The 56,559-nt window shown below is 71.7% G+C and carries 53 protein-coding genes (2 of these 53 only partly in view); 31 read left to right on the top strand and 22 right to left on the bottom strand.

Annotated features, from left to right (window positions below; genetic code table 11):
- Both ACF08B_RS09315 and ACF08B_RS09320 read right to left on the bottom strand, forming a co-directional pair.
- Window positions 1–109, bottom strand: partial view of a phosphoribosyltransferase gene (locus ACF08B_RS09315; protein WP_392316801.1) — the 5' portion only. It extends 2,375 nt beyond the left edge of the window; 109 of the gene's 2,484 nt are visible here — the first part of the coding sequence; it begins with the start codon at window positions 107–109; its stop codon lies beyond the left edge, outside the window.
- 43 nt (window positions 110–152) lie between these two features.
- The gene (locus ACF08B_RS09320; protein WP_392316802.1) at window positions 153–1,319 is read right to left on the bottom strand and encodes an HpcH/HpaI aldolase/citrate lyase family protein; all 1,167 of its coding nucleotides are present in this window, start codon (window positions 1,317–1,319) and stop codon (window positions 153–155) included.
- Between the two features lie 176 nt (window positions 1,320–1,495).
- On the opposite strand from ACF08B_RS09320, the gene ACF08B_RS09325 reads away from it, so the two are divergent.
- Complete coding sequence (locus ACF08B_RS09325) at window positions 1,496–2,296, top strand: TerD family protein (RefSeq protein ID WP_392316803.1); 801 nt, start codon at window positions 1,496–1,498, stop codon at window positions 2,294–2,296.
- A 22-nt stretch (window positions 2,297–2,318) separates the two neighbouring features.
- Here ACF08B_RS09325 and ACF08B_RS09330 read toward each other — a convergent pair whose 3' ends face one another.
- The 6 genes from ACF08B_RS09330 to ACF08B_RS09355 form a co-directional block, all read right to left on the bottom strand.
- Entirely contained in the window at window positions 2,319–3,056 is a 738-nt protein-coding gene (locus ACF08B_RS09330; protein ID WP_093480899.1) for a Tellurium resistance, read from the bottom strand.
- A 147-nt stretch (window positions 3,057–3,203) separates the two neighbouring features.
- Entirely contained in the window at window positions 3,204–4,349 is a 1,146-nt protein-coding gene (locus ACF08B_RS09335; protein ID WP_093477969.1) for a DUF475 domain-containing protein, read from the bottom strand.
- 179 nt (window positions 4,350–4,528) lie between these two features.
- Window positions 4,529–5,107, bottom strand: coding sequence for a TerD family protein (locus tag ACF08B_RS09340; RefSeq protein ID WP_093477967.1), 579 nt, complete (start codon window positions 5,105–5,107; stop codon window positions 4,529–4,531).
- 97 nt (window positions 5,108–5,204) lie between these two features.
- Window positions 5,205–5,780, bottom strand: a complete 576-nt coding sequence (locus tag ACF08B_RS09345; RefSeq protein ID WP_073893583.1) for a calcium homeostasis/redox stress adaptation protein — start codon at window positions 5,778–5,780, stop codon at window positions 5,205–5,207.
- A gap of 139 nt (window positions 5,781–5,919) precedes the next feature.
- A complete protein-coding gene (locus ACF08B_RS09350; RefSeq protein WP_392316804.1) occupies window positions 5,920–6,378 on the bottom strand; it encodes a peroxiredoxin in 459 nt (152 codons plus the stop codon).
- Window positions 6,379–6,509: 131 nt separating this feature from the next.
- Window positions 6,510–6,947 (bottom strand): DUF3052 domain-containing protein, encoded by a 438-nt coding sequence (locus ACF08B_RS09355; protein ID WP_176985729.1) that lies wholly within the window; start codon window positions 6,945–6,947, stop codon window positions 6,510–6,512.
- A gap of 414 nt (window positions 6,948–7,361) precedes the next feature.
- Between ACF08B_RS09355 and aceE the strand changes: the two genes are divergently transcribed.
- Together aceE and ACF08B_RS09365 are read left to right on the top strand one after the other, a co-directional pair.
- On the top strand, window positions 7,362–10,109 hold the full coding sequence (gene aceE, locus ACF08B_RS09360; RefSeq protein WP_392316805.1) for a pyruvate dehydrogenase (acetyl-transferring), homodimeric type: 2,748 nt from the start codon (window positions 7,362–7,364) through the stop codon (window positions 10,107–10,109).
- An 83-nt stretch (window positions 10,110–10,192) separates the two neighbouring features.
- Window positions 10,193–10,933, top strand: a complete 741-nt coding sequence (locus ACF08B_RS09365) for a potassium channel family protein (protein ID WP_392162049.1) — start codon at window positions 10,193–10,195, stop codon at window positions 10,931–10,933.
- Window positions 10,934–10,994: 61 nt separating this feature from the next.
- Here ACF08B_RS09365 and ACF08B_RS09370 read toward each other — a convergent pair whose 3' ends face one another.
- Window positions 10,995–11,303, bottom strand: coding sequence for a small hydrophobic protein (locus tag ACF08B_RS09370; protein ID WP_073893593.1), 309 nt, complete (start codon window positions 11,301–11,303; stop codon window positions 10,995–10,997).
- Between the two features lie 236 nt (window positions 11,304–11,539).
- Window positions 11,540–13,159: an MFS transporter gene (locus ACF08B_RS09375; RefSeq protein ID WP_392316806.1), complete on the bottom strand. Its 1,620-nt coding sequence runs from the start codon at window positions 13,157–13,159 to the stop codon at window positions 11,540–11,542.
- A 113-nt stretch (window positions 13,160–13,272) separates the two neighbouring features.
- Between ACF08B_RS09375 and ACF08B_RS09380 the strand changes: the two genes are divergently transcribed.
- The 3 genes from ACF08B_RS09380 (at window position 13,273) to ACF08B_RS09390 (ending at window position 16,169) form a co-directional block, all read left to right on the top strand.
- Complete coding sequence (locus tag ACF08B_RS09380; RefSeq protein WP_392316807.1) at window positions 13,273–13,899, top strand: TetR family transcriptional regulator; 627 nt, start codon at window positions 13,273–13,275, stop codon at window positions 13,897–13,899.
- Between the two features lie 140 nt (window positions 13,900–14,039).
- The gene (locus ACF08B_RS09385) at window positions 14,040–15,257 is read left to right on the top strand and encodes an alpha/beta hydrolase (protein WP_392316808.1); all 1,218 of its coding nucleotides are present in this window, start codon (window positions 14,040–14,042) and stop codon (window positions 15,255–15,257) included.
- 66 nt (window positions 15,258–15,323) lie between these two features.
- The gene (locus ACF08B_RS09390) at window positions 15,324–16,169 is read left to right on the top strand and encodes a DUF4429 domain-containing protein (protein WP_392316809.1); all 846 of its coding nucleotides are present in this window, start codon (window positions 15,324–15,326) and stop codon (window positions 16,167–16,169) included.
- On the opposite strand, the gene ACF08B_RS09395 is transcribed toward ACF08B_RS09390, so the two are convergent.
- The gene (locus ACF08B_RS09395) at window positions 16,166–16,681 is read right to left on the bottom strand and encodes a MerR family transcriptional regulator (protein WP_392316810.1); all 516 of its coding nucleotides are present in this window, start codon (window positions 16,679–16,681) and stop codon (window positions 16,166–16,168) included. The genes ACF08B_RS09390 and ACF08B_RS09395 overlap by 4 nt on opposite strands.
- A 97-nt stretch (window positions 16,682–16,778) precedes the next feature.
- Here ACF08B_RS09395 and ACF08B_RS09400 point away from each other — a divergent pair, with 97 nt between their 5' ends.
- From ACF08B_RS09400 to ACF08B_RS09410, 3 genes are all read left to right on the top strand, one after another.
- Window positions 16,779–17,252 (top strand): GNAT family N-acetyltransferase, encoded by a 474-nt coding sequence (locus ACF08B_RS09400; protein ID WP_392316811.1) that lies wholly within the window; start codon window positions 16,779–16,781, stop codon window positions 17,250–17,252.
- A gap of 19 nt (window positions 17,253–17,271) precedes the next feature.
- Window positions 17,272–18,099, top strand: a complete 828-nt coding sequence (locus ACF08B_RS09405; protein ID WP_392316812.1) for a serine hydrolase domain-containing protein — start codon at window positions 17,272–17,274, stop codon at window positions 18,097–18,099.
- 64 nt (window positions 18,100–18,163) lie between these two features.
- Window positions 18,164–20,215, top strand: coding sequence for a serine/threonine-protein kinase (locus ACF08B_RS09410; RefSeq protein WP_392316813.1), 2,052 nt, complete (start codon window positions 18,164–18,166; stop codon window positions 20,213–20,215).
- A gap of 16 nt (window positions 20,216–20,231) precedes the next feature.
- Here ACF08B_RS09410 and ACF08B_RS09415 read toward each other — a convergent pair whose 3' ends face one another.
- A complete protein-coding gene (locus ACF08B_RS09415) occupies window positions 20,232–20,885 on the bottom strand; it encodes a pirin family protein (protein WP_392317276.1) in 654 nt (217 codons plus the stop codon).
- A gap of 97 nt (window positions 20,886–20,982) precedes the next feature.
- Between ACF08B_RS09415 and ACF08B_RS09420 the strand changes: the two genes are divergently transcribed.
- From ACF08B_RS09420 to fabF, 5 genes are all read left to right on the top strand, one after another.
- The gene (locus ACF08B_RS09420; RefSeq protein WP_392316814.1) at window positions 20,983–22,188 is read left to right on the top strand and encodes a PucR family transcriptional regulator; all 1,206 of its coding nucleotides are present in this window, start codon (window positions 20,983–20,985) and stop codon (window positions 22,186–22,188) included.
- 89 nt (window positions 22,189–22,277) lie between these two features.
- A complete protein-coding gene (locus ACF08B_RS09425; protein WP_392316815.1) occupies window positions 22,278–23,204 on the top strand; it encodes an ACP S-malonyltransferase in 927 nt (308 codons plus the stop codon).
- Between the two features lie 10 nt (window positions 23,205–23,214).
- Window positions 23,215–24,246 (top strand): ketoacyl-ACP synthase III, encoded by a 1,032-nt coding sequence (locus ACF08B_RS09430; protein WP_392316816.1) that lies wholly within the window; start codon window positions 23,215–23,217, stop codon window positions 24,244–24,246.
- A gap of 105 nt (window positions 24,247–24,351) precedes the next feature.
- Window positions 24,352–24,600 (top strand): acyl carrier protein, encoded by a 249-nt coding sequence (locus ACF08B_RS09435; RefSeq protein WP_018545314.1) that lies wholly within the window; start codon window positions 24,352–24,354, stop codon window positions 24,598–24,600.
- Between the two features lie 85 nt (window positions 24,601–24,685).
- Window positions 24,686–25,948, top strand: a complete 1,263-nt coding sequence (gene fabF / locus ACF08B_RS09440) for a beta-ketoacyl-ACP synthase II (protein WP_392316817.1) — start codon at window positions 24,686–24,688, stop codon at window positions 25,946–25,948.
- A gap of 67 nt (window positions 25,949–26,015) precedes the next feature.
- Here the strand turns inward: fabF and ACF08B_RS09445 are convergent, their stop codons facing one another.
- Complete coding sequence (locus tag ACF08B_RS09445) at window positions 26,016–26,510, bottom strand: DUF3145 domain-containing protein (RefSeq protein WP_073893621.1); 495 nt, start codon at window positions 26,508–26,510, stop codon at window positions 26,016–26,018.
- Between the two features lie 285 nt (window positions 26,511–26,795).
- Here ACF08B_RS09445 and ACF08B_RS09450 point away from each other — a divergent pair, with 285 nt between their 5' ends.
- Together ACF08B_RS09450 and ACF08B_RS09455 are read left to right on the top strand one after the other, a co-directional pair.
- Window positions 26,796–27,689 carry an SGNH/GDSL hydrolase family protein gene (locus ACF08B_RS09450; protein ID WP_392316818.1) on the top strand — a complete coding sequence of 298 codons (894 nt, stop codon included), beginning with the start codon at window positions 26,796–26,798 and terminating at the stop codon, window positions 27,687–27,689.
- Window positions 27,690–27,714: 25 nt separating this feature from the next.
- Window positions 27,715–28,692 carry an aldose epimerase family protein gene (locus ACF08B_RS09455; RefSeq protein ID WP_392316819.1) on the top strand — a complete coding sequence of 326 codons (978 nt, stop codon included), beginning with the start codon at window positions 27,715–27,717 and terminating at the stop codon, window positions 28,690–28,692.
- An 81-nt stretch (window positions 28,693–28,773) separates the two neighbouring features.
- On the opposite strand, the gene ACF08B_RS09460 is transcribed toward ACF08B_RS09455, so the two are convergent.
- Entirely contained in the window at window positions 28,774–31,212 is a 2,439-nt protein-coding gene (locus ACF08B_RS09460) for a glycoside hydrolase family 3 protein (RefSeq protein WP_392316820.1), read from the bottom strand.
- A 104-nt stretch (window positions 31,213–31,316) separates the two neighbouring features.
- On the opposite strand from ACF08B_RS09460, the gene ACF08B_RS09465 reads away from it, so the two are divergent.
- Window positions 31,317–31,898 (top strand): TetR/AcrR family transcriptional regulator, encoded by a 582-nt coding sequence (locus ACF08B_RS09465; RefSeq protein ID WP_392316821.1) that lies wholly within the window; start codon window positions 31,317–31,319, stop codon window positions 31,896–31,898.
- A gap of 147 nt (window positions 31,899–32,045) precedes the next feature.
- Entirely contained in the window at window positions 32,046–33,323 is a 1,278-nt protein-coding gene (locus ACF08B_RS09470; protein WP_392316822.1) for a pyroglutamyl peptidase, read from the top strand.
- A gap of 9 nt (window positions 33,324–33,332) precedes the next feature.
- On the opposite strand, the gene ACF08B_RS09475 is transcribed toward ACF08B_RS09470, so the two are convergent.
- Window positions 33,333–34,139, bottom strand: coding sequence for an EI24 domain-containing protein (locus ACF08B_RS09475; RefSeq protein ID WP_093480896.1), 807 nt, complete (start codon window positions 34,137–34,139; stop codon window positions 33,333–33,335).
- Window positions 34,140–34,182: 43 nt separating this feature from the next.
- A complete protein-coding gene (locus tag ACF08B_RS09480; protein WP_093477938.1) occupies window positions 34,183–34,620 on the bottom strand; it encodes a MarR family winged helix-turn-helix transcriptional regulator in 438 nt (145 codons plus the stop codon).
- A gap of 100 nt (window positions 34,621–34,720) precedes the next feature.
- Between ACF08B_RS09480 and ACF08B_RS09485 the strand changes: the two genes are divergently transcribed.
- On the top strand, window positions 34,721–35,743 hold the full coding sequence (locus ACF08B_RS09485) for an NADP-dependent oxidoreductase (RefSeq protein ID WP_392316823.1): 1,023 nt from the start codon (window positions 34,721–34,723) through the stop codon (window positions 35,741–35,743).
- 99 nt (window positions 35,744–35,842) lie between these two features.
- Entirely contained in the window at window positions 35,843–36,262 is a 420-nt protein-coding gene (locus ACF08B_RS09490; protein WP_392316824.1) for an organic hydroperoxide resistance protein, read from the top strand.
- Window positions 36,263–36,354: 92 nt separating this feature from the next.
- Here ACF08B_RS09490 and ACF08B_RS09495 read toward each other — a convergent pair whose 3' ends face one another.
- Together ACF08B_RS09495 and ACF08B_RS09500 are read right to left on the bottom strand one after the other, a co-directional pair.
- Window positions 36,355–37,515, bottom strand: coding sequence for a serine hydrolase domain-containing protein (locus tag ACF08B_RS09495; RefSeq protein ID WP_392316825.1), 1,161 nt, complete (start codon window positions 37,513–37,515; stop codon window positions 36,355–36,357).
- 173 nt (window positions 37,516–37,688) lie between these two features.
- Complete coding sequence (locus tag ACF08B_RS09500) at window positions 37,689–38,612, bottom strand: hypothetical protein (protein WP_392316826.1); 924 nt, start codon at window positions 38,610–38,612, stop codon at window positions 37,689–37,691.
- A 201-nt stretch (window positions 38,613–38,813) separates the two neighbouring features.
- Here ACF08B_RS09500 and ACF08B_RS09505 point away from each other — a divergent pair, with 201 nt between their 5' ends.
- From ACF08B_RS09505 to ACF08B_RS09540, 8 genes are all read left to right on the top strand, one after another.
- A complete protein-coding gene (locus ACF08B_RS09505; protein ID WP_392316827.1) occupies window positions 38,814–39,971 on the top strand; it encodes a mandelate racemase/muconate lactonizing enzyme family protein in 1,158 nt (385 codons plus the stop codon).
- Window positions 39,968–40,981 (top strand): zinc-binding dehydrogenase, encoded by a 1,014-nt coding sequence (locus ACF08B_RS09510; protein ID WP_392316828.1) that lies wholly within the window; start codon window positions 39,968–39,970, stop codon window positions 40,979–40,981. The genes ACF08B_RS09505 and ACF08B_RS09510 overlap by 4 nt, the downstream gene beginning before the upstream one ends.
- 139 nt (window positions 40,982–41,120) lie before the next feature.
- Window positions 41,121–42,086 carry a hypothetical protein gene (locus ACF08B_RS09515; RefSeq protein WP_392316829.1) on the top strand — a complete coding sequence of 322 codons (966 nt, stop codon included), beginning with the start codon at window positions 41,121–41,123 and terminating at the stop codon, window positions 42,084–42,086.
- A gap of 38 nt (window positions 42,087–42,124) precedes the next feature.
- Window positions 42,125–43,234, top strand: coding sequence for a multiple monosaccharide ABC transporter substrate-binding protein (gene chvE, locus ACF08B_RS09520; protein ID WP_392316830.1), 1,110 nt, complete (start codon window positions 42,125–42,127; stop codon window positions 43,232–43,234).
- A gap of 43 nt (window positions 43,235–43,277) precedes the next feature.
- Entirely contained in the window at window positions 43,278–44,828 is a 1,551-nt protein-coding gene (mmsA, locus tag ACF08B_RS09525; RefSeq protein WP_392316831.1) for a multiple monosaccharide ABC transporter ATP-binding protein, read from the top strand.
- Entirely contained in the window at window positions 44,825–46,066 is a 1,242-nt protein-coding gene (mmsB, locus tag ACF08B_RS09530) for a multiple monosaccharide ABC transporter permease (RefSeq protein ID WP_392316832.1), read from the top strand. Before mmsA ends, mmsB begins: the two co-directional genes overlap by 4 nt.
- A gap of 23 nt (window positions 46,067–46,089) precedes the next feature.
- Window positions 46,090–47,238, top strand: coding sequence for an aldose epimerase family protein (locus ACF08B_RS09535; protein ID WP_392316833.1), 1,149 nt, complete (start codon window positions 46,090–46,092; stop codon window positions 47,236–47,238).
- A gap of 115 nt (window positions 47,239–47,353) precedes the next feature.
- Entirely contained in the window at window positions 47,354–49,054 is a 1,701-nt protein-coding gene (locus tag ACF08B_RS09540; RefSeq protein WP_392316834.1) for a pyridoxal phosphate-dependent aminotransferase, read from the top strand.
- A 12-nt stretch (window positions 49,055–49,066) separates the two neighbouring features.
- On the opposite strand, the gene ACF08B_RS09545 is transcribed toward ACF08B_RS09540, so the two are convergent.
- Window positions 49,067–49,714: a DUF4360 domain-containing protein gene (locus ACF08B_RS09545; RefSeq protein ID WP_392162098.1), complete on the bottom strand. Its 648-nt coding sequence runs from the start codon at window positions 49,712–49,714 to the stop codon at window positions 49,067–49,069.
- A gap of 168 nt (window positions 49,715–49,882) precedes the next feature.
- Complete coding sequence (locus ACF08B_RS09550) at window positions 49,883–50,341, bottom strand: Rrf2 family transcriptional regulator (RefSeq protein WP_073893654.1); 459 nt, start codon at window positions 50,339–50,341, stop codon at window positions 49,883–49,885.
- 75 nt (window positions 50,342–50,416) lie between these two features.
- Between ACF08B_RS09550 and ACF08B_RS09555 the strand changes: the two genes are divergently transcribed.
- The 3 genes from ACF08B_RS09555 (at window position 50,417) to ACF08B_RS09565 (ending at window position 55,347) form a co-directional block, all read left to right on the top strand.
- Window positions 50,417–53,386: a beta-galactosidase gene (locus tag ACF08B_RS09555; RefSeq protein ID WP_392316835.1), complete on the top strand. Its 2,970-nt coding sequence runs from the start codon at window positions 50,417–50,419 to the stop codon at window positions 53,384–53,386.
- Window positions 53,387–53,524: 138 nt separating this feature from the next.
- Window positions 53,525–54,127, top strand: coding sequence for a toxin-antitoxin system, toxin component family protein (locus tag ACF08B_RS09560; protein WP_392316836.1), 603 nt, complete (start codon window positions 53,525–53,527; stop codon window positions 54,125–54,127).
- Window positions 54,124–55,347, top strand: coding sequence for an MAB_1171c family putative transporter (locus ACF08B_RS09565; RefSeq protein WP_392316837.1), 1,224 nt, complete (start codon window positions 54,124–54,126; stop codon window positions 55,345–55,347). Before ACF08B_RS09560 ends, ACF08B_RS09565 begins: the two co-directional genes overlap by 4 nt.
- Before the next feature lie 14 nt (window positions 55,348–55,361).
- On the opposite strand, the gene ACF08B_RS09570 is transcribed toward ACF08B_RS09565, so the two are convergent.
- Both ACF08B_RS09570 and ACF08B_RS09575 read right to left on the bottom strand, forming a co-directional pair.
- Window positions 55,362–56,207, bottom strand: a complete 846-nt coding sequence (locus ACF08B_RS09570) for an SMP-30/gluconolactonase/LRE family protein (RefSeq protein ID WP_392316838.1) — start codon at window positions 56,205–56,207, stop codon at window positions 55,362–55,364.
- Window positions 56,204–56,559 carry the 3' end of an IclR family transcriptional regulator gene (locus ACF08B_RS09575; RefSeq protein WP_392316839.1) on the bottom strand. 418 nt of this gene lie beyond the right edge of the window, so 356 of the gene's 774 nt are visible here — the last part of the coding sequence; its start codon lies off the right edge, out of view — the gene reads right to left on this strand; it ends in the stop codon at window positions 56,204–56,206. The genes ACF08B_RS09570 and ACF08B_RS09575 overlap by 4 nt, the downstream gene beginning before the upstream one ends.

The raw sequence follows: 56,559 nt of genomic DNA on the forward strand, positions 1-56,559 counted from the left end.
GCGCCAGCCCGAGCAGGTCGGTCAGGCCGTCGTCGCCCACGAGTTCGACCCCGAGCCGCTCGGCGACCCAGGTGCCGGACCAGACCGCGTCGTTCACTGCGTTGTTCATGCGTTCCTTGGTTGTCGGGTGTCCGGCCGGGTGTCCGGCCGGGTCAGCCGGGTATTCCGGCGGCGAGCAGCTCCACGAAGCCGACGTCCTCGTGGGCGACGCCGAAGACCTCGGCGCGCAGGAGGGTCCGCTCGGCCCAGGCGCGGTGCGGTTTCACCTCGTTCATCTTGTTCGTGTAGGCCGAACGGAGTACACCCCCGCCGCCGCGTTCCGGCCGCAGGATGTCCTGGGCGTCGCTGTACTCCTCGTGGCTGACGACGGACAGCGCGTGCACGGGCAGGACGTGGGACGGGTGGATGCAGGTCTTGCCGAGCAGGCCGTTGGCCTGGTCGAGGGAGATCTCCCTGAGCAGTCCGTCCATGGCGTGCTCGATGAGCTTCTCGCGCAGTTCGACGGCCTGCACCTCCAGGAAGGGGCTCTGCCGGAGCTGGGGCTTGAACATGCGTTCGGAGACGCGGAAGTACTCCCAGACGGGGCCGGTGACGGTGAATCCGGTGCCGTCGGCCCGGCCGAGCATGTTGACGACGTCGGCGATCACCGAGGCGACGATCTGGACGTCGTAGGCGGTCATGTCGGGGGCGCGGCGCAGGCCGTAGGAGGAGCAGAAGTCGGTGACGCCGAGGCGGAGCGCGAGGACCCGGTCGCGGTACTTGTCGACCGCGCGGGAGATGCCCTCCAGGGTGTCGACGCGGGACTCGCGGTAGAGCAGCTCCGGGGATTCGAGCACGGGCATGGCGAAGAGCCGGTGGCCGCCGGCGCTCTCGGCGTAGGTGAGGGCCTCCAGGAAGGGGATGCCGCGTTCCTCGGTGAACTTGGGCAGCACGAAGCCGGAGAGCAGCCGTACGGTGGCGCCGAGGCGCCGGACGAGGTCGGGGATCTGCTCGGGGGTGCGCACCCGGATGAAGAGCAGGGGTGGTTCCACGCCGGGGCGGGAGGCGAGGTCGGCGAACTGGCGGACGAGGTTCTCCTCGCCGGCGACGACGTCCGCGTCGTCGATCGAGTCCTCCAGGCACAGCACCATGGAGACCACGCCGTTCGCGGCCTGCTTGACGATGTCGTCGGCGAGCCGTGGACGGGTGGCCGGGCTGTACAGCGTGGCGCCCAGGGCCGCGGAGAGCAGCTTGGCCGGGGAGTCGGCGGAGAACGCCGACGGCTCCTGGTGGAACAGGCGCTGCCGCACCGCTGGGGCGATGTGCCCGAAATGACGCATAGGACTCCCTCAGGGCGCGAGCCGAGCCTGTGGATTCGGTAAAGGGTGGCCGGTAATAGTACGTAGGGATCCATGTCGGAGGTTCCCCGCGGGCATGAATTTCCGGTAACTCACCCATGTCGGCGCCGACACCCCCCGCATTGTCGTGGCCAGGACCGAGAGGGCAGGATGACGGCATGACGCACGCGATGCTGAAGGGGTCGAACGTCCCGCTGGATGCCACCACGGTACGTGCAGTACTGCGCTGGACGCCCGGGCAGGGGGTTCCGGACGTGGACGTCTCGGCGCTGCTGCTGGGCTCCGACGGCCGTGTGCGCTCCGACGAGGACTTCGTCTTCTACAACCAGCCCCGGCATCCCTCCGGAAAGGTGTGGCGGCTCGGCAAGAAGCGCGTCGCCGACGGGCTGAGCGACACGATCCAGACAGACCTCTCGGGGGTCGAGCCGGGCGTGGGCCGCATCCTGCTGGTCGCGTCCGCGGACGGTGTCCCCTTCGACCGGGTGCCGGCGCTGGGCATCCTGCTGTACGACGCGGCCGTGGCCGACGGGGAGCCGCTGGCCACGTTCGACATCAAGCCGGAGACGGGCGCGGAGACGGCGCTGATCTGCGGTGAGCTGTACCGGCGCGGGGAGGGCTGGAAGTTCCGTGCGCTGGGCGAGGGCTACTCGAACGGTCTGAAGGGCCTCGCCACGGACTTCGGCATCTCGGTGGACGAGTCGGAGGTGGACGAGGAGCGGCGGCTGCCGGAGACGGCGTCGCAGCCGCTGCCCCCGGAAGCGCCGACGTCGGCGGTGCCGCAGCAGCCGCCCGCCTACGGCTATCCCCAGCCGGCCTCGCCGCAGGCGGGGTACGGGTACCCCCAGCCGGCCGGGCAGCCGTCGTACGGCTATCCGCAGTCCCAGCCGGCCCCGGTACCGGTGGCCCTGGACCCGGACTTCCGGCTGCCCCCGCAGGGCCCGCAGTTCGTCGGCCGGTAGGCGGTCCGGGCGGCGCACGGGGCTACCGGTCGACCTTGGTCTTGTAGCCCCGTCCCCACTGCAGTCCCCAGCCGTACAGGCGGTCCAGCTCGCCCTGGAAGCCGTAGACGAACTTGACCTCGCGGCGGACGATCAGTTCGCCCTTGACGTTCTCGATCATCACGACGGCGCAGGAGCGGGCCTGGGGGTGGCGTTCGTCGAGGCCTATCTCGATGCGGGGGCCGTTGCTCGGGTACAGCGTGACGATGGCGTGGGTACGGTCGAAGGCCGGTGTGCGGTCGTAGATGTAGACGAAGACCAGCAGGCGCTTGATGGCGTCGCGGTGGTCGAGGTTGACGTACATCGTCTCGCCGGACGCCGAGCCGAACCGGTCGTCTCCGCTGAGCTTGATGTACGGCGGGGCGTTGACGTCGCCCAGGTAGCCGCCGAGCGGCTGGACGACCCCCTTCGTGCCGTCGGTCAGCTCGAACAGGCAGCCGAGGTCGAGGTCGACGTTGACCATGCTCTGGCCGTGCCCGAGCACCTCCGGCGGTTTCAGGGCCTTGAAGGGGTGCCGGAACAGGCTGGTGCGCTGGGCGCCGTCGAAGTCGGAGGTCCGCATCCGCCAGGTGAGGTTGACGCGCAGATGGCCGGTGGCCGCGTCCTGTTTGGTGAGGGACACCGTCTGGTGCCGTCTGGTGAGCTCGATCGCGTTGCTGGAGGCGCTGCCCGAGTCGAAGTCGGCGGCGCGCCCGCCCAGCAGTCCGTCGAAGAATCCCATTCCCGCCCCCAGGTGTTCGTCCGCAACGCCTTCGGGGCGGCCGACCACGTCGGCCGCCCCGAACAGAGCGTTCCTCACCGGGCGGGGCGTCACACCCCGTCCCGTCCCTGATCATGCCCCTAGGGGGCGCGCAGGGGTCGCCGGTCGTCAGACTCCGGAGGAGATCTCAGCCTTGTCGTCCGAGCCCGCGTTTCCCTCGGCGTCCGCCAGCGCGCGGTTGCGGCGGACGGAGGACCAGAAGGACCAGGCGATCAGGACGACACCGACGAGACCGGTGATGACCTCGTTGATCTCGTACTGGATGGTGACCATGAGGATCACGGCCAGGGCGCCGATGGCGTAGTGGGCGCCGTGCTCCAGGTAGACGTAGTCGTCGAGGGTGCCCTGGCGGACCAGGTACACGGTCAGCGACCGGACGTACATGGCGCCGATGCCGAGGCCGAGGGCCATCAGGACGATGTCGTTGGTGATGGCGAAGGCGCCGATGACCCCGTCGAAGGAGAAGGACGCGTCCAGGACCTCCAGGTAGAGGAACATGAAGAACGCGGCCTGGCCGGCCAGCACGACGGCGGGCTTCTTCTTGCCGGTGCGGGCGGCCTCTTCCTCCGCCTCGTGCTCGCGCTCCTCCTCTTCCTCCAGCTTGTCCTCGAAGTAGCCGGACAGGCCGCCGACGATCATGTAGGTGATCAGGCCGGCGATGCCGGCGATCAGCACCGTCTGCGCCTTGTCGACGTGGGCGCCGCCGTGCTGGTGGGCGTGCGTGGCGAAGGTGAAGGAGGTGATGAGCAGGACGATCAGGGCGATGCAGACCGACAGCATGTCGACCTTGCCGAGCTTGGCCAGGGGCCGCTCGATCCAGCGCAGCCACTGGATGTCCCGGTCCTCGAAGATGAAGTCGAGGAAGATCATCAGCAGGAACATGCCACCGAAGGCCGCGATCGCCGGGTGGGCGTCGGTGACCAGTTCCTGGTAGTGGTCCTTGTTGTTCAGGGCGAGGTCGACGGCCTCGATCGGGCCCATCTTGGCGCTGATGGCGACGATGACGACGGGGAAGACCAGCCGCATGCCGAAGACGGCGATCAGCACGCCGACCGTGAGGAAGATCTTCTGCCAGAAGGCATTCATCTTCTTCAGGATTCCGGCGTTGACGACCGCGTTGTCGAAGGACAGCGAGATCTCGAGGATGGCGAGGATCGCCACGATGCCGAAGGCGGTCCACCCCCCGTAGAACGCCGCCGCGACCAGGCCGAGCGCGGTGACCGCGAACGACCAGCCGAAGGTTTTCAGAAGCACTGGCTACCCAATCGTGTGTTGGGGGTACCCCCAGACGGAGTCTGAGGACGGGTCTCCCCCGCGCCGTACTCGGCTTTGCTAAACGTTGACCACGAGTCTAGAGGGGCACCCTACCGGCGGTACCGGTCAGGGCAACCCTCGTGGGAAAAGCCTCAGCACGGGCCAGGGGGAGGCACCGCCTAGGAGACGTTCACCCCGAAGTCCAGGGCGATGCCGCGCAGACCCGACGCGTACCCCTGCCCGACGGCCCGGAACTTCCACTCGCCCTGGTAGCGGTACAGCTCGCCGAAGATCATCGCGGTCTCGGTGGAGGCGTCCTCGCTGAGGTCGTAACGGGCCAGTTCCTGGCCGTCGGCCTGGTTGGCCACCCGGATGAAGGCGTTGGAGACCTGGCCGAAGGTCTGACCGCGCTCGTCCGCCATGTGGATCGAGACCGGGAAGATGATCTTCTCGCAGTGCGCCGGCACCTTGGCGAGGTCGACCAGGATCGACTCGTCGTCGCCCTCGCCCTCACCGGTGAGGTTGTCACCGGTGTGCTCCACGGAGCCCTCGGGGCTCGTGAGCTGGTTGTAGAACACGAAGTACTCGTCGCCCAGAACCCGGTTCCCGGCGCCGCACAGCAGGGCGCTGGCGTCGAGGTCGAAGGGCGCGCCGGTGGTGGAGCGCGCGTCCCAGCCGAGTCCGATCAGGACGTTGGTGAGGTTCGGTGCGGCCTTGGAGAGGGAGACATTGCCCCCCTTGGCGAGCGTGACGCCCATGTTGCTGGTCCTCCCCTAGTGGTGCTTCTTCGGTTGTCCTGCGCGTCCGGCGCCGACCGTAAACGGTCGGCGCCGGAATGGTGCGGGGCTGTCGGTGTCAGACGTTGACGCCGAAGTCCTGGGCGATGCCTCGCAGGCCGGAGGCGTAGCCCTGGCCGATGGCCCGGAACTTCCACTCCGCCCCGTGCCGGTAGAGCTCCCCGAAGACCATGGCGGTCTCGGTGGAGGCGTCCTCGCTCAGGTCGTAGCGCGCGATCTCCTGCTCGCCCGCCTGGTTCACCACGCGGATGAACGCGTTGCGGACCTGGCCGAAGGACTGCTGGCGGTTCTCGGCGTCGTAGATCGACACCGGGAAGACGATCTTCTCGATGTCAGCCGGGACGCCGACCAGGTTGATCTTGATCTGCTCGTCGTCGCCCTCGCCCTCACCGGTGATGTTGTCACCGGTGTGCTCGACGGAGCCGTCGGGGCTCTTGAGGTTGTTGAAGAAGACGAAGTGCTGGTCGCTCGCGACCTTGCCGGAGTTGTTGAGCAGCAGCGCGCTGGCGTCGAGGTCGAAGTCGGTGCCGGTCGTGGTGCGCACGTCCCAGCCCAGACCGACGATGACGGCGGTCAGGCCCGGGGCCTCCTTCGTCAGCGATACGTTGCCGCCCTTGCTGAGGCTGACTCCCACGGGTCCTCCATGTGGTGTCCAGGGGCGGGGAGCCCCGGTCTGCTTCGGTTATGGGATCAACGTGCCGATCCTAGTGACGGGTTCCCGTGCCTCGCAGACGTTGGAGCCGACGAATCACAGGTGTCGACCCGCGGTCGGCCTACAGGGTGTCCAGAGCCCTCACGTACGCGTCCAGGTCACGGGCGTCCGGCAGGCCGTTCACCACGGTCCACCGCACGACGCCCTCCTTGTCGACGATGAAGGTGCCCCGCACGGCGCAGCCCTTGTCCTCGTCGAAGACGCCGTACGCGCGCGAGACGTTGCCGTGCGGCCAGAAGTCGCTGAGCAGGGGGTACTCCAGCTCCTCCTGCTCGGCGAAGACGCGCAGGGTGTGGATGGAGTCGTTGGAGACGGCGAGCAGCTGGGTGTCGCGGTCGGCGAACCTCGGGAGGTTGTCGCGCAGCTCGCACAGCTCACCGGTGCAGACACCGGTGAAGGCGAAGGGGTAGAAGAGCACGACCACGTTCTTCTCGCCGCGGAAGTCGGAGAGCCTCACGGTGCGGCCGTGGTTGTCCTTGAGCTCGAAGTCGGGCGCCTTGTCGCCGACCTGGATCGCCATCGTCGTGCATCCCTTCGGTGGGCCGTTCGGATGAGGGCACAGCAAACGCTGGGCCCCACCCTACGCAGCGGGCACCGAGGTGTTCCGGACGGGCCGGGGCGAAGCCGGCCCGTCCGGGAGTGACGTGTCGGTCACCGCTTCGACTTGGCCGCCTTCGGCGTCGCCAGACGGGAGCCGCTCCAGTCCTTGCCCACACTGACGCTCTTCGACGCCGTGAGGCCGGCCGTGGTGGCGGCGTCCTGGATGTCGCTCGGCTCCACGTACCCCGAACGGCCGGTCTTCGGCGTCAGGAGCAGGATCGCGCCGCCCTCTTCGATGTACGTGGTGGCGTCCACCAGCGCATCCGTCAGGTCGCCGTCGTCGTCACGGAACCACAGCACAACGGCGTCGGCCACGTCGTCGAATTCCTCGTCCATCAGGTCGCCCTCGACGGCTTCCTCAATGGCCTTGCGGAGCTCCTGATCGACGTCGTCGTCGTAGCCGATCTCCTGGACCACCTGCCCGGGCTGGAACCCCAGCCTGGCGGCAGGGTTCGTCCGCTCCTCCGCGTGGTCCGCGGTCGCGCTCACGGGTTGCCTCCTGATCATGTCTTGGTGAATATCTCAGCCACGCGCGTGCGCGAAGCATTGGCCGTAGTCCACACGTGCGGGACGGATCGCGCAAGTACCCGGCCGCCGGGACCGCCGAAACGGTGACGATCCCGGCCGTGTCGACGCAACTCCTGGCACCGTATCCCGATTCTCCATGGCTCACATCACGCCGAAGTGCCCGGAATGCCACGTTCGGAATCATGCGTTGTCACGCCTCTCGAACAACTTTGCCAATCACGTCACACCCCGGGCGTATCGTTGCGTTTTGACCGGCACTGTGCACCGTTACCCCGCAGTAGAGATGACGTACGTGTTCCCGAGGTACACGATGGGGAACGGTGCAGGCACGACAGGACATGTGAAACAGCGGCCCTCCGACAGGTAAGGAACAGCGTGGCTTCCGGATCCGATCGCAACCCGATCATCATTGGCGGCCTTCCGAGTCAGGTTCCTGACTTCGATCCCGAAGAGACCCAGGAGTGGCTCGACTCGCTCGACGCCGCCGTCGACGAGCGCGGCCGGGAACGGGCCCGTTATCTCATGCTGCGCCTGATCGAGCGGGCTCGCGAGAGGCGCGTGGCCGTGCCCGAGATGCGCAGCACGGACTACGTCAACACGATCCCGACCAAGAGCGAGCCGTTCTTCCCGGGCAACGAGGAGATCGAGCGCCGGATCCTGAACGCCACGCGCTGGAACGCGGCCGTGATGGTCTCGCGCGCGCAGCGGCCCGGCATCGGCGTCGGCGGCCACATCGCCACCTTCGCGTCCTCCGCCTCGCTGTACGACGTCGGCTTCAACCACTTCTTCCGGGGCAAGGACGAGGGCGACGGCGGCGACCAGGTCTTCTTCCAGGGCCACGCCTCCCCCGGCATCTACGCGCGCGCCTACCTGCTCGACCGGCTCACCGACACGCAGCTCGACGGCTTCCGCCAGGAGAAGTCGAAGTACCCCGAGGGCCTCTCCAGCTACCCGCACCCGCGCTCGATGCCGGACTTCTGGGAGTTCCCGACCGTCTCCATGGGCCTCGGCCCGCTCGGCGCGATCTACCAGGCGCGGATGAACCGCTACATGCAGGCGCGGGGCATCGCCGACACCTCCCGGTCGCACGTGTGGGCGTTCCTCGGCGACGGCGAGATGGACGAGCCCGAGTCGCTCGGCCAGCTCAGCCTGGCCGCCCGCGAGGGCCTGGACAACCTGACCTTCGTGGTCAACTGCAACCTGCAGCGACTCGACGGCCCGGTGCGCGGCAACGGCAAGATCATCCAGGAGCTGGAGTCGGTCTTCCGGGGCGCCGGCTGGAACGTGATCAAGCTGATCTGGGACCGCTCCTGGGACCCGCTGCTCGCCCAGGACCGTGACGGCGTCCTGGTCAACCGGATGAACACCACCCCGGACGGGCAGTTCCAGACCTACGCCACCGAGTCCGGCTCCTACATCCGCGACCACTTCTTCGGCGACGACCACCGGCTGCGCGCGATGGTCGAGAACATGAGCGACCACCAGATCCTGATGCTGGGCCGCGGCGGGCACGACCACCGGAAGATCTACGCGGCGTACAAGGCGGCCCTGGAGCACACGGGCCAGCCGACGGTCATCCTGGCCAAGACGGTCAAGGGCTGGACGCTGGGCCCGAACTTCGAGGGCCGCAACGCCACGCACCAGATGAAGAAGCTGACGGTCGACGACCTCAAGCGCTTCCGGGACCGCCTGCACCTGCCGATCTCCGACAAGGAGCTGGACTCCGGCCTGCCGCCGTACTTCCACCCCGGCCGGGACTCGGAGGAGATCCAGTACATGCACGACCGCCGCAAGCAGTGCGGCGGGTACGTGCCGACGCGGGTCGTGCGCGCGAAGCCGCTGCAGCTGCCGGACGACAAGGCGTACGCGACCGTGAAGAAGGGGACGGGCCAGCAGTCCATCGCGACGACGATGGCCTTCGTGCGTCTCCTCAAGGACCTCATGCGGGACAAGGAGATCGGCAAGCGGTTCGTGCTGATCGCGCCGGACGAGTACCGCACGTTCGGCATGGACTCCTTCTTCCCGAGCGCGAAGATCTACAACCCGCTGGGACAGCAGTACGAGTCGGTGGACCGGGAGCTGCTCCTGGCCTACAAGGAGTCGCCGACCGGCCAGATGCTGCACGACGGCATCTCCGAGGCGGGCTGCACGGCCTCGCTGATCGCGGCCGGCTCGGCGTACGCCACGCACGGCGAGCCGCTGATCCCGGTGTACGTCTTCTACTCGATGTTCGGTTTCCAGCGCACCGGCGACCAGTTCTGGCAGATGGCCGACCAGCTGGCGCGCGGTTTCGTCCTGGGTGCGACCGCCGGACGTACGACCCTGACCGGTGAGGGCCTGCAGCACGCGGACGGCCACTCCCAGCTGCTCGCCTCGACCAACCCGGCCTGCGTGGCGTACGACCCGGCCTACGCCTACGAGATCGCGCACATCGTGCAGGACGGCCTGCGCCGCATGTACGGCTCCTCGCCCGAGCACCCGCAGGGCGAGGACGTCTTCTACTACCTGACCGTCTACAACGAGCCCATCCAGCACCCGGCCGAGCCGGCCGGCGTGGACGTCGAGGGCATCGTCAAGGGCGTGCACCGGATCGCCGAGGCCACGGGCGGCTCGATCCCGGCGCAGGTCATGGCCTCCGGTGTCGCGGTGCCGTGGGCGCTCGAGGCGCAGCGGATGCTCGCCGAGGACTGGGACGTCCGGGCGGACGTGTGGTCCGCGACCTCGTGGAACGAGCTGCGCCGCGAGGCCGTGGCGTGCGAGGAGCACAACCTGCTGCATCCGGAGGAGGAGCAGCGGGTGCCGTGGGTGACGCGGAAGCTCAGCGGCTCCGAGGGGCCGTTCGTGGCGGTGTCCGACTGGATGCGCGCGGTTCCGGACCAGATCGCACGCTGGGTGCCGGGCACCTTCCAGTCCCTCGGCGCCGACGGCTTCGGCTTCGCGGACACCCGGGGTGCCGCGCGCCGCTTCTTCCACATCGACGCCCAGTCGATCGTGGTCGCGGTGCTGACGGAGCTGGCGCGCGAGGGCAAGGTCGACCGGTCCGTGCTGAAGCAGGCCATCGACCGGTACCAGCTGCTCGACGTCTCGGCGGCGGACCCGGGCGCGGCGGGCGGCGACGCCTGACCGTGCCGCTGCGCTGAGCCGGGCCCACGGGGGCGGTGGAGTTCGATCCTCCACCGCCCTTACCTTTTCTTTACGATGCGTGCATGGAACGACAACCGGCGCAGGCGGCCTGGGAACGGCGTACCCAACGGCCCCTGCTGGGGCTGGCGGTGGCGTTCGCCGTCGCGTACGCGGTGCCGATCGTGGACGGATCCGCGGGAGACTCGCTGACGACCGCGTGCACGACCGTCGAATGGGCGGTGTGGGGCGCGTTCGCGGTGGACTACGTCGTGCGGCTGGCGCTCGCGTCCCACCGCCGGGAATTCGTCCGACGGCACTGGCCCGACCTGATCGCCGTGGTGCTGCCGGTGCTCCAGCCACTGCGGCTGCTGCGGCTGGTGTCCACGCTGCTGCTGGTGGGGCGGCGGGCGCGGATGGCTCCGCAGATCCGGCTGACGACGTACGTCGTGGGATCGGTGGTCGGGCTGCTGATGTTCGGCTCGCTCGCGGTGCTGTCCGTGGAACGGGACTCGCCGAACGGGAACATCCGGACGCTGGGTGACGCCGTCTGGTGGTCGTTCACGACGATGACGACGGTCGGGTACGGGGATCACGCACCGACGACCGGGCTGGGGCGGATGATCGCGGTCGGCCTGATGCTGTCCGGGATCGCCCTGCTGGGTGTGGTCACCGCGAACATCGCCGCGTGGTTCATCGCCCGGTTCGAGAAGGACGACGTGGAGGAGCGGCGGCAGACAGAGGCGATCGCCTCGCTGACCGAGGAGGTCCGGCTGCTGCGGGCGGAGGTGGCCCGGCTGACGGAACGACAGGAGCAGCCGCGCTGAACGCGGCGCCGGCGGGGTCCGCGCCCCGCCGGGGCGCGGACCCGCGCGGCCGCGACACCCGCTACAGGAGCCCGTGGCCCCAGGTGGCGGCGCCCGCCAGGGCGACGATCGCCAGCAAGGTGTCGATGGCGCCCAGGATCAGGGCCACCAGGGCCGGGATCTCACGGTCGTTGGACCATTTGCGGCCCATGGACTGCCAGCCGCAGAACATCGCGACCGGGCCGAGGACGATGCCCAGCGCGAAGAAACCCGCCACCGCGCAGATGGCACCGATGATCCCGAGCGTCGCGCGGTCCGGCCCGGACCGTTGCCACGTCCGACCGCGTGACCGGGGGTACCCGCGCGTTCCGTGCCCGAAGCCAGCCATCATCAACTCCCTGAGGCCTGTGGACAGTTCGGCTTCGATGTGCGGGTACCCCGATTGCGCCGGGGCAGACCTGCGCGCGCCGCCCCCCTCCGGCAGCGCGCGCCACGGCCCGGCCGTCCTCCCATGCCCTGCGGAGGACTTGACCCACTGTGACCTGTGGCGCGCGCCCGGGGCGAGGGATCTTGAGCGCCGTCACCCTGATGAGCGAATTCCGCCCGCTGAGGGGGGACGCGCGGGGATCAGATGTGACCCACGCCCGCGCCCGCCTCCGCGTTGGCGCCCCGCTTGGTGAGCAGCGCGACGAGCACGGCGACCGTCGCCACGCCGGCCGCCACCAGGGAGGCGAGGCTCATGCCGGAGATGAAGGTGTCGTGGGCAACCTGGGTGATCTTCGCGGCGATCGGCTCCGGGGTGCCCTGCGGCACCGGGGCCACGCCGACCTGGACCGCCTCGGACGCCTGGTCCAGCTGGGCCGGCGTCAGCTTCGGCAGCCCCGCGCCGGTCCAGTTGCCGGGCAGGTCGCTGTCCACCTTGGAGGCCATCACGGCACCCAGCACGGCCGTGCCGAGGCTGCCGCCGATCTGCATGGCCGCCTGCTGGAGGCCGCCCGCCACACCGGACAGCTCCATCGGGGCGTTGCCGACGATGACCTCGGTGGCGCCGACCATCACGGGGGCGAGACCGAGGCCGAGCAGGGCGAACCAGACCGACATCACCGCGCTGCCGGTCCCGGCCTCCAGCGTCGACATGCCGTACATGGCGACCGCGGTCACGGCCATGCCGCCGGCCAGCGGGATGCGCGGGCCGAGCTTGGTGATCGCGGCGCCCGCCAGCGGGGAGCCGACGATCATCATGCCGGTGAGCGGCAGCAGGTGCAGGCCCGCGTCGACGGGGCTCATGCCGTGCACCTTCTGGAGGTAGAAGGTGACGAAGAAGAGGCCGCCCATGAAGGCGATGGCCATGAGGACCATCAGCACCACGCCCGCGGACAGCGGGACCGAGCGGAACAGGCCCAGCGGGATCAGGGGTTCGGCGACCTTCGTCTCCCAGAAGGCGAACAGACCGAAGAGCAGCACCGACGCCGCGAGGAACGCCCACGTCATGCCGTCGCCCCAGCCCCAGGTCGGCGCCTTGATGAGGGCCCACACCAGGCAGAACATGGCGCCGGAGAGCAGCACGATGCCGGGGATGTCGAAGGAGCGCGGGGCGTTCTTCGCGCGGTGGTCCAGCAGGATCAGCGCGCCGAGGACGAGGGCGAGCACGCCGACGGGCACGTTGATGAAGAACACCGACTGCCAGTTGACGTGCTGGACCAGGACGCCGCCGAGGATCGGGCCGCCCGCGGTGGAGGCGCCGATCACCATGCCCCAGATGCCGATCGCCATGTTGAGCTTCTCGGCGGGGAAGGTGGCGCGCAGCAGGCCGAGGGCGGCCGGCATCAGCAGCGCGCCGAACAGGCCCTGGAAGACGCGGAAGGTGACGACCGCGGCGATGCTGTGGGACAGGCCGATGGCACCGGAGGCCGCGGCGAAGCCGGTCACGCCGATGAGGAAGGTCTGCCGGTGGCCGAAGCGGTCACCCAGCTTGCCGGCGGTGATGAGCGTGACGGCGAGGGCCAGGAAGTAGGCGTTCGTGATCCACTGCACGTCGGCGAAGGTCGCGTGCAGGTCGTCCCGGATCGCCGGGTTGGCGATCGCCACGATGGTGCCGTCGAGGGCCACCATCATGACCCCTACGGCGACGGTGAGAAGAGTGAGCCATGGATGGCCGCGCAGGCCGGCGGCCGGGGTCGCCTCCGACGGGGCTGCCGGCGCCTTGTCCCCCGGCCCCGTGGTGTCGACGGTGGTCTGACTAGTCATACCTTCGAGGCTAGTGACAGCCACTGACAGTTGACAAACCAATTCACTAGTCGGTAACTGACAGGACACCGGCACAAGGGACGAGCCGGTCGGAAATTCACGGAAGAGAGACCATGGAGACGCTGCGCGAGCGCAAGAAGCGGCGTACCCGGGAGGCGCTGCTGCGGGCCGCTCTCGAACTCTTCACCACGCACGGGTACGAGCACACGACCGTCGACGAGATCGCGGAGGCCGTCGACGTCTCGCAGCGCACCTTCTTCCGGTACTTCGCCGGCAAGGAGGACGCCGCGTTCGCGGTCCAGGCGATGACGGAGGCGCACTTCGTGGCCGCCGTACGCGCGCGTCCGGCGCACGAGGCGCCGATGGAGGCGCTGCGGCAGGCGGTCCTGGAGGGCTGGGACGCCATCCGGGAGACGGTCGAGTCGACCGTCCCCGTCGAGCTCTACCTGCGCATGTACCGGACGATCGAGTCCACGCCCGCACTGCTCGCCGCCCATCTGCGCCGCTCGGCCACGACCGAGGAGACGATCGCGCGCGTGCTGGCCGAGCGCGAGGGGGTGGACGTGGACGCCGACCCGCGGCCGAGGCTGGCCGTGGCCGTGTTCGGCGGGGTGATAAGGGTCACCGAACGGCAGTGGAGCACCGGCGGGGACTTCAGCCTGGAGGCGATCCGCGCGCTCACCGCGGCGTACCTCGATCAGGTGGGTTCCGCGCTGACCGGGAACTGGCGCACGGTCTGAGGTCGTTGGCCCGACGTCCCCGAAGATCGACCCGTCGACCGCCCCGCAGATCACCGGCCGAGTGTTCGGTGCGCACCGAAACGTGATCCCCGTCACTCGGTTACCCCGAGACCCTCCCGTTCTCCTAGTGTGTCCTCCCAGTGACTTCCTTCGACACCTCCCCGCCACTCAACGTCTGGCGCGCACTGCTGGCGCTGTCCGTCGTGTTCGTGATGCTCGCGACCACCGGCTGGACCGCCATGCGCAGCCACCGCGACTCGGGCGCGCTGCAGGCCTCGCTCACCAAGTGGGAGCACGGTCGTGTGCACGGCTTCCCGCTGCCGGACCCGGAGTCCGCCCCGGCACGGCTCGGCCGGTTCTTCGCCTCGCTGTCCGCCGCGGACCGCGACCGGCTCGCCCACCGCTACCCGCTCGCGGTGGGCAACATGAACGGCGCGCCCGTCAGCCTGCGCTACAAGGCCAACCACATCGCGCTGGACCAGGCCCGCAAGGTGGAGAAGAAGCGCATGCACGACAACCGGCTCAGTGCGGCCGGTCAGCAGGACGCGGGACGCCGCATGCACCGCTACGAGTCGCTGCTGAGCCGCGGCCGGCACATCCTGGCGTTCGACCCCGCCGGTTCGGGCCGGATCGCGGAGGTCTTCGGGAACCTCGACCGGGCGCAGCGGGTCTCGGTCGTCGTCCCCGGTGTCGACACCGACCTGCTCACCTTCCAGCGGACGTACCGCAGGTACACGGCGCCGGTCGGCATGGCCAAGGCGCTCTACTCGGCCCAGCGCGACGCCGGCCCCTCGACGCGTACGGCCGTGATCGCGTGGGCCGACTACACCGCGCCGGACGGGCTCGGTGTGGACGCGGCCACCGGCCTGCGCGCCCAGGAGGGCGCCGTGCGGCTGAACGGCCTGCTGCGGGCGCTGCCGGGCCGCGCCCGGGTGGCGATGGTCTGCCACAGCTACGGCACCGTGGTCTGCGGGGTCGCCGCCCACGACATGCCGCGCCGGGTGACCGACATAGCGGTGGCCGCGAGCCCCGGCATGCGGGTCACCAGGGCGGACCGGCTGGGCACCACGGCCCGGGTGTGGGCCATGCGGGACGCCACGGACTGGATCCAGGACGTGCCGTACCTGGAGCTCGGCGGGCTCGGGCACGGGGCCGACCCGGTGTCCTCGGCGTTCGGCGCGCGGGTGCTGTCCGCGCGGGACGCGCAGGGGCACGCCGGCTATTTCCAGCCGGGCACGGACAGCCTGCGCAACCTCGCCGACGTCGGCGTGGGGGCGTACGACGCGGTGACGTGTGCCCATGAGAACGATGCGTGCCGGGCCGGTCTGCCCGGCACGACGACGGCCGGACGCGCGTAGAGACAACAGGAAGTGCGGTCTGCGCGGGTGGCGACGGAGGAGCACGTGCCGCATACGATGAGCCGCATGGGTGACGTACTGGCGGGTTTTCATGCCGTCTGGGAGTTCGAGTCCGACTCCGTGCTCATCCGCTACGAACGGGGGATTCGAACACCCAGGCTCTTCCAGGCACTCGGGGAACGGCGCATCCCGCTGTCCGCGGTCGAGGACGTGACGCTCACGCCGGGCAGGCGCGGCACCGTCGTCCTGCGCCTCGTGCCCCGGGCCGGCGCCGACCCGCTGATGGAGGCGGCCGCCGGCCAGCTCAAGGAGGGCTCCGACCCGTACCGGCTCGTGCTGTCCGCCGACCGGGAGACCCTCGCCGAGTACTACGCGGACGAGGTGAAGGGCCTGCTGACCGGTTCCGGCCCCGTGGAGCGGCACCTGGTCGCGGTGCCCGAGGCGCCGCTGCACTTCAAGGCCGCCGACGCCAAGGCCTCCTTCGACGGCACGTCGGTGCAGTTCCGCTGGTCCTGGACCGGTGCCTCCTCGGCGAAGTGGAAGGCCGGCGACCAGAGCTTCCCGGTGGCCGGGCTGAGCGGGGTGGAATGGCGCTCGCCGGAGGTCTTCGAGGGGCACCTGCGGCTGCTGCCGCGCGAGGCGGGCGCCGAGCGGCCGTCCCAGCCCGACCAGGACCCGGCCTCGGTGGTCTTCGGGCTCGGGTACGGGCCGGTGCACGAGTCGCTGCCGTTCGCGGCGGCCGTACTGGCGGCGGTCCGGACCCGGCCGACGTCGGCGGTGCCGGTCCCGGCGCGCCGGGACCCCGCCGACATCGCCGAGCGGATCCGGCACCTCGGGGAGCTGCACCAGGCGGGGCTGGTCACGGACGAGGAGTTCTCGTCGAAGAAGGCCGAGCTGCTGGCCGAGCTCTAGCGGCCGTCGGCCGCGGGGCGCAGGGTGTCGGCCGTGGGGCGCAGGGTGTCCGGTGCCGGCGTCTCCGTGGCGTAGAAGCTGATCTTCCGGTCCAGGACCCCGAGGGTGTCGTGCAGTTCCGCGATCCGGGCCAGCACGTCCGTGCGGGTCGACTCCAGCAGCTCCCGCCGCTCCGCGTACGTGCTCTCGCCCTCCCGCACCAGTTCCGCGTAGCGGACCATGTCCGCCACCGGCATGCCGGTCAGCCGCAGTTTGCCCACGAAGTCCAGCCAGTCCAGGTCGCGGTTGCTGTAGCGGCGCTGGCCGGTGTGCGAGCGGTCGACGTGCGGCATCAGGCCGATCCGCTCGTACCAGCGCAGGGTGTGCGCGGTGAGGCCGGTGAACGCGACGACCTCGCTGATCGTGTAGCGGTCCTGGCCGTCGGGGCGTGGATGGCGCCGGGGCGGGGCGGCGCAGATGTCGACGGGGTCGGTGGGCGCGGTGTCCGCTGGCGTGGTCTGCATCACCGTCATGCCCCCACGCTATGACCTTCGAGTGCACTCCAAGCAAGCGGACCCGGGTAAGAAATCCACGGGACGGACGCGGGAGCCGGTGATTAGCGTGCGTCCCATGAGTCTCGTACGACGGGCCCTGCCCGAGGACGCCGCCGAGGTCCTGCGTCTGCGGCAGGTGATGATCGATTCGATGTTCGCGCCGGGAGGCGGTCCGACCGACTGGCACGCGGAGTCCCTGCCGACGCTGCGGAGCCGGCTCGCCGACGCGGACGGGGACTTCGCCGCCTTCGTCGTCGAGCGTCCCGGCCGGCCCGGGACGCTGGCCGCGCTGGCGGCCGGGGCACTGGAGTACCGCATCGGGCGGACCGGCAATCCGCACGGGCGGGTCGGCCACGTCTTCAGCGTCGCCACCGACCCGGACGCCCGCCGGCGCGGCCACGCGCGCGCGTGCATGGAGGAACTTCTGGAGTGGTTCCGGGTGCGCGGGGCCCGGCAGGTCGACCTCAACGCCTCCGCCGCGGCCGAGCCGCTGTACGCCTCGCTCGGCTTCGTGCGCAAGCCCGACCCCTCGATGCGGCTGGAGCTGTGAGCCGCATAGGCTCGGCGGCATGTCGTTGCAGAGCCTGGCGCTGATCGAGAACTGGCCCGTCCCCACCGCCGCGGCGGGCGTCGTACGAGCCGACGGGACCGTCCTCGGCACCCACGGACCCGTCGGACACCGCTTCCCGCTCGCCTCGGTCACCAAGCCGCTGGCCGCCTACGCGGCGCTGGTCGCGTACGAGGAGGGGGCGGTCGAGCTGGACGAGCCGGCCGGCCCGCCCGGGTCCACGGTCCGGCATCTGCTCGCGCACACCTCCGGTCTTGCCTTCGACGAGCACCGGGTGACCGCCCCGCCCGGGGAGCGGCGGCTGTACTCCAACGCCGGGTTCGAGCAGCTGGGGGACCACATCGCCAAGGCGACGGACATCCCGTTCGCGGAGTACCTGCGGCAGGCCGTGCTGGAGCCTCTGGGGATGACGGCCACCTCGCTGGAGGGGTCCCCGGCCCGGGACGGCGTCTCGACGGTCGAGGACCTGCTGCGGTTCGCGGCGGAGGTGCAGACGCCGCGGCTGCTGGACCCCCGCACGGTCGCGGACGCGATGACCGTGCAGTACCCGGGCACCAAGGGCGTGCTGCCGGGGTACGGGCACCAGAACCCCAACGACTGGGGGCTCGGTTTCGAGATCCGCGACGGCAAGTCCCCGCACTGGACCGGCGGTTCCTCCTCGCCGCGGACCTTCGGCCACTTCGGGCAGTCCGGTACGTTCCTGTGGCTCGACCCCGACGCCGGGCTGGCCGCCGTCGCCCTGACGGACCGGGCGTTCGGACCCTGGGCCGTCGAGGTGTGGCCGGTGTTCACGGACGCGGTCCTTGGCGAGACACGCGGCGCGCACTGATCGGTGTCCGCTAACCTCCCCCGTGCACAAGCGAATTACCGGCACAGGGCATCGGGGGTAAGTGATGGGCGGCGTGCAGACGGACGGCCAGTTCCGGCCGTTGGAGAGCGGTGACCCACAGGCGGTGGCGGCCTACCGGCTCGCGGCACGCCTCGGATCCGGCGGCATGGGCACGGTGTACCTGTCGTACACCCCGGGCGGGCACCCGATCGCCCTCAAGACGATCCGGCCGGAGCTGAGCGAGCACCCCGAGTTCCGCCGCAGGTTCCGGCAGGAGGTCCAGGCCGCGCAGCGCGTCCAGGGCCTGTACACCGCGCCGGTCATCGACTACGACACCGAGGGCGAGCGGCCCTGGCTGGCCACCGCCTACGTGCCGGGCCCCTCGCTGGCGGCGGCCGTCACCGAGCACGGCCCGCTCCCCGTGCCCACCCTGCTCCTGCTCGTCGCGGGTGTCGCCGAGGCGCTGTCGGTCATCCACGCCGCGGGCATCGTGCACCGTGACCTGAAGCCGTCCAACGTGCTGCTCGCCGGGGACGGCCCCCGGGTCATCGACTTCGGCATCGCGCGGGCCACCGACGCCACCGCGCTCACCGGCACCGGCGTCTCCGTCGGCACCCCCGCCTTCATGTCGCCCGAGCAGGCCGCCGGGCGGGAGATCACCCCCGCCTCGGACGTGTTCGCGCTCGGCCAGGTCGCCGCGTTCGCGGCCCGCGGCTCCGGCGCCTACGGCGACGGGCCCTCGCACGCCGTGCTGTACCGGATCGTCCACGAGGAGCCGGACCTCGGCGGCCTCCCGGACGCCCTCGGGTTCATCGCCCGCTGCCTGGCGAAGGACCCGGCGGACCGGCCGTCCCCGGCGGAGATCATCACGCTGTGCCAGGAGGCGTCCCCGGGCGGACTGCGCCAGTCCGGGGAGTGGCTGCCTGCGGCCATCGGCACGCAGATCACCCGGCGGGTCTCGGCGTCCGCCGCGCTGGCGGCCCAGCCCGCCGCCCCCACCCAGGCCCCGCCCGCGACCGCGCCGGTGACCCAGCCGGCCGCGGGGGTGCCGCCGCTCCCCGCGACCGCACCGGTGACTCGGCCCGACACCGCGATGCCGGCACCGCCGGCCACCCCGCCCACGGGCACGCCCACCGCTGCGGTGCCGGCGCCGCCGCCGACCGCTCCGGTGACCCACGCCGACCAGCCGGCCCCGCACGCCATGCCGACGGTGTCCGCCAGCCCCGCCCCGCCGGCCACCGCACCGCACACCCCGCCGCCGACGCCCGCGCAGCACACGCCGGTGCCTGCCGCCGCCTCCCCCACCCCGCCGCCCGCGGCCGCGCACCACACCCCGGCGCAGCACACCACGGTGCCCCCGCAGTCGTACGGCCCGCCGGCCGCGGCCGGACCGGCCGCTCCGTGGCCCGGGGCCCAGCCGCAGCCGGGTCCGCGTCCGAAGCCGAAGCGCAAGGGACGGCTCGGAGTGATTGCCGCGGTCGTCGTGGCGGCGGTGCTGGTCGGCGGTGGCGCAGCCGTGTACCTGACCCAGATGGGCAAGGACACGAAGGACAAGGCCGCCGACAGCTCCGCGAAGGGCTCGGCCGCGCACTCCGGCGCCTCACCGGACGCGACCCCCGGCACGGACTCCGGCTCGGGTTCCGGCTCCGGCTCGGACTCCGGCTCGGCGGTCGGTTCCTCGGCCCGGCCCGACCCCGAGCCGATCAGCTTCAAGGGCATCGACATCCCGATGAACTACTACGTGCGGTTCGCGGACTCGCCGCCCAAGCCGCTCTACGACGACGTCGGCGCCCGGTACGTCGACGACGCCGACCTGTTCTACGAGAGCGGCAGCTTCGACGACGAGAAGGTCCTCGGCAGCAGCGGCAAGAAGATCGTCCTGCTGAACAACGCGCAGCAGGGCTCGCTCGACACCTGCCGGACCGAGACCCGGTACGCCGAGCAGGCCAAGCTCTCGCAGCTGTCCCGGGGTTCGCAGCTGTGCGTGCACACCACCTCCGGGCACATCGCCCTGGTCACCTTCCAGGGCACCGCCCCCAAGTCCGACCTGGGCGACTACATGACGGTGGACGTCACGGTGTGGCGCAACGCCGAGGAGCCGTCCACCAAGGAATGAGCGGGCGCGGCGGGGCTCACCGCGACAGCTCCCACAGCAGCACTTCCGCCGCTGTGACCCCCGCCACCTCCAGGCCCTTCGCCCCGGTGATCCGCGCCGCGTCGCCGGGGCGCAGTTCCTCGCCCGCGAGCCGTACGTCCCCGCGCACCACGTGCGCGTACACGTACGCGGCGTCCGGTACGGCGGCCCGCTCCCCCGGTGCCAGGCGGCGCACGTGCAGCAGGGCGGCGGCCCCGGCGACGGCGTACGGCGTGGAGTCGGCGATGCCGGGGACCAGTTCGTAGGCGGGGGCGCCGCCCGGGGCCGACGGGGCCAGCCAGGTCTGGACGAAGGTGAGCGGGCCGGCGCCGTCGTTGCGTTCCACGTGCCGGACGCCCGCCGCCGAGCTGAGGTGCTGGACGTCGCCGGGGCGCACCGTCGTCTCGTGCCCGGCGGAGTCGCGGTGGGTCAGTTCGCCCTCGACCACCCAGGTCACGATCTCGGTGTGGCTGTGCGGGTGTTCGTCGAAACCCGCCCCCGGCGCCAGCCGCTCCTCGTTGCAGGCGATCATCGCGCCGAAGCGCAGATTGTCCGGGTCGTAGTGCGGGCCGAAGGAGAAGGCGTGGTGGGAGTCGATCCCCGCCCCGGGGTCCCCTCCGCGGTAGCGCTCACCGGCGCGCCGAACGTCCATCACGGACACCACGGTAGTCGCCGCCGCGAAGGTCCCGGTACGGGCAACCATGACCCGGCAGCGCACCCCGGCGTCCGGATAAGGCAGTCTTGTCCCCGTGCCCGAACCCGAATCCCACAGCAGCGATCCCGCAGCACACGGCGTCCATCCGCACGCCGCGACCCTGAAGCGGCTGGAGAAGTCCTCCGGGAGTCTCGCGGCGCAGGCCATCGCGCGCATGGACGAGACCCTGTCGTGGTACCGGGCCATGCCCCCGGAGAACCGTTCCTGGATCGGGCTCGTGGCGCAGGCGGGCATCGCGGCCTTCACGGAGTGGTTCCGGCACCCGGACGCCCCGCAGGCGATCTCGACCGACGTCTTCGGCACCGCGCCGCGCGAGCTGACGCGGGCGATCACGCTGCGGCAGACCGTGGAGATGGTGCGGACCACCATCGAGGTCATGGAGAGCGCCATCGAGGAGGTGGCCGCGCCGGGCGACGAGAGCGTGCTGCGCGAGGCGCTGCTCGTGTACGCCCGGGAGATCGCCTTCGCCACCGCCCAGGTGTACGCGCAGGCCGCCGAGGCACGCGGTGCCTGGGACGCGCGGCTGGAGTCGCTCGTGGTGAACGCGGTGCTCAGCGGCGAGGCCGACGAGGGCGCCGTCAGCCGGGCCGCGGCGCTCGGCTGGAACTCGCCGGAGCACGTGTGCGTGGTGCTCGGCACCGCGCCCGACGGGGACAGCGAGCTGACCGTCGAGGCGATCCGGCGGGCCGCCCGGCACGCCAAGCTGCAGGTGCTCACCGGGGTCCTGGGGGCGCGGCTCGTCGTCATCGCCGGCGGCAGCGACAATCCGCTCGCGGTCGCCAAGTCGCTGATCGGGCCGTTCGCAGCGGGACCGGTCGTCGCGGGGCCCGTCGTCCCCGATCTGCTGGCCGCCACGCGGTCCGCGCAGGCCGCCGCCGCGGGCCTGAAGGCGTGTTCCGCCTGGCAGGACGCCCCGAGGCCGGTTCTGGCGGACGATCTGCTGCCGGAGCGGGCGATCGCAGGCGATCCGGGCGCCCGAGAGCAGCTGGTGGAGGAGATCTACAGACCACTGGAGGAAGCGGGCTCGGCGCTCCTCGAAACGTTGAGTGTCTACCTGGAGCAGGCGAGCAGCCTGGAAGGCGCGGCCCGCATGCTCTTCGTTCACCCGAACACCGTGCGCTACCGGCTCCGACGTGTGACTGATGTCACCGGCTGGTCGCCATCGGATGTACGATCCGCGTTCACACTGCGGATCGCGCTCATCCTGGGGCGTCTGGCCGATGGTGAAGCCCCGGCATAGGGTTTTGTGGGGGGCCCACAAAAGCCCCCCGTGTTCTTCGTCCCTGTCCCCACGGGCGGCCGTGGCCGTCCCCAAGAGAGAGTGTGAGAGTGCTCGTACTCGTCGCTCCCGGCCAGGGCGCCCAGACGCCCGGCTTCCTGACTCCCTGGCTCGACCTCCCCGGTGCCGCCGACCGCGTCGCCGCGTGGTCCGACGTCATCGGACTGGACCTGGTCCACTACGGCACCCAGGCCGACGCCGACGCCATCCGCGACACCGCGGTGGCCCAGCCGCTGCTCGTCGCCGCCGGACTGCTGTCCGCCGCGGCACTCGGTGACACCTCCGAGATCGCCCCGGGTGCCGTCGCCGGCCACAGTGTCGGCGAGATCACCGCCGCCGCCTTCGCCGGGGTCCTGGACGACACCGCCGCGCTCGCTCTCGTCCGCAAGCGGGGCCTGGCCATGGCCGACGCCGCCGCGATCACCGAGACCGGCATGTCGGCGCTGCTCGGCGGCGACCCGGAGACGTCCGTCGCGCACCTGGAGAGGCTGGGCCTGACCCCGGCGAACATCAACGGCGCGGGCCAGATCGTCGCCGCCGGCACGCTGGAGCAGCTGGCCGCGCTGAACGAGGACAAGCCCGAGGGTGTCCGCAAGGTCGTCCCGCTGAAGGTCGCCGGTGCCTTCCACACGCGCCACATGGCCCCGGCCGTCGAGACCCTGGCCAAGGCCGCCGCGGAGCTCGCGCCCGCCGACCCGAAGGTCCCCTACGTCTCGAACAAGGACGGCCGGACCGTCGCGAACGGCGCCGAGGTGCTGGAGCGGCTCGTCGGCCAGGTCGCCAACCCCGTGCGCTGGGACCTGTGCATGGAGACCTTCAAGGAGCTGGGCGTCACCGCGCTCATCGAGGTGTGCCCGGGCGGCACCCTGACCGGCCTGGCCAAGCGCGCCCTGCCCGGCGTGAAGACGCTGGCCCTCAAGACCCCCGACGACCTCGACGCGGCCCGCGAGCTCATTGCCGAGCACGCAGGGGCCTAAGGAGCCGTACATGGCGAAGATCAAGCCCAGCAAGGGTGCCCCGTACGCGCGCATCCTCGGCGTCGGCGGCTACCGGCCGACCCGCGTCGTGCCCAACGACGTGATCCTCGAGAAGATCGACTCGTCCGACGAGTGGATCCGCTCGCGTTCCGGCATCGAGACCCGGCACTGGGCGGGTCCCGAGGAGACGGTCGCCGCGATGTCCGTCGAGGCCGCCGGCAAGGCGATCGCCGACGCGGGCATCGACGCCGAGCAGATCGGCGCCGTGGTCGTCTCGACCGTCTCGCACTTCAGCCAGACCCCCGCCGTCGCCACCGAGATCGCCGACAAGCTGGGCACCGACAAGGCCGCCGCCTTCGACATCTCGGCCGGCTGCGCGGGCTTCGGCTACGGCCTGACCCTCGCCAAGGGCATGGTGGTGGAAGGTTCCGCCGAGTACGTGCTCGTGATCGGTGTGGAGCGGCTGAGCGACCTGACCGACCTGGAGGACCGGGCCACGGCCTTCCTGTTCGGCGACGGCGCCGGCGCGGTCGTCGTCGGACCCTCGCAGGAGCCGGCCATCGGCCCGACCGTGTGGGGCTCGGAGGGCGACAAGTCCGGCACGATCAAGCAGACCGTCCCCTGGGACCGGTTCCGGATCGGCGACCTCACCGAACTGCCGCTCGACAGCGAGGGCAACGTCAAGTTCCCTGCGATCACGCAGGAGGGCCAGGCGGTGTTCCGCTGGGCCGTGTTCGAGATGGCGAAGGTCGCCCAGCAGGCGCTGGACGCGGCCGGAATCAACCCGGACGACCTCGACGTCTTCATCCCGCACCAGGCCAACGTGCGGATCATCGACTCGATGGTGAAGACGCTGAAGCTGCCGGAGCACGTCACGGTCGCCCGTGACATCCGCACCACCGGCAACACCTCGGCCGCCTCGATCCCGCTCGCGATGGAGCGGCTCCTGGCGACCGGGGAGGCGAAGAGTGGCGACACCGCGCTCGTCATCGGATTCGGGGCGGGTCTCGTCTACGCCGCCACGGTCGTTACCCTCCCCTAGGCACTCCGTGCCGGATCCTGCGATCCGGTGCGGGAGCAGCACCATCCGCCGCTGTAGCGGCGGACGCCGTAAAACCGTCTGGAATATCAAGAAGGAGCGCCTGACATGGCCGCCACTCAGGAAGAGATCGTCGCCGGTCTCGCCGAGATCGTGAACGAGATCGCCGGGATCCCCACCGAGGACGTCCAGCTGGACAAGTCCTTCACCGACGACCTGGACGTCGACTCGCTGTCCATGGTCGAGGTCGTCGTCGCCGCCGAGGAGCGCTTCGACGTGAAGATCCCGGACGAGGACGTCAAGAACCTCAAGACGGTCGGCGACGCGACCGACTACATCCTCAAGCACCAGGCCTGAGCCACCCTCTAGGCCCCAGGCTGCAAGGCCCCGCCACCCGGCGGTGGCGCCGTAGAATCCCGCATCCGTTGGAGAAAGAATTCCCGTGAGCCCGACCAATCGCACCGTGGTCGTCACCGGTATCGGCGCAACCACACCGCTGGGTGGCGACGCAGCTTCCACCTGGGAGGGTCTGCTCGCCGGCAAGTCCGGCGTCAGCCTCCTGAAGCAGGAGTGGGCGGCCGAACTGCCCGTCCGCATCGCCGCGCAGATCGCCGTCGAGCCGGGCGAGATCATCCCCCGCCCGCAGGCCCGCAAGCTGGACCGGTCCGCGCAGTTCGCGCTGATCGCCGCCCAGGAGGCCTGGAAGGACGCCGGCTTCACCGCCAGGGCCGGTGAGGACTCCTCGGTGAACCCCGACCGCCTCGGTGCGGTCATCGCCTCCGGCATCGGTGGCGTGACGACCCTCCTGGACCAGTACGACGTGCTCAAGGAGAAGGGCGTACGCCGCGTCTCCCCGCACACCGTGCCGATGCTGATGCCCAACTCCCCGGCGGCCAACGTCGGGATCGAGCTGGGTGCCCGGGCCGGTGTGCACACCCCCGTCTCGGCCTGCGCCTCGGGCGCGGAGGCCATCGGGTACGCGATCGAGATGATCCGCACCGGGCGTGCGGACGTGGTCGTGGCCGGTGGTACCGAGGCCGCCATCCACCCGCTGCCCATCGCCGCGTTCGGCAACATGATGGCGATGTCCAAGAACAACGACGACCCGCAGGGCGCGTCCCGTCCCTACGACTCCGGCCGTGACGGCTTCGTGCTCGGCGAGGGCGCCGGTGTGATCGTGCTGGAGTCCGAGGAGCACGCGAAGGCCCGCGGCGCGCGGATCTACGCCGAGGCCGTCGGACAGGGCATCTCCGCGGACAGCCACCACATCACGCAGCCGGAGCCGTCCGGCAACGGCATCGCGCACGCGCTGCAGAACCTGCTGGACAACACGGACCTGAAGCCGGCCGAGATCGTGCACGTGAACGCGCACGCCACGTCGACGCCGCAGGGCGACGTCGCGGAGATCAAGGCGCTGCGCAAGGTGTTCGGCGACGACGTCGACCACATGGCCATCTCGGCGACCAAGTCGATGACGGGTCACCTGCTCGGTGGTGCCGGCGGTATCGAGACCGTCGCGTCGATCCTGGCGCTGGTGAACCGTACGGCTCCGCCGACCATCAACGTGCGCGAGCTCGACGCCGAGGTCAACGCGGACGTGGTCGTCGGTGAGCCGCGGACCCTCCCCGAGGGCCGTATCGCCGCGCTGAACGACTCCTTCGGCTTCGGCGGTCACAACGTGGTCCTGGCGTTCCGGACCATCTGACGGACCCACGCGAAGGGCCCCCACCGGCTGGTGGGGGCCCTTTCGTCGGATCCGGGGGGTGCGGTGCTCACACCACCTGGTGCAGCCACCGCACCGGAGCTCCCTCGCCCGCGTAGCGGAAGGGCTCCAGTTCGTCGTCCCACGGCTTGCCGAGGAGCTTGGCGATCTCCGCCTCCAGGTCCGTCTCGCCGCGCTGGGAGCGGGTGAGCGCCGCGCGCAGGCGGTCCTCGGGGATGAGGATGTCGCCGTGGATGCCGGTGACGGCGTGGTAGATGCCGAGGTCGGGGGTGCAGCTGTAGCGCTCGCCCTCGGCGGTCGCGCAGGGCTCGGCGGTCACCTCGAAGCGCAGCAGGTGCCAGCCGCGCAGCGCCGAGGCGAGCTTGGAGGCCGTGCCGGCCTCGCCCTGCCAGGAGAACTCCGAGCGCCAGGTTCCGGGGGCCGCGGGCTGCCGGATCCAGTCGAGGCCGACGCGCGTGCCGAGCACCCCGGCGACGGCCCACTCGACGTGCGGGCACAGCGCGCGCGGCGCGGAGTGCACGTACAGAACTCCACGTGTCGTCACCGGAACCTCCGGGCAGAGCGGGACATCTTGCGGACTGGCTGGGCGGCTGTGGCGCGACGGCCGCGTTGATGGCGAGGCTACCCTGCGGCGGCGCAAGGAGTGTGACGTACCGTCGGTCCCGGTGCCAGGAAACCCCCGCCATTCACCCAGGGGGACGCTTGTACGGGGGTGCTCCGTTCCCGCGCGCCCGGCCGGGAACCCCCGCACGTTGTTATGGGAGGAAGCACCGGGCGAAGTCCGAGGAAGCACCGGGCGCCGGGACCACGACGAGGGGATCACCAGGGGATGCGGAAGCGAAGCGGCCGTACGCGGGCGGCACTCGCGGTCGTGGCGGCCGCCGTGCTCGGCCTCGCCGGATGCGACGCGGGCGGCGGGGGCGCGCCGGCCGCCGAGCGCACGAAGGCCCGGGCCGCGAATCCGGCCCCGGTGTGGGACCGCAGCCCGGACTCGATCGCCGCGGTCGGCGACTCCATCACGCGCGGCTTCGACGCGTGCACGGTGCTGTCGGACTGCCCCGAGGTGTCGTGGGCGACGGGCAGCGACGCCAAGGTGGACAGCCTGGCGGTGCGGCTGCTCGGGGTGACCGGGGCGGCGGAGCGCAGCTGGAACTACGCGGTGACCGGTGCCCGGATGGCCGACCTGCCCGAGCAGATGGCCCAGGCGGCGGGGCGCGGCCCGGACCTGGTGACGGTGATGGTGGGCGCGAACGACGCCTGCCGGGCGTCGGCGTCGGCGATGACCCCGGTGGCCGGATTCCGCGCGGACTTCGAGGAGGCCCTGGGCACGCTGCGTTCGGTGCTGCCGAAGGCGCAGGTGTACGTGGCGAGCGTGCCGAACCTGAAGCGGCTGTGGTCCGAGGGCCGGGTCAATCCGCTGGGCAAGCAGGTGTGGCAGCTGGGCATCTGCCCGTCGATGCTGGCCGACGCGGACGATCTGACCAGCGCGGCGACCCTGCGCCGGGACCGGGTGCAGCAGCGGGTGGTGGAGTACAACCGGGTGCTGAAGGAGGTCTGCGCGAAGGACCGCCGCTGCCGTTTCGACGGCAACGCGGTCTACGACTACGACTTCGGCACCGATCAGCTCAGCCACTGGGACTGGTTCCACCCCAGCAAGGACGGCCAGGCCCGGCTGGCGTCGATCGCCTATCGGACGATCACGGCATCGCGTCCGGTCGGTTAGCCGCCGGTCGCCTACTGTTTTCCACATGAGCGAACTATTCGGCACACTTTCCGACGGCACCGAGGTTCACCGCTGGACGCTGGAGCGCGCCGGGACACGTGTGGAGGTCCTGACCTACGGCGGGATCGTGCGGTCGGTCGAGATCCCCGACCGGGCGGGGCGCACGGCGGACGTGGTGCTGGGGTTCGCCGACCTGGACGGCTACGTCGGGCATCCGGATCCGTTCCTCGGGGCCCTGGTCGGCCGGTACGCCAACCGGATCGCGGGCGCCCGCTTCGAGCTGGACGGCCGGGCCCACGCGCTGGAGGCGAACGACGGCCCGAACTGCCTGCACGGCGGGAGCCACGGCTTCGACAAGCGGGTGTGGGACGCGGAGCCGGTGGCGGACGGGGTGCGGCTGAGCCGGGTGAGCGCGCACGGCGAGGAGGGCTTCCCGGGGCGCCTGGAGATGTCGGCGACGTACACCCTCGACGCGTCCGGTGCGCTGCACATCGCCTACGGGGCGGTGACGGACGCGCCGACGGTGGTCAATCCGACCAACCACAGCTACTTCAACCTGGCGGGCCACTACACGGGCCACGCGGGCGACCACCAGCTGCGGCTCGCCGCTTCCCGGTACACCCCGGTCGACGCCGACCTGATCCCGGCCGGGCCGTCGCAGGACGTGGCCGGTTCCCGCTTCGACTTCCGCGAGGCCCGCGAGGTCGGCTCGGGCTACGACCACAACTTCGTCCTGGACAAGGGGGTCACCCGGGCGCCGCATGAGGTCGCCGAGCTGCACGACCCGGCCTCGGGGCGGACCCTGACGGTGGCGACGACCGAGCCGGGCCTCCAGCTCTACACGGGCGACCATCTGTCGGACCCGTTCGCGCCGGGCGACGGCATCGCCCTGGAGACCCAGCACTTCCCCGACTCCCCGAACCGCCCGGACTTCCCGAGCACCGTGCTGCGGCCGGGCGAGGTCTTCCACTCGGAGACGGTGTACGGCTTCTCGGCGCGCTGAGGCGCCGTCCGCGAAAGCGACGAGCCCCGGTCCGGGGGTCAGGTCCCGGACCGGGGCTGCTCGTGGGGGACTTGTCCCGGATCAGACGTTAATCGGCGCGGAGAGCCTGTGGTCGCCGGCGGAGCGTCCGACGGCGATCTCGTACGAACCCTTCACAAACGCCCACGACTTCGCCGTGTCGTCCCAGACCTCGAAGGTACGGCGCGGAAGTCCCACGGTCACTTCGACACTCTCACCGGGGCCGGCCTCGGCGGCGGCGAAGCCGGCCAGCCAGCGGGCCGGGCGTCCGGGGTCGGGCTCGGCCGGAGACAGGTAGATCTGGACGACCTCCCGGCCGGGCCGCTCGCCGGTGTTGCGGACGCGGACGCGGGCCGTGGTGCCCTCGACGTCGAGGGCCTCGTAGGTCCAGTCGGTGTAGCCGAGGCCGTGGCCGAAGGGGTACGCCGGGGTGCGGCCCGCCTTCTCCCAGGCGCGGTGGCCGATGAGGACTCCTTCGGTGTACGGCAGTTCGCCGCCGGCCGGGACGACCTGGGTGACCGGGGCGTCGGCGAGGGCGCCCCAGGTGGTGGGGAGCCGGCCGCAGGGCTCGTGGGCGCCGGTGAGGACGTCCGCGAGGGCGGCGCCGCCCTCCTGGCCGGGGAACCAGCCGAGCAGGACGGCGGCGACCTCGTCGCGCCAGGGCAGTTCCACCGGGGAGCCGGAGTTCACGACGACGACGGTGTTCGGGTTGGCGGCGGCGACGGCGCGGACCAGGTCGTCCTGGCGGCCGGGCAGCCGCAGGTCGGTGCGGTCGAAGCCCTCGGACTCCACGCGGTCGGTGGTGGCGACCACGACCACGGCCGTGTCGGCGTCGTGGGCGGCCTCGACGGCCTCGGCGATCAGCTCGTCGGGGTCGCGCTGCGGCCCGGCGTGGGCGAACGCGAAAGCGACGACCTTCACGGGGAGGCCGTCGGGCAGCCGGACGGCATGGGTGAGGGAGACGTCGACCGGTTCGCCCGCGGTGAGTTCCACCTGGGCGCGCGGCACGGGTGCGCCGAAGAGTGCCTCGAAGGGGGCGTCCTCGTCGGGGCGCTGGACGTCGTCGTAGTACGTGGTGCCGTCCACGGCGAGGGTGAAACCGCCGACGCCCTTGATGCCGAAGGTGTGCGGCCCGGACTCGCGCGGGGTGAAGGTGCCGGTCAGCTCGATGCTGTGGAGGCGGTCGTGGGTGACGCCGTCGGGGAGGTCGGAGCCCATCCACTGGATCAGGCCGCCGGGTGCGGAGCGGGTGCCGATGACGGTGCCGTCCGTGTCCCGGCAGACGGCGCGCAGGGCGAAGCCGCGTTCGGCCACGGCGAGTTCGGTGGCGGGGTCGGCTCCGACGGCGTAGCCGAGGGTGCCCTCGGGGAGGGCGGCGGTGAGGCCGTCGAGCGGGGAGACGACGCGGGCCGGGAAGACGGTGGCGGAGCCGCCGCCGAGGATGCGGGCGTCGCGGGCGGCGGCGCCGATCAGGGCCACCGTGCCCGCCCTCAGCGGGAGCGCGCCGCGCTCGTTGCGGACGAGGACGAAGGAGCGGCGGGCGATCTCGCGGGCCAGGGCCTCGCCGTCGACCGGCGCGGGCGGCTCGGTGACGACCGGTTCGGCGCCCCGCAGGATGCCCACGCGGGCGGCGAGGCGCAGTACCCGGCGGACGGCCGCGTCGACGGTGGCCTCGGCGACCCTGCCGTCCCGTACGGCCCGGGCGAGGGCCTCGCCGTAGACGGTCCGGGGGCCGGGCATGGCGACGTCCAGGCCGCCCTCGATAGCGCCGACCGTGTCGCGGGCCGCCGTCCAGTCGGAGACGTTGCAGCCGTCGAAGCCCCATTCGCCGCGCAGGACGTCACCGACCAGGTGGCGGTGCTCGGTCATCGTCGTGCCGTTGACCGAGTTGTAGGCGGTCATGACGCCCCAGGGGCGGGCGTTCTCCACGATGGCCTCGAAGGGGGCCAGGTACAGCTCGCGCAGGACGCGTTCGGGGATCAGGTTGTTCACGGTGAAGCGGTCCGTCTCGGCGTCGTTGCCGACGAAGTGCTTGACCGTGGTGCCGACGCCGCCGGACTGGACGCCGGTGACGTAGCCGGTGCCGATCCGGCCGGTCAGGTAGGGGTCCTCGCTGTAGCACTCGAAGTGCCGGCCGCCGAGCGGGGAGCGGTGCAGGTTGACCGTGGGCGCGAGCAGCACGTGGACGCCCTTGCGGCGGGCCTCCTGGGCGAGCAGCACGCCGGCCCGGTGGGCGAGTTCCGGATCCCAGGAGGCGGCGAGCGCGGTCGGCGAGGGCAGCGCGACGGAGGGGTCGTCGGCCGTCCAGCGCACCCCCCGGACCCCGATCGGGCCGTCCGACATGACCAGGGACTCCAGGCCGATCCCGGGCACGGCGGGCAGGGTCCACGTGTCCTGGCCGGCCAGCAGCCGGGTCTTGGTGTCGAGGTCGAGCCGCCGCAGCGCCGCCTCCACGACCGTCTCCCGGGCCTGGTCCGCTCGTCGCTCGTCCCTCTCCGTCACGGCGGTGCCTCCTCGCTGAAGTCCGTCGGGTGCCTCCCATCCTGCAGCCGCTACCTGTGGAGCGGTAGGTTTCGTTATCTTCCCGTTCCTTTCGGCTCGGGGGGATGTCGTACGGTGACGTCATGAGCGCGAGGGTCAGGAGCGAGGAGCGGCGTGCGGAGATCGTCGGGGCGGCCCTGGAGGTGATCGCCGAGCGCGGCTACCGCGGGGCGAGCCTGAGCGCGGTGGCCGAGCGGGTGGGGCTGACCCAGCAGGGGCTGCTGCACCACTTCCCCACCAAGGACGCCCTGCTGGTGGCCGTGCTCCAGGACCGGGACCGGTGGGACGCGGTGCCCGACACCCGGTGGCGGATGGACCTGCTGGTCTCGCTGGTCGAGTACAACGCGATGCGCCCGGCGATCGTCCAGACCTTCTCGGCGCTGCTCGGCGAGAGCGTGACGGAGGGGCATCCGGCGCGGGCGTACTTCACGGAGCGCTACGCGGGGGTCCGCGCGAGCATGACGGCCGTGCTGCGCGCGGAGTACGGCGACCGGCTGCCGAGCGGCCTCACCCCCGAGCGCGCCGCGCCGCTCCTGGTGGCGGTGATGGACGGTCTGCAGTACCAGTGGCTGCTGGACCCGGAGTCCGTCGACATGCCGGGCGCCTTCCGCGACTTCCTGCACCTGCTGGGCGAGCCGGTGGACTGAGCGGCCGCAGGCCGGCGCCGCCGCCGTACCGAACCGTATGCGCCCCGTGGCGTGAACCGCCCCGTGGCGCCGGTCACTTCCGTCACGCGATACTGCCGCAGTCCACCGCACCACGCGGCGCGCAGCGACGGAAGGACCCGAACTCCCGTGACATCCCGACGCGTTCGCCTCGGTCTGCTCGGACTGGCCCTGCTGACCGGGCTGTCCGGCCTGTCCGGACCCACCGCCACGGCATCGTCCGCCCCGGCGCCCGCGGCCCCCTCCCCCACGGCGGAGGAGCAGCGGCTCGACCGCGCCGTGCCGCGGGAGATCCTGCGCCGCTCGGGGTTCGACGACGTGGCCCCGCGGTTCGCCCGGGAGCTGGAGCGCGCGCACTCCTACGCCGAGGCCCGGAGCCTCGTCGCGCGGGAGGGCGCCGCGCTGTGGCGGCGGGCCGTGGACCGGGCGCAGGGCCGGGGCCCGGCGGGCGGCGACCTCAGCCGGGACGACGACCGGCCGCTGTACTGGGCGAGGCTGGAGCTGACGCGTGCCGTGCGCACCTGGGAGCCGGGGTTCGGGCTCACCGACCGGGACCGGGCGGCCCTGCTGGACCGGCTGGAGCGCGGCTCGCGCGGCCAGGACGGCATCCGCTACCCGGCGAAGGGGCAGCTGCGGCGGGTGCTGCTCACCGGGTTCGACCCGTTCACCCTGGACCGGGACATCCGGATCTCCAACCCGTCCGGGGCCACCGCGCTCGCGCTGGACGGCACGGTGATCGAGACGCCCGGGGGCCCGGCGCGCGTCGAGACGGCCGTGTTCCCCGTGCGCTGGGCGGACTTCGCGGCCGGCACGGTGGAGCGGACGCTGCGGCCGTATCTGCCGCGGGTGGATCTGTTCACCACCGTCAGCCAGGGCAGGGCCGGCCGGTTCGACGTCGAGCGCACCAACGGCGCCTGGCGGGGCGGGTTCCCGGACAACGACGAGGTCTCGCGCACGGAGTCCGTGCCGGTCGCCGATCCGGCCTCGCAGCCGCAGTGGACGAGCACGACCCTGCCGTACGCCGCCGTGGTCGCCGCGCACACGGGCCGCTTCCCGGTGTACGACCACACGGAGGTGACGGAGATCCCGGCCGGAGGCACCGCCGCGGTCGTACGGCCCGACGGGCCGACCGCCGGCTCCACGGCCCGTGCCGGGGGCGGCGGCGACTACCTCTCCAACGAGATCGCCTACCGGGCCACGCTGCTGCGGGACCGCCTCGGTCTGCACGACACCCTGCCCGGCGGCCATGTACACACACCGGTGCTGCAGTTCGGCGCCGGCAACACCGATCCGGCGACCGGCACGGTCACCGACCCGGAGTTCGTGCGCAACCGGCTCGACATCATCGGCCAGGTGCGGTCGATCGTGGCCGTGGCGCTCGGTGCGACGGAGCGGACACGGGGCTGAGCAGCCGGGTCACCGGCTGACGCCCTCCGCGTCGGGCCGGCCGTCCCGGGCTCCGGAGTCGTCGTCGGCGTTCTCCTCGCCCAGCAGGTCGCGGGCGAGGAGGGTGGCGCCCGCCACCGCGCCCGGCATCAGGAACACCGCGACGAACGGGACCAGGAAGGCGAGGCCCAGGGGGGTGCCGAAGCCCCAGACCAGCGTCTTGCGGGAGCGGAGCAGGGCGAGCCGGGAGCGCAGTTCGACACCCCGGCGCTGCAGGGCCACGGCGGCCAGTTCCTCGGTGAGGAAGAAGCCGGTCACGAAGAAGCCGAGCACCGGTACGGCGGTCTGGCCGACGAACGGCAGGAAGCCGAGGGCGAAGAGCAGCACGCCCCACACCAGGGCCCGGACGAGGACGCGCAGGCTGTCGCGGCCGGAGATCCACAGTTCGCGCCAGAGCGGGAGGTCGGAGCGCGGGGCGGTGCCGTCGGGCGAGACGTCGGCGTCGACCTGCTCCGACAGGTTCTCGTAGAAGGGCTGGCCGACCAGCAGGGTGACGGCGGTGAAGGTGAGCACGGCCAGCAGCAGTCCGAGCGCGAACAGGACGGCCGTGAGGAAGCCGCGGAACAGGCCCTGCCAGGGGCTGGACCAGTCGTCGGCGAACGGGGTCGCCCAGACGACGCCGTCCTCGCCCCACACGGCGAGCGCCACCAGCGCCCCCGCGTAGAGCACGAGCGTGATCAGACCGGGCAGCAGGCCGAAGCCGTAGCTGCGCCCGTGCCGGGCCACCCACCGCTGGCCCTTCACCAAGTAACCGAACCCCGCCCCGAGATCACGCATGCCGAAGACCTTACCGAAGGACTCGGACACCGGCAGGGGCCGGTCAGGCGTCCAGCATGCGGCGCAGGAGGTCGCGCAGCGAGCGGCGTTCGTCGGCGGAGAGACCGGCCAGGGGCTCGCGGGCGAAGCGCAGGCCCTCGCGCAGTTCGCGGGCGACCCGCAGACCCTCGTCGGTGGCCACGGCCAGCTTCACCCGGCGGTCGGCCGGGTCGGGACGGCGCTCCACCAGGCCGCGCGTCTCCAGGCGGTCCACGATCCCGGTCACGTTCGACGGCTCGCACTTGAGCTTGTGGGCGAGCTTGCGCATGGGCAGCGGCTCCACGGAGAGCAGGCTGAGGAGACGGGCCTGCGGGCCGGTCAGCGTGTGCTCGCCGGCCGCCTCCTCGTAGTCCGTGTAGAAGCGGGCGACGACGTCACCGATCAGCTCGACGACCTCCATGGTGAGGGCGTCGACGCGGTGGGTCTTCGATGGGGTGGACATGCTCACCAGGATACCCGGTTACTTGACATCATGAAATATTCAGGTGCAGGGTTGTTTCAGGTTCTGAAACGTCTGCACCGTCCCAGGAAGGTCACGCACCATGTCCGAGTCCCCCGCACTTCCCGCCGTAAGCCGCGAGTGGCACCTGCTCAGCCGCCCGGTCGGCTGGCCGAAGCCCGAGGACTTCGCCCTCGTCGAGGCGCCCGTCCCGACCCCGGGCGAGGGCCAGGTGCTGGTGCGCAACACGTACGTCTCCGTCGACCCGTACATGCGGGGCCGGATGTCGGCCGCGAAGTCGTACGCCGCCCCCTACGAGCTGGGCAAGGCCATGCAGGGCGGCGCGGTGGGCGAGGTCGTCGCCTCGAACGCCGAGGGCCTCTCCGTCGGCGACCACGTCCTGCACTTCTTCGGCTGGCGCGAGTACGCGGCCCTGGACGCGCAGCACGCCGTCAAGGTCGACGCCTCGGCCGCGCCGCTGTCGACGTACCTCGGCGTGCTCGGCATGACCGGCCTGACCGCGTACGCCGGACTGCTGCGCACCGCGTCCTTCAAGGAGGGCGACGTGGTGTTCGTCTCCGGCGCCGCGGGGGCCGTGGGCAGCCAGGTCGGGCAGATCGCCAAGCTCAAGGGCGCCTCCCGGGTCATCGGCTCGGCCGGCTCCGACGAGAAGGTCAAGCTGCTGGTGGAGGAGTACGGCTTCGACGCCGCCTTCAACTACAAGAACGGCCCGGTGGCCGAGCAGCTGCGCGAGGCCGCGCCCGACGGCATCGACGTCTACTTCGACAACGTCGGCGGCGACCACCTGGAGGCGGCCATCGACTCCCTCAACCAGGGCGGCCGGATCGCGGTCTGCGGCATGATCTCGGTCTACAACAACACCGAGCCCGCCCCCGGTCCGAGGAACCTCGCCCGCCTGATCCAGACCCGCGGCCGTATCGAGGGCTTCCTGGTCGGCGACCACTACGACCTCCAGCAGCAGTTCGTCCAGGAGGTCGGCCCCTGGGTCGCCTCGGGCGCGCTGAAGTACCGCGAGACGGTCGTCGAGGGCATCGAGAACAACCTGGAGGCGTTCCTCGGCGTCCTGCGCGGCGACAACACCGGCAAGATGATCGTCAAGCTCTGACCCCTCTGGCCTGACTTTCCGTAATGCGGTAACTTTTTTCCGAAATCCGTCGCCGATCGTGGGCGCGAGTCGCGGCGGACCGACGAGGAGGACAACCGCATGCCCATTCAGCAGTCCGACGTCCTGTACACGGCTGTCGCCACGGCCGAGAACGGCCGGGACGGCCGTGTCGCCACCGACGACGGCAGGCTCGACGTCGTCGTGAACCCGCCCAAGGAGATGGGCGGCAGCGGCGCCGGCACCAACCCGGAGCAGCTGTTCGCCGCCGGCTACAGCGCCTGCTTCCAGGGCGCCCTCGCCGTGGTCGCCCGGCAGGAGGGCGCCGACGTCTCCGGCTCGACCGTCACCGCGAAGGTCGGCATCGGCAGGAACGACGACGGGTTCGGCATCATCGTGGAGATCTCGGCCGAGATCCCGGGTGTCTCCGCGGAGGCCGCCCGGGACCTGGTCGAGAAGGCGCACCAGGTGTGCCCGTACTCGAAGGCGACGCGGGGGAACATCAGCGTGACGCTGGCCTGACGGCCGTCGTTGCAGACACCGGAGGCCGCATCCCTGGACGTGGGGTGCGGCCTCTTCCGTGGTCTGTGCCCGCCCGGGTTCCCCGCCGCCCGCTAGCGCGCGGCCAGGGCGGCCCGGTGCACCGCCGCCACCAGGCGGTCGTTCTCCGGGGCCGCGCCGCCCGGGAAGGCGAACCGGCGCCGGGTGTAGCCGTAGGCGATGCCGCTGCGCGGGTCGGCGAAGGACTGGACGCCGTTCGCGCCGCTGTGGCCGATCGTGCCGGCGCCGAGGAAGGAGTGCCAGGTGTCGGCGGTCGCCTGGAAGCCCAGGCCGAACGATGCGTGCATACGGGCCACCAGGTCGTGGCCGGCGGAGTGGATCTGCCCGAACTCCGCGACCGTGTCCTCCTTCAGCAGCGGGGCCTTGCCGTCGACCTCGCTGATCGCCGCCGCGTACATCCCCGCGAGACCCCGCGCCGAGCCGACCCCGCCCACCGAGGCCGGGCCCCTGGCGCGGATCAGCCGCTCGTTCGCCAGGCCCTCCAGATCGGTCGGCTGGGTGCCGTGCCGGTTGAAGGCGATCGCGGCGAGGGTGTGCGGACCGGCCGGCAGCCCGTCGAGGAGGGCCCGCTGCGCCGGGGTCGGCAGCATCGGCCGGACGGAACGGAAGCGCGGCTCGTGCCCGGCGGGCAGGCCGAGGTGCAGATCCAGGCCGTAGGGGGCGCGGATCCGTTCCTCGTACAGCTCCTGGACGGTACGGCCCGTCGCCCGCCGGACGACCTCTCCGGTGAGCGCGCCGATCACCAGGGCGTGGCAGCCGAAGGCCGTGCCCGGCCGCCAGAACGGCCGCTGGTCGGCGAGGCGCTCGGCGATCACCCGGTCGTCGGCCAGTTCGGCGGGGGTGAACCCGGTGTCGGTGCCGATCAGTCCGGCGCGGTGCGCGAGCAGGTCCCGCAGGGTCAGCGCGCCCTTGCCCTCGGCGGCGAACTCGGGCCAGTAGTAGGTGACCTTGCGGTCCAGTTCCAGCGTGCCGTCCTGCACGAGCAGCGCCGTGACCAGGTGGGCCGCGCCCTTCGTGGCCGAGTAGACACCGTAGAGCGAGTCGCCCGCCGTGCCCTCCCCCGTCCACAGGTCCACCACGGGGCGCCCGTGGAGGTACGCGCACAACTGGCCCTCGTAGTCGTCCCGTTCCCCGGCGACGAAGGCGGCGAACTCCTCGCGCACCGCCTCGAAACCCTCGGCTACCGTGCCGTGGACAGTGGTCTCCTGCGTCATCCGCTCTCCTCAACTGAGCCGTGCTCGCCGCTCCCCCTCGGCACAACGCCGTCCGGATCAGGGCGTTTCCTGGATCGGTACGGCGAGAGGTGCCCTTACGACTCAACCGTCAGCCGGACGCGGGGCCGTCGGGGACAGGACGGGAAGGTGGTGCGCGGCCCGCCCGGGGCGGCTCAGGTGCACCACCACAGGAAACGGTTGCAGGTCTTGGTGGGGGACGGCCGCGGGGTGGGGTCGGAGGTCGTCGGTGCGGCCGTCGGGGTGGCGGCGGGCGGGGTCGTGGCCGGCGCGGCGGGGCCGCCCGCGGTGGCGCCGGCACCCGTCGTGGCCTGCTGCTGCGCGGCGCCGGTGTCCTCGGCGGACGGGGACGCGGAGTCCTTCTCCTTCGGGGACTTCGAGGCGGACGCGGAGGCCGAGGCACTCGCGGAGGCGGAGACGGAGGCGCCGGGGGTGGCGCCGGAGCCGTCGTCGAGCGGCCGGGCCGTGCGCCCCGGCGCGGCGGAGGGCGAGCCGCCGTCGACCGTGGTGCCCCGGGCCGCGGCCGGCGGGTCCTCGGTGAACGGCGAGAAGGGCGCGTCCGTGCCCAGCTCGGCGAGGCTGAGTCCGCCCGCGGCCAGGACGAAGCCGGCGGCTATCAGCAGGGTCCGGCGCCGTCTGCGCCGGTGCGCCGCGGCCTTGCGGTCACGGCGGCTGGAGTCGGCCTCGGCGGGGCTCACGGTGGCGGCGCCGCGCTGTCTGCGCCGGGCGGCCCGGCCGCCGGCCCGGGGCTCGCCCGGGGACTCCGGCGCTTCCGGTTCCTCGGGAGCCTCCGGTTCCGCCGGCCCCGCGGCGCCGCCCGGCCCGTACCCGGACGTGCCGTCGTACCCCCCGGTGCCGGCGTACTCCTGCGCGCCGTCGTACCCGTGCGTGGTCCCGTGGTCCTGGGCCATCCCGTGGCCCGTCGCAGGGATGGGAGCACCGTAGGGCTCACCCGCGCCCGTGTGGGCGTGGCCGGCCGGGGCGTGGGCGGGCACGGCGAGCCGCTCGGCCGGTGCGCCGCACCCCGGGCAGGCCAGAGCGCCGTTGAGGTGCCGTTGGCACGGGTGGCAGAAGTCCATGACGCGGGAAGACTAGAGTCCGCATGGGTCGAGTTCCCAGTCAGCTCTGTGAAGGTTTCGTAGGGGAGCGGAAGAACTCCCGCACGCCGTGCCGGAACCGTTACCTGTTCGACCCATTGACACCCCCACCGCGCCGTCCTTACTGTCACGCCAGCATTTCGAACATGTGACGAAATCTCGAACAGCTGAGAGGCAACTGCCGTGCGCATCACCGGAATCAGCACGCACGTGGTCGGCACGCCCTGGCGCAACCTGACCTACGTCCAGGTGCACACCGACGAGGGCATCACGGGAGTCGGCGAGACCCGGATGCTCGGTCACACCGACGCGCTGATCGGCTACCTGCGGGAGGCCGAGGCCAACCACATCCTCGGTTCGGACCCGTTCGCCGCCGAGGACCTCGTGCGCCGCATGAAGTACGGCGACTACGGGCGGGCCGGCGAGATCGTCATGTCCGGCATCGCGGTGATCGAGACGGCCTGCTGGGACATCAAGGGCAAGGCGCTCGGCGTACCGGTCTGGCAACTGCTGGGCGGGAAGGTCACGGACCGGGTCAAGGCGTACGCCAACGGTTGGTACACGACCGAGCGGACCCCGGAGGCCTACCACAAGGCCGCGCAGGAGGTCGTCGAGCGCGGCTACAAGGCGCTGAAGATCGACCCGTTCGGCACCGGGCACTTCGAGCTCGACCACGACCGGACCCTGTACGCCGTCTCCCTCATCGAGGCCGTACGCGACGCGATCGGCCCGGAGGCCGAGCTGATGCTGGAGATGCACGGCCGCTTCTCCCCCGCCACCGCCGTCCGGCTGGCCAGGGAGATGGCCCCGTTCAGGCCGGCCTGGCTGGAGGAGCCGGTGCCGCCGGAGAACCTCAAGGCGCTGGAGAAGGTGGCCGCCAAGGTCGACATCCCGGTCGCCACCGGCGAGCGCATCCACGACCGGATCGAGTTCCGCGAGCTGTTCGAGAGCCAGGCCGTGGACATCATCCAGCCCGACGTCGGCCACCTCGGCGGCATCTGGGAGACCCGGAAGCTGGCCGCCACCGCGGAGACCCACTACATGCTGGTCGCCCCGCACAACGTGGGCGGGTCCGTACTGACCGCGGCTTCCCTCCAAGTCGGCTTCACCTCGCCGAACTTCAAGATCCTTGAGCACTTCAACGACTTCGCGGACGCGGAGATCAAGAAGGTGGTCAAGGGCGCCCCGGAGGTCGTCGACGGGTACTTCCACCTGTCCGACGCACCGGGGCTCGGCGTCGAGCTGGACGTCGACGCGGCGGCGGAGTTCCCGCAGCAGCAGGCCCGGTTCGACCTGTGGGCCGAGGGCTGGGAGCAGCGCAAGCCGAAGGACACCCAGTGAGTTCGCCGGGCTCGCGGGTCGTCGTCGAGGCGCCGGGCGTCCACCGGGTCGAGGAGCACACGCCCCGGCAGCCCGGCCCGGGCGAGGCGCTGGCGGCCGTGCACGCGGTCGGCATCTGCGGCAGCGACCGCGAGGTGTACCAGGGCAACCGGCCCGAGGGGTACGTGCGTTACCCGCTCACCCCCGGACACGAGTGGGCCGGCACGGTCCGGGCCGTGGGCGCCGGAGTCCCCGTGACGCTGGTCGGCCGCAAGGTCGTCGGCGAGGGTTTCCGGAACTGCCAGGTCTGCGACCGCTGCCACGCGGGCGAGACCACGCTGTGCACGGACGGCTACGAGGAGACGGGCTTCACCCAGCCGGGCGCCATGGCCGCGACGCTCACCCTGCCGGCCCGGCTGCTGCACGTCCTCGCGGACGACGCCGACCTCACCGCGGCCGCCCTGCTGGAGCCGGCCGCCTGTGTGGCGGCCGCGGCGCTGAAGGCCGGCGCCCGGCCGGGCGAGCGGGTCGCGGTGGTCGGTACCGGCACGCTCGGGATGTTCGCCGTGCAGTTCCTGAAGGCCGTCTCGCCCGGGGAACTGCTGGTGGTGGGCACCGGACGGGACCGTGAGGCGCTGTCCCGGGGTTACGGGGCCACGGACTTCCGGACCCGGGACCAGGAACTCCCCGGCGACTTCGACGTGGTGGTCGAGACCGCCGGGTCCGCGTCGGCCGCGCGCACCGCCGCCTCCCTGCTCAGGCGGGGCGGACGGCTGGTCCTGACCGGTATCCCGGCACCCGGCGCGGACGGCCTCGACCCGACCGACCTCGTCGTACGGCAGCTGGAGGTGCACACCGTCTTCGGGGCGCCGCCGGACGCCTGGGCGCACACCGTGCGGGTGTTCGGCGCCGGACTGCTGGACCCGCTGCCGCTCGTCACGCACGAGCTGCCGCTGACCGAGTTCTCGCGGGCCATCGAGTTGGTCGGGGCCGGCGACCCCAAGGTGGGCAAGGTGCTGCTCCGCCCCTAGCCGTACGCCGGCCGGGGCGTGACCTGACGGCGCCCCGGCCGGCGTACCGGGAGGGCCGCTTCTTTCGCGGCACCGGCAGGACCCCCCTCCGTCCCGAGTTGCGAACCACGTCCGAAATACCGAACACGAAGGACAGCCCGTGACCGACGCTTCCGCCCCGGCGGCCCGCAGGCCCGGTGAGCAGGTGCTCTCCGCCCTCGGCCTGGGCGCCCCCGCCCTCGATCCCGCCGACGCCTCCGCCCACAGCTTCCCGGGCGGCGGCCGCTGGCGCACCGAGATCCCCTCGTGCGAGGGTCCCGAGGCGCTGGCGATCGTGCTCAAGGAGGCCTCGCGCCTCGACGTGCCGATCCACCGGATCAGCCAGGGCAGCGGCGTGTGGATGCTCACCGACGCCGAGATCACCGAGATGGTCGAGGCGACCGCCGAACGCGACATCGAGCTCTGCCTGTTCACCGGCCCGCGCGGCACCTGGGACATCGGCGCCTCGGTGCGGTCCGACTCGCGGGGGGCCGGACTGCGCGCCCGCGGCCACGACGCCGTCGCCGGCTGCCTGGAGGACGCCGTCCGCGCCACCGAACTGGGCGTCCGCTGCCTGCTGGTGGCCGACGAGGGCGTGCTGTGGACCCTGCACCGGGCGCGCGAGGCGGGGATCATCCCGGCCGGCACCACGCTGAAGGTCTCGGCGCTGATCGGCCCCGTCAACCCGGCCTCGTACGCCGTCTACGAGCAGCTCGGCGCCGACTCGGTCAACGTGCCCAGCGATCTGACGCTGGATCACCTCACCGAGATCCGCCGGGTGTCCCGCGCCCCCATGGACATGTACATCGAGGCCCCCGACGACCTCGGCGGCTACGTGCGGATGTACGAGGTCGCCGAACTGATCCGGCGCGGCGCACCGCTCTACCTGAAGTTCGGTCTGTCCAAGGCCCCCGGCATCTACCCGTGGGGGACCCATCTGCGGGACGTGACCCTGGACACCGCCCGGGAGCGGGTGCGGCGCGGCCGCCTCGCCCTGGACCTGCTCGCCCGGCACGGCGCGGACGGCGACATGGCGCCGCTCGGCTCCCGGCTGCCCGGCCCGCTCCACCGCTTCACCACCGCCTGACCCCCTCCCGACGCCGAGACGACCAAGGACTGATCATCATGCGCAACCGCAGAGCCGCACTCGCCGCGACGGCCGCAGCCGCCTCGCTCGCCCTGACGCTGACCGCCTGCGGGCAGAGCGGCGAGGGGGGCAGCAAGGAGAAGTCGGGCGGCACCAAGGGCGCCACCATCGGCATCGCGATGCCCACCAAGTCCTCGGAGCGCTGGATCTCCGACGGCAAGAACGTCGTCAAGGACCTGGAGGCCAAGGGCTACAAGACCAAACTCGTCTACGGCGAGGACGACCCCGAGCAGCAGGTCTCGCAGATCGAGAACCTGATCACGCAGGGCGTCAAGGGACTGATCATCGCGGCGATCGACAACAAGTCCCTGAACAGCGTGCTCCAGCAGGCCGCGGACGCCGACATCCCGGTCATCAGCTACGACCGCCTGATCCTCGGCTCGCGGAACGTCGACTACTACGCCTCCTTCGACAACGAGAAGGTCGGCAGGCTCCAGGGCCAGTACATCGTGGACAAGCTCGGACTGAGCAAGGGGAAGAAGGGCCCGTTCAGCATCGAGCTCTTCGCCGGCTCCAACGACGACAACAACACCCGGTACTTCTTCGACGGCGCGATGAGCGTCCTGAAGCCGTACATGGACAAGAAGCAACTGGTCGTGCGGTCCGGCCAGACCGCTCTCAACAAGGTCACCACCCTGCGCTGGGACGGCGCCACCGCCCAGCGGCGCATGGACGACATCCTCACCTCCTCGTACAAGAGCGAGAAGGTCGACGCCGTCCTGTCGCCCTACGACGGCATCTCGATCGGCGTGCTGTCCGCGCTGAAGTCGGACGGCTACGGCTCGGGGAGCAGGCCGCTGCCGGTCATCACCGGCCAGGACGCCGAGCTCGCCTCCGTGAAGTCGATCATCGGCGGCCAGCAGACGCAGACCGTCTACAAGGACCTCCGCAAGCTCGCCGAGGTCGCCTCGACGATGGTCGACGACGTACTGAAGGGCAAGAAGCCGCAGGTCAACGACACCAAGTCGTACGACAACGGCTCCAAGGTCGTCCCTTCCTACCTGCTCCAGCCGGTGAGCGTCGACAGGACCAACTACGAGGAGGTCCTCGTCAAGGGCGGCTACTACACGGCCGCCCAGCTCAAGTAGTCCCGCCGACCGCCCGACCCCACACTGATTGGAAGGCACGACCATGGCGGGACCCGTCCTGGAAATGCGCTCGATCGTCAAGACCTTTCCCGGTGTCACAGCGCTCTCGGACGTCTCACTGACGGTAGGTCAGGGCGAGGTCCACGCCATCTGCGGCGAGAACGGCGCCGGCAAGTCCACCCTGATGAAGGTGCTCTCCGGCGTCCATCCGCACGGCAGCTACGAGGGAGAGATCCGCTTCGAGGGAGAGCTCTGCCGCTTCAGGGACATCCGGGCGAGCGAGCAGCGCGGCATCGTCATCATCCACCAGGAGCTGGCCCTGGTGCCCTACCTCTCGCTGGCGGAGAACATCTTCCTCGGCAACGAGCACGCCACGCGCGGCTTCATCAACTGGAACGACACGCTGGGGCACGCCGCCGAACTGCTGCGCCGGGTCGGTCTGACCGACCATCCGGAGACCCGCGTCGCCGACATCGGCGTGGGCAAGCAGCAGCTCGTGGAGATCGCCAAGGCGCTGTCGAAGAAGGTGCGGCTGCTCATCCTGGACGAGCCGACGGCGGCCCTGAACGACGAGGACAGCGGCAAGCTCCTCGATCTCATCCTGGAACTGAAGAACCAGGGCATCACCTCGATCATCATCTCCCACAAGCTGGGCGAGATCCGCCGGGTCGCCGACTCGGTGACGATCATCCGCGACGGGCGCTCCATCGAGACACTCGACGTGCGGGCCCCGGACACGACCGAGGACCGGATCATCAGCGGCATGGTCGGCCGCGACCTCGACCACCGCTTCCCCGAACGCACCCCGCACCGCGCGGAGGAGGGCGCCGCCGCGGCCCTGGAGATCCGTGACTGGACCGTGCGCCACCCGATCGACCAGCAGCGCAAGGTGGTCGACGGGGTGTCGCTCACGGTCCGGCGCGGCGAGATCGTCGGCATCGCGGGCCTCATGGGGGCCGGCCGCACCGAGCTCGCCATGAGCGTCTTCGGGCGGTCCTACGGCCGGTACGCGGGCGGCACGGTCCTCAAGGACGGCGAGGAGATCCGGACGAAGACCGTCGCCGAGGCGATCGGGCACGGCATCGCCTACGTCACCGAGGACCGCAAGCACTACGGCCTCAACCTCATCGACACCATCAACCGCAACATCTCACTGACCTCGCTGCGCCGGGTGGCCCGGCGCGGTGTGGTCGACGAGCACGAGGAACGGCGGGTCGCCGAGCGGTTCCGCGCCTCCATGAACATCAAGGCGCCGACCGTCTTCGAGCCCGTGGGCCGGCTCTCCGGCGGCAACCAGCAGAAGGTCGTCCTCAGCAAGTGGATCTTCGCGGAACCGGACGTGCTGATCCTGGACGAGCCGACGCGCGGGATCGACGTCGGCGCCAAGTTCGAGATCTACACGGTCATCGACAGGCTGGCCGCCGAGGGCAGGGCGGTCGTCTTCATCTCCTCCGAGCTGCCGGAGCTGCTCGGCATGTGCGACCGCATCTACACGATGGCCGCCGGACGGCTGACCGGCGAGTTCTCGCGGGCCGAGGCATCCCAGGAATCGCTGATGCGCCAGATGACGAAGGACAAAGAGGTATCCCGATGAGCACGGACGTGACTGCCAGGACCCCGGCCCCGGCCCCGCCCGGAAAGGGCGGCGAGGCCCCCGGCGGCCTGCTGCGGCTGATGCTGGACGGCCTGCGCAACAACATGCGGCGGTTCGGCATGCTGATCGCGCTCGGTCTGATCGTGGTCCTGTTCTCGGTGTGGACCGACGGCGACCTGCTGCTGCCGCGCAACGTCTCCAACCTGGTGCTGCAGAACAGTCACATCCTGATCCTCGCGATCGGCATGATGCTGGTGATCATCGCGGGTCACATCGACCTGTCGGTCGGCTCGCTGACGGCGTTCATCGGCGCGTTCGCCGCCGTCCTCACGGTGCAGCACGGGGTGGCCTGGCCGGTCGCCCTGGTGCTGTGCCTGCTGGTGGGTGCGGTGGCCGGCGCGGTGCAGGGCTTCATGATCGCCTATTTCGGCATACCCTCGTTCATCGTCACCCTCGCCGGGATGCTGATCTTCCGCGGTCTGACGGAGATCTTCCTTCAGGGCCAGACCCTCGGCCCGTTCCCGGCCGGTCTGGAGAAGCTGGGCAACGGCTTCCTGCCGGAGACCGGACCGGACACCAACTACCACAACATCACCCTGCTGCTGGGCATCGCCCTGATCGTCTTCACGGTCGTGCAGGAGTTCCGCGACAGGAAGCGTCAGCAGGAGTTCGCCCTGGAGGTGCTGCCGCGGAACATCTTCCTGCTCAAGCTCCTCGCCATCGGTGCCGCGATCCTCGTCGTCACGATGCTGCTCGCCAGCTACAAGGGCGCGCCGATCGTGCTGATCGTCCTCGGCGCGCTGGTCGTCGGCTACGGCTACGTGATGCGCAACGCCGTCTTCGGCCGTCACATCTACGCGATCGGCGGCAACCTGCCGGCGGCCAAGCTGTCCGGCGTGAAGGACCGGAAGGTCACCTTCTGCGTCTTCCTGAACATGGGCGTGCTCGCGGCTCTCGCGGGCCTGGTGGTCGCCGCCCGGCTGAACGCGGCCTCGCCGAAGGCGGGTCTCAACTACGAGCTCGAGGCGATCGCCTCGTCGTTCATCGGAGGCGCGTCGATGAGCGGCGGTGTCGGCACCGTCCTGGGCGCCATCATCGGCGGTCTCGTCCTCGGTGTGCTGAACAACGGCATGAACCTCCTCAGCGTCGGCACCGACTGGCAGCAGGTCATCAAGGGCCTTGCCCTGCTGGTGGCGGTCGGCTTCGACGTGTGGAACAAGCGCAAGTCCGGTTCGTAAGCGCCCAGACAACGGAGTCGCACATGGAACTGAACAGACGCACCGTCATCGCCGGCACCGCCGCGGCCGGCCTCGCCGCCACCGCCGCCGGTACGGCCCACGCCTCCTCGGGGAGGAAACCGGTGAAGGAGCTCTTCGGCACCCTCGCCGACGGCACGAAGGTCCACCGCTGGTCGCTGGAGAACGGCGGCACCCGGCTGAAGGTCCTCTCCTACGGCGGCATCGTCCAGTCGCTGGAGATCCCGGACCGGCACGGCCGGTACGCGAACGTCTCCCTCGGCTACGACGACCTCGCCGCGTACGTCGCCGGGACGACCTTCTTCGGCGCCACCATCGGCCGCTACGGCAACCGCATCGCCAAGGGCCGGTTCACCCTGGACGGCAGGACCTACCAGCTGTCCGTCAACGACGGCGAAAACAGCCTGCACGGCGGCGCCGAGGGCTTCGACACCAAGGTGTGGGACGTCGAGCCGTTCACCGCGGGCCCGGACGTCGGCCTGCGCATGTACCGCACCAGCCCCGACGGCGAGATGGGCTACCCCGGCACGCTGCGGACGAAGGTCACCTACACGCTGACCCGGCACGGCGACTGGCGGATCGACTACGACGCCGTCACCGACCGGCCGACGGTCGTGAACCTCACCAACCACACCTACTACAACCTCGCGGGCGAGGGCAGCGGCAGCATCTACGACCACGAACTGTGGCTGGGGGCGGGCCGGTACACCCCCACCGACGCGGGACTGATCCCCACCGGCGAGCTGGCGAGGGTCGCGCACACCCCGTTCGACTTCACCCGGACCAAGCCGATCGGCCGCGACATCCGCGTCGGCCACGCCCAGTTGGTGACCGCCAAGGGCTACGACCACAACTTCGTGCTCGACAAGGGCGTGACCGCCCGTCCCGAGCACGTGGTGACGCTGCGCGACCCGGGCTCGGGCCGCACCCTGCGGATCCTCACCGACCAGCCGGGCGTGCAGTTCTACTCGGGCAACTTCCTCGACGGCACCCTCGTCGGCCCGTCCGGACACACCTACCGGCAGGGCGACGGGCTGGCCCTGGAGACCCAGCACTTCCCGGACTCGCCGAACGAGCCGTCGTTCCCCTCCACCGTGCTGCGGCCGGGACAGAGGTACCGGACGACGACCATCCACACGTTCGGGGCGAGGTAGCGCCACGGGCGTGAAGTGGCTCACGTGCCGCGTGAGTTGAACGCCACCCGGCCCGCCTCCGTATCCAGGGGTGGCCCGTGCTCCCCCGCACGGGCCACCCCGAACGGAGGTCCCCTTGTCCGGCAACGTCACCTCGTTGTTCCGCGGCACCGCCGCGCACAGCCCTTCGATGGCGGCGCTGACGCGGGAGGGCGGCGACGGGACCGGCCCGGTGGACTTCTGCATCCCCTGCAACCCGTACTTCCCCACCCCGGCCATGTTCGACGAGATGTCGGCCCGGCTGCGCGAGATCGTCACGTACTACCCGAGCAGCGCCGACACCATCACGGCCGAGCTGTGCAGCCTGCTCCGGCTGCCGCCGCAGTGCGTGGCGATGGGCAACGGCTCCACGGAGCTGATCACCTGGATCGACCACCTCCTCGTCCGCGAGTCGCTGGCGATACCGGTCCCCACCTTCGGCCGCTGGACCGACCAGCCGATGGAGACGGGCAAGCGGGTCGACATGTTCCCGCTCCAGGAGGCCAACGACTTCGCCCTTGACCTCGCCCAGTACGCCGAGTTCATCCGCGTGCGCAAGACGCGGGTGGCCGTGATCTGCAACCCCAACAACCCCGACGGCGGCTGTCTGCGCCGCCAGCAGGTGGTGCAGTTCATGGACGCGATGGCCGACCTGGACCTGGTGGTGATCGACGAGTCCTTCCTGGAGTTCGCCGACGCGGAGACCGAGCCGAGCGTCGTCCAGGAGGCCATGCTGCGCCCGAACGTCGTCGTCCTGCGCAGCCTCGGCAAGAACTTCGGCCTGCACGGCATACGCTTCGGCTACCTCGTCGCCAACCCGGCGCTCGCGGGCCGGATCCGCTCGATGCTGCCGAAGTGGAACCTCAACTCCTTCGCCGAGCACGTGGTGTTCATGCTGAAGGAGCACGGCGCCGAGTACGCCCAGAGCCTCCAGCAGGTGCGCCGGGACCGGCTGGAGATGGCCAGCCAGCTCTCCGCGCTCCCCGGCCTCACGGTCTACCCCTCCCAGGGCAACTTCCTCTTCGTCCGTCTCCCCGTGGGGGCCGAGGGCACGGTGGTCCGGGACCGGATGCTCACCGAGCACCGGATCCTGGTCCGCGAGTGCGGCAACAAGATCGGCTCCTCCAGCCGCTTCCTGAGACTCGTGGTGCGCCCCCAGGTCGACGTGCGTCGCCTGGTGTCCGGCCTGGAACAGGTGCTCTACGGGTCCAGGAGGGGAGCCGCCGTACCCGAGCTGGGCACCGGGACCAGCTACAGCTCGGGTACGGCGGCGGTGGACCGCCTGATCAACGAGACCAACGGGGCCGGTGTGCCGGGGCTGGCGGCCCAGGCCCTCGGCGCCGGTCCCGCCCCGGCCGCCGGCACCGGCATGCCGCTCCCCGCCGCGGCGTCGCCGACCGGCGGCGGGATGCCGATGCCGGCGGCAGCCCAGCCGTCGCCCGTGCCCGCGCCGGTACCGGCGCCGGTACCGATGCAGGTGCCCGCGCAGATGCCGGCGCCCGCGCAGTTCCCGGTGCAGCAGCCGCCGGCACCCCAGCAGATGCCGGTGCCGGCGGCCGCCGCCATGCCGGCGCCCGCGCCCGTCCCGGTGCAGGCACCCGTCCCGGCGCCGGCGGCCGTGGTGGCACCGACTCCGCCCGGCGTCCCGGCGCGCGGCGGGCTCACCGCGGCGCAGGTGCGCGGCATGACGGCCCCCGCCACCCCGGCCCCCGCCACGGGGCTGTCTCCGGCCCCGGCGACGGGCTGGCCCAACGCCCAGAGCTGGCCGAACGCGGCGGGGATGGGGCAGACGGGCTAGCCGGACCGCGGACTAGTGCGGGCACTCCTTCCATGCCAGGTGGTAGACGGTGCTGATGTCACCGTCGGTCGAGTCCATCGTCATGAAGCTGACCTTGCCGGGGTTGGCGCTGCCCGCGTTCACCCTGAGCTCCGTGTTGATGTTGAAGTTGCGCAGGACCCCGCAGGGCGCCCAGACCAGCTGGGCCCAGTCCGTGGTGTCGGTGGCCTGCCAGTCGTCGTTGTAGGGCCCGCCGTAGGGGTGGGACAGGGGCACGGTGGTCGGGGACCCCTGGAAGTAGTACGAGGCCTTCTGCGTCGCCGTCGCGCCGGGCTGGAGCGAGAGGAAGCCCCGGTAGTCGGCGCTGGCGATCGCGTACGTGAAGCCCTGGGGCACGTGGACCACCAGGTTGAGCTGGCAGTTCTTACGGAAGGCCGTGGGATCGGAGTTGCCGCCGGCCTGGGCCAGGTAGGCGCTGTACGTGACCGTGAAGGCCGTGTTGTCCGGCGACACGGCCACGGCGGCCGTACCCGCGGGACAGCCCGAGCCGTTCACCGTCGCCACGTCGATGACGATCTTGTCCGGGGGCGGGTCGTCGAACACGGGGGACGAGCTCTGGGCAGGTAGCGCGGTGGTGAGTAGAGCGGCTACGGCGCCGCTCAGGAGGAGTCCACCAGCCATCGTTTCTCCCGGTTGTCGAGTGGGGGGTCATGCCTCCGCCCGCCCGTTCACCCTTGAAGAAACTGTGCGTCAACCGTGAAGGAGGAAGGGAGGCGTGGGTAGCGTAGAAAGCCCCACGAGCACCGGGCAGAGCGAACTCAGGCCATTCACTTCCGGGTTTTCACTCGGTCACGGGTTCTCCCACGCCGCCGGTTCCGCCGCCAGCGCCCGGACCGGCTCGGGCAGGGCGTCCGCCGCGAGGTCGGCGACCGTGACGCCCTCCAGGATCCGGCGCACGTTGGCCCGCAGGGCGATCCACAGGGGCAGCAGGGGCTGGGCCGTACCGGTGTAGGAGAGCGAGGTCGGGCGCTCGCCGCGCACGGAGACGATGGGACCGTCCACGGCCCGGACGACGTCCGCCACGGTGATCGCCGCCGCGTCCCGCGCGAGCCGGTAGCCGCCGCCCCCGCCCCGCCGGCTGTCGACGACCCCCGCGCGCCGCAGATCGCCCAGGATCCCTTCCAGGAACTTGTGCGGGATGTCCTGGACGGCGGCGATTTCCTCCGCCTTCACCGGGCCGTTACCCTGCCGTACGGCCAGCTCCAGTACCGCCCGTACCGCGTAATCCGCCCGCGCCGAGATCCTCATGTGTCCATTGTGGGGCGTACCCGCGTGGAGAATGGCCGCACCCGCGCCCCGTACGATCGCCCGGGAGGATCCACCTTGGCGCTCAGCAGACGTACCTTCAGTGCCCTCGCCGGCTCGGCCGCGCTCGGCCTCGCCCTGGGCGGCAGCGGCGGCCCCGGCGCGCCCTCGGCCTTCGCGGGCGGCACCGCGCCGACCGGTCCGGCGCCCGAGCCGCCGAGCGCCGACGGCGAGCGGCACACCATCGGGTACGACCGCTACTCGCTGCTCGTCGACGGCAAGCGGCTGGTGGTGTGGTCGGGCGAGCTGCACCCCTTCCGGCTGCCGAGCCCGTCGCTGTGGCGCGACGTGCTCCAGAAGATGCGGGCCCACGGCTACAACGCCGTCAGCATCTACGTGGCCTGGAACTACCACTCCCCCGCGCCCGGCCGGTACGACTTCACGGGCGTGCGGGACCTCGACCTGTTCCTGCGCATGGCCGCCGAGACGGGGCTGTACGTCATCCTGCGTCCGGGTCCGTACATCAACGCCGAGGTCGACGGGGGCGGCTTCCCGGGGTGGCTCACGGCGGCGAAGGGCACGGCACGCACCTTCGATGCGGACTACCTCGCGCACGTGGACGCGTGGCTGTCGCAGGTGAACCGGATCGCCCGCCGGCATCTGTTCACCCGGGGCACCGGCACGATCCTGCTGTACCAGATCGAGAACGAGTACGACTCCCACGTCACCGAGGCCGCCGGCCGGGACTACATGTCCCACCTGTACAAGAAGGTCCGCGCGGACGGGATCGACGTGCCGCTGTTCCACAACGACAAGGGGCGCAACGGCTACTGGGTCCCCGGCTCGTTCGACACCGGCGGCGACAAGGGCGGCTGGCTGTACGGGTTCGACGGCTACCCGTCGCCGTCCCAGACCCCGCCGGACTGGGGGCACTTCGGGTCCGGCGGCCCGAAGGGCGGGGCCACCGCCTCGCCGGCGACGCCCGGGTTCGTGCCCGAGTTCGGGGGCGGCTGGTTCGACCCGTGGGGCGGTGCCTGGTTCGACGGCAAGGGGTACGCCGAGTCGCGGCGCACCCGGGACGCGGCCTACGAGCGCCGCTTCTACCTGACCAACCTCGCCAACGGCCTGACCCTGCACAACGTCTACATGACGTTCGGCGGCACCTCCTGGGGGTGGCTGCCCGCACCGGTCGTCTACACCTCGTACGACTACGGGGCCGCGATCGACGAGGGCCGCAACGTCACCGACAAGATCGCCCCGATGCACCAGCTCGGGCATCTGCTGCAACGCGTGCCGGACTTCGCCAAGCTGGACAAGGCGTCCGAGGTGAAGGCCGAGGGCGTGAAGGTCTACCACCTGGCCAACCCGGACACCGGGGCGCAGGTGTACATCGCGCGCAACGACGGCACCGACGCGGTCACCACGGACCTGCCGACCGACGCCGGGGACCTGCGGATCACCGTGCCCGGCAAGGACGCCAGGCTGGTGACGACCGGGCTCTCGGTGGGCCGGCGGACGGTGAAGTACTCCACCGCCGAGCCCGTGCTGCACCTGTCGGCGGGGCGGCAGGACATCGCCCTGTTCTCGGGGCGCCGCGACGACATGGCCGAGCTGGTGCTGAAGTGCCCGGTCGAGCCGTTCGTGCAGCGCCTCGACCCGGAGGGCGCCTGGATCTACGACCGCAACGAACTGCACGTGAGCGCGCCCCTCGGCCAGGGCGGGCTGACCCGGGTGCTGGTGCAGAACGGCGAGAGCGAGACCCCGCTGCTGCTGCTCTTCGCCGACGACGCCACCGCCGTCCGGCTCTTCCCCTACGACACCCCCTCCGGCACGCTGCTGGTGTACGGCCCGAAACTGCTGCGCCACGTCGAGGTGCACGGTTCCGAGGTCCGGCTGACGGGCGACGTCACCGAGACGGCGACCGTGGAGGTGTGGGGGCCGCGCGGGATCGACAAGCTGGTGTGGAACGGGCGGACCCTGCCCACCCGCACCACCCTGGCCGGCAGCCTGATGACCACGGGTCTGCTGCCCGAGGTGCCCGAGGTGGAGCTGCCCAAGCTGGGCGGCTGGCGGATGCGTACGGAGAACCCGGAGGCGGGCCCGAGCTTCGACGACTCGTCGTGGCGGGTCGCCGACAAGAAGACGTCGTACAGCACCACCGAGGTGCCCGAGGGGCAGCCGGTGCTGTTCGCGGACGACTACGGCTTCCACTACGGGGACGTCTGGTACCGGGGCGCCTTCAGCGGCTCCGAGGGCCTGGAGGAGATCTCGCTCGCCTACCGCACCGGCACCCAGGGCCTGCTGATGGCCTGGCTGGACGGGGAGCCGCTGGGCACGCACCGGATGCCCGTGCCGAACAAGACCACCACCATCCGGCAGGGCAGCTGGGCCGACACCGCGGTCCTCCCGGTGCGCGAGCGGCTGCGCTCGCCCGGCCGGCACGTGCTGTCGGTGCTGGTCCGGCGCATGCAGCACGACCAGGACGGCAAGGCGCTCGACACCCACAAGGCGGCACGCGGACTGACCGCCGTCTCCTTCGCGGGGGCCGCGCCGGACGTCACCTGGCGCATCCAGGGCGAGGCGGCCCCGGACCCCGTGCGCGGGCCGATGAACAACGGCGGGCTGTACGGGGAACGGGAGGGCTGGCACCTGCCGGGCTTCCGGGACCGGGACTGGGAGGCGGTGACCCTCCCGCGGGCCGCGCGGTACCAGGGCGTGACCTGGTACCGGACCACGTTCCGGCTGGCGGTGCCGGCCGATGTCGACGCGTCGATCGGGCTGACCCTGGAGGACGACCCGTACCGGGCCTACCGGGCGCAGATCTTCCTCAACGGCTGGAACATGGGCCAGTACGTCAACAACGTCGGCCCGCAGCACACCTTCGTGCTGCCGAACGGCATCCTGCGCACCCGGGGCGCCAACACGCTCGCGCTGGCGGTCCTCTCGGAGTTCACCACGGACTCGGGGCCCGGCAAGGTGGGCCTGACCCTGCTGGGCAGGGCGGCCGGCGGCGTACCGGTGGACCCGGTGCCCTCCCCCGGCCGCTGAGGCCCCGGGCGCGGCCCTGCCGCCGGTGCTCACGCGGTGGTCGCGCCCCGGACGACGGTCGCCTCATCGCATGACGCGGACACATCCGGGCGCGTACGCTCGGACCGGCCGCCGTACCGGCGGTGGGGAGGGAGACCGATGGACTTCGCGGGCGCGCGACAGCGGTCGGCACGCCTGGCCGCACGGCTGCGCCGCTCCCGCCCCGGCCCGGGGATGCGCTCCCTGTCCGGTCGTCTCGCCGCCGCCGTCCAGGCCCGGCCCGAAACCCCCCGCGGAGTACGGGAGCTGGGCCGCGCCCTGTGCGAGGAGATGAGCGTGCTGCGCGGCGGACGCCCGGTCGAGCTGCGTTTCGAACGGTTCCCGGACGAGATCGAGGTCACCGGGCTCTGGGTGGAGTTCACCGACTTCGACCTGGTCATCGTGGAGGAACGGGCCGAGGCCCTGCAGCAACTGGTCATCCTCGGGCACGAGTTGTGGCATCTGCACGCCGGGCACCGGCATCAGCACCCGGCCGGGGCCGCGGTGGCCCGCGCCTTCGCCGACGCGCCCGGCTGGCGGGACATGGCGCTCACGGTGGCCGCGCGCAACGGCTCCCGGGAGTCCGACGAGGCCGAGGCCGACGACTTCGGGCACCGCCTCGCCACCCTGTTCCGCCGCCAGGTGACCGGCGCCGGCGACGCCCCGCCGGGCCCCGTGCAGCGTGCCCTCGGCTACCGCGGACGGGGCGGAGCCGCGCGGTGACCCGGCTCGCCCTCGACCCCTCGGCGCTGCTCGACGAGTTCTACATCTCCTTCTGGATCCCGACCGCGGTCCTCGCCGTCGCGCTGGTGGTCAAACTGCCCTCGATCATCCGGCTGTGGCGGGACCCGCTGCTGCGCGCCGTCGGCGGCCTGCTGCTGCTGGCCGGCGCGGTCTTCGTGTTCTGCACCCCGTCCACCATCGTCCGGGTGAACCGGCTGACGGGGGTGCCCAACATCGCGGCGCCCTGGTGCTATTCGCTGATCACCGCGATGTCCGGCTTCTGCCTGCTGCTGCTCGTCGCCTGGCGCAACGGCCGGTACGACCGCTCGGCGGCGACCCGGCAGGCGCTGCGCCGGGTGGTGTCGGCGTACGGCGGGGTGATCGTCGCGCTGTGGGTGCTGTTCCTGCTCGCCGACGCCCCCGAGGAACGGGTGCGGGACCTGGACACCTACTACGCCGGCACCCCCTTCATGCGCGAGGAGATCCTGCTCTACCTCGTCGCGCACGGCGTGGCCTGTCTGATCACCTCACGGCTCATCTGGGACTGGGCGCACACCGAGGGCCTGGACGCCTGGCTGCGCCGGGGGCTGAAACTGCTGGGCGCCGGGTACGCGCTCAACCTGATCTTCGACGGGGCCAAGCTGACGGCGGTGTTCGCGCGCTGGTGCGGGCGTGACCTGGACTGGCTGAGCACGAACCTGGCACCGCCGCTCGCCGCGCTGTCCGCGATCCTGGTCGCGGCCGGCTTCATCCTTCCGCACGCCGGCCAGTATGTGCAGGACCGCAGGCGGGTCCGGCTCGCCCACCGCGAACTGCGGCCGCTGTACCGGCTGATGCGGGCCGTGAGCGGCGAGGGCGTGCCGTTCACCCTGCGGGGCACACCGGAGCTGCGGCTGACCCGGCGCGAGACGTTCATCCGGGACGTGCTGCTGCCGCTGGCCCGGCGCATCGACGCGGACCTCGGGACACGGGCGTACGACGCCGCGCTCGCGCTGGGGCATCCGCCGGAGCGGGCGCGGGCGCTGGCCGCCGCGGTGGGCATCCTGGACGCGGTCGAGAGCGGGGCGGGCCGGAGGTCCGAGCCGGTGGCGGGGCCCGACCCCACGAGCCTGCTCCGCGAGATCGCCGCGATCTCCGGCGCGTTGCGGCATCCGGGGACGGTGGAGGCGGTCCGGTCCTCGGCGGCCGTGCCGGAGGACCGGGCCGCGGGGGTCGTCTAGGCCGGGGCGACCGGTCAGCCCGCGAACGCCGGCTGGGGGAGGCCCTGGCCGGCGTCCGGGATCACCAGGAGCGAGCCGGCCACGGGGTGCGGTGACGGCAGACCCACGCGGGCCGTCGTCACGTACAGGTCGGTCAGCGCGGCGCCGCCGAACGCGCAGGCCGTGGTCCGCGGTGTCGGCAGGGTGATCTCCCGGTCCAGTTCGCCGGCCGGTGTGTAGCGGCGCACCGCTCCCCCGTCCCACAGCGCCACCCACACGCAGCCGTCCGCGTCGACCGTCAGGCCGTCCGGGAAGCCCGCGCCCTCCTCGATCTCCACCAGCGGGCGGCGGTCGCGCACCCCGTCGGCGTCGTGGTCGAAGACGTCCACGCGACGCGTCGGGGTGTCGATGTAGTACATCAGCCGGCCGTCCGGACTCCAGCCGGTGCCGTTGCTGACCGTGACGTCCGGCAGGACCGTCGCCGCGGTGCCGTCCCCGGTCAGCCGGGACAGCGTGCCGCCCCCGGTCGCCTCGTCGTACCGCATGGTGCCCGCCCAGAGGGAGCCGTCGGGTGCCACCGCCGCGTCGTTCCCGCGGCGGCCGGGCACCGGCTCGCGGCGCAGCCAGCGGAACGTGCCGTCGGGGTCCAGGAGCCCCACCCCGTCCCGGAGGTTGAGCACCAGACCGCCGCCCGCCCGGGGCTTGGCCGCACCGATGTGCTGGCCGGTCGTGCGCACCGTGCGCCGGCCGGTCGACGGGTCGTAGGTGTGGACGCGCGCGCCGAGGATGTCGAGCCAGATCAGCCGGCCGGAGACCGGGTCCCAGGCCGGGCCCTCCCCCAGCGTCGCCCCGGCCCGCACCGCGACCTCGTACGCCGTCATACCGCGCTCCGGTGGCCCAGCCGCTCCGAGAGCTCGGCGGCGCCCTTCACGGCGAGCCGCTCCAGCTCGGCGCGGCGCTCCTCGCTCCAGCGGATCATGGGCACGGAGATGGACAGGGCGGCGACGACCTGGCCGGTGCGGTCGCGGACCGGCGCGGCCACGCAGGAGACGTCCGGGTTGGACTCGCGGCTCTCCACGGCGATGCCCCGCTGCCGGATCTCCGCCAGGGCCTCGCGCAGCGCGGCGGGCCCGGTGATGCTGTTCGGGGTCATCGCGGTCAGCTCGGCGCCGTCCGGGATCCGGGCGGCCAGCTCCTGCTCGGGCAGGGAGGCGAGCAGCATCTTGCCGACGG

This window comes from Streptomyces sp. NPDC015139, assembly GCF_043079785.1.
Classification (GTDB): domain Bacteria; phylum Actinomycetota; class Actinomycetes; order Streptomycetales; family Streptomycetaceae; genus Streptomyces; species Streptomyces albidocamelliae.

Coding starts and splice junctions, on each gene's coding strand:
- ACF08B_RS09320 (WP_392316802.1), bottom strand. CDS start 1,319: ATGCGTCATTTCGGGCACATCGCCCCAGCGGTGCGGCAGCGCCTGTTC.
- ACF08B_RS09325 (WP_392316803.1), top strand. CDS start 1,496: ATGACGCACGCGATGCTGAAGGGGTCGAACGTCCCGCTGGATGCCACC.
- ACF08B_RS09330 (WP_093480899.1), bottom strand. CDS start 3,056: ATGGGATTCTTCGACGGACTGCTGGGCGGGCGCGCCGCCGACTTCGAC.
- ACF08B_RS09340 (WP_093477967.1), bottom strand. CDS start 5,107: ATGGGCGTCACGCTCGCCAAGGGGGGCAATGTCTCCCTCTCCAAGGCC.
- ACF08B_RS09350 (WP_392316804.1), bottom strand. CDS start 6,378: ATGGCGATCCAGGTCGGCGACAAGGCGCCCGACTTCGAGCTCAAGGAC.
- ACF08B_RS09365 (WP_392162049.1), top strand. CDS start 10,193: ATGGAACGACAACCGGCGCAGGCGGCCTGGGAACGGCGTACCCAACGG.
- ACF08B_RS09370 (WP_073893593.1), bottom strand. CDS start 11,303: ATGATGGCTGGCTTCGGGCACGGAACGCGCGGGTACCCCCGGTCACGC.
- ACF08B_RS09375 (WP_392316806.1), bottom strand. CDS start 13,159: ATGACTAGTCAGACCACCGTCGACACCACGGGGCCGGGGGACAAGGCG.
- ACF08B_RS09380 (WP_392316807.1), top strand. CDS start 13,273: ATGGAGACGCTGCGCGAGCGCAAGAAGCGGCGTACCCGGGAGGCGCTG.
- ACF08B_RS09390 (WP_392316809.1), top strand. CDS start 15,324: ATGGGTGACGTACTGGCGGGTTTTCATGCCGTCTGGGAGTTCGAGTCC.
- ACF08B_RS09395 (WP_392316810.1), bottom strand. CDS start 16,681: ATGACGGTGATGCAGACCACGCCAGCGGACACCGCGCCCACCGACCCC.
- ACF08B_RS09400 (WP_392316811.1), top strand. CDS start 16,779: ATGAGTCTCGTACGACGGGCCCTGCCCGAGGACGCCGCCGAGGTCCTG.
- ACF08B_RS09405 (WP_392316812.1), top strand. CDS start 17,272: ATGTCGTTGCAGAGCCTGGCGCTGATCGAGAACTGGCCCGTCCCCACC.
- ACF08B_RS09410 (WP_392316813.1), top strand. CDS start 18,164: ATGGGCGGCGTGCAGACGGACGGCCAGTTCCGGCCGTTGGAGAGCGGT.
- ACF08B_RS09415 (WP_392317276.1), bottom strand. CDS start 20,885: ATGGACGTTCGGCGCGCCGGTGAGCGCTACCGCGGAGGGGACCCCGGG.
- ACF08B_RS09430 (WP_392316816.1), top strand. CDS start 23,215: ATGGCGAAGATCAAGCCCAGCAAGGGTGCCCCGTACGCGCGCATCCTC.
- ACF08B_RS09435 (WP_018545314.1), top strand. CDS start 24,352: ATGGCCGCCACTCAGGAAGAGATCGTCGCCGGTCTCGCCGAGATCGTG.
- ACF08B_RS09450 (WP_392316818.1), top strand. CDS start 26,796: ATGCGGAAGCGAAGCGGCCGTACGCGGGCGGCACTCGCGGTCGTGGCG.
- ACF08B_RS09455 (WP_392316819.1), top strand. CDS start 27,715: ATGAGCGAACTATTCGGCACACTTTCCGACGGCACCGAGGTTCACCGC.
- ACF08B_RS09465 (WP_392316821.1), top strand. CDS start 31,317: ATGTCGTACGGTGACGTCATGAGCGCGAGGGTCAGGAGCGAGGAGCGG.
- ACF08B_RS09475 (WP_093480896.1), bottom strand. CDS start 34,139: ATGCGTGATCTCGGGGCGGGGTTCGGTTACTTGGTGAAGGGCCAGCGG.
- ACF08B_RS09480 (WP_093477938.1), bottom strand. CDS start 34,620: ATGTCCACCCCATCGAAGACCCACCGCGTCGACGCCCTCACCATGGAG.
- ACF08B_RS09485 (WP_392316823.1), top strand. CDS start 34,721: ATGTCCGAGTCCCCCGCACTTCCCGCCGTAAGCCGCGAGTGGCACCTG.
- ACF08B_RS09490 (WP_392316824.1), top strand. CDS start 35,843: ATGCCCATTCAGCAGTCCGACGTCCTGTACACGGCTGTCGCCACGGCC.
- ACF08B_RS09495 (WP_392316825.1), bottom strand. CDS start 37,515: ATGACGCAGGAGACCACTGTCCACGGCACGGTAGCCGAGGGTTTCGAG.
- ACF08B_RS09500 (WP_392316826.1), bottom strand. CDS start 38,612: ATGGACTTCTGCCACCCGTGCCAACGGCACCTCAACGGCGCTCTGGCC.
- chvE (WP_392316830.1), top strand. CDS start 42,125: ATGCGCAACCGCAGAGCCGCACTCGCCGCGACGGCCGCAGCCGCCTCG.
- mmsA (WP_392316831.1), top strand. CDS start 43,278: ATGGCGGGACCCGTCCTGGAAATGCGCTCGATCGTCAAGACCTTTCCC.
- mmsB (WP_392316832.1), top strand. CDS start 44,825: ATGAGCACGGACGTGACTGCCAGGACCCCGGCCCCGGCCCCGCCCGGA.
- ACF08B_RS09535 (WP_392316833.1), top strand. CDS start 46,090: ATGGAACTGAACAGACGCACCGTCATCGCCGGCACCGCCGCGGCCGGC.
- ACF08B_RS09545 (WP_392162098.1), bottom strand. CDS start 49,714: ATGGCTGGTGGACTCCTCCTGAGCGGCGCCGTAGCCGCTCTACTCACC.
- ACF08B_RS09550 (WP_073893654.1), bottom strand. CDS start 50,341: ATGAGGATCTCGGCGCGGGCGGATTACGCGGTACGGGCGGTACTGGAG.
- ACF08B_RS09560 (WP_392316836.1), top strand. CDS start 53,525: ATGGACTTCGCGGGCGCGCGACAGCGGTCGGCACGCCTGGCCGCACGG.
- ACF08B_RS09570 (WP_392316838.1), bottom strand. CDS start 56,207: ATGACGGCGTACGAGGTCGCGGTGCGGGCCGGGGCGACGCTGGGGGAG.